50 protein-coding genes and 1 tRNA gene (2 of these 51 cut by a window edge) are annotated in these 56,091 nt (G+C 67.1%); 17 read left to right on the forward strand and 34 right to left on the reverse strand.

What is annotated here, in order from left to right; all coding sequences use genetic code 11:
* From AC1DIQ_RS00780 to AC1DIQ_RS00790, 3 genes are all read right to left on the reverse strand, one after another.
* Positions 1–437, reverse strand: partial view of a DUF6538 domain-containing protein gene (locus tag AC1DIQ_RS00780; protein WP_313160349.1) — the beginning only. It extends 1,042 nt beyond the left edge of the window; the window shows 437 of its 1,479 coding nt (coding positions 1–437); its start codon is at positions 435–437; the stop codon falls past the left edge of the window.
* A gap of 84 nt (positions 438–521) precedes the next feature.
* Positions 522–611, reverse strand: a tRNA-Ser gene (locus AC1DIQ_RS00785).
* Between the two features lie 155 nt (positions 612–766).
* Entirely contained in the window at positions 767–1,759 is a 993-nt protein-coding gene (locus AC1DIQ_RS00790; protein ID WP_019184298.1) for a LysR substrate-binding domain-containing protein, read from the reverse strand.
* 126 nt (positions 1,760–1,885) lie between these two features.
* Here AC1DIQ_RS00790 and AC1DIQ_RS00795 point away from each other — a divergent pair, with 126 nt between their 5' ends.
* Positions 1,886–2,467, forward strand: coding sequence for an FMN-dependent NADH-azoreductase (locus AC1DIQ_RS00795; RefSeq protein ID WP_152153302.1), 582 nt, complete (start codon positions 1,886–1,888; stop codon positions 2,465–2,467).
* 171 nt (positions 2,468–2,638) lie between these two features.
* Here AC1DIQ_RS00795 and AC1DIQ_RS00800 read toward each other — a convergent pair whose 3' ends face one another.
* Positions 2,639–3,226 (reverse strand): OB-fold protein, encoded by a 588-nt coding sequence (locus tag AC1DIQ_RS00800; protein WP_121037727.1) that lies wholly within the window; start codon positions 3,224–3,226, stop codon positions 2,639–2,641.
* A gap of 374 nt (positions 3,227–3,600) precedes the next feature.
* Here AC1DIQ_RS00800 and AC1DIQ_RS00805 point away from each other — a divergent pair, with 374 nt between their 5' ends.
* The gene (locus tag AC1DIQ_RS00805) at positions 3,601–3,960 is read left to right on the forward strand and encodes an SH3 domain-containing protein (RefSeq protein ID WP_478049276.1); all 360 of its coding nucleotides are present in this window, start codon (positions 3,601–3,603) and stop codon (positions 3,958–3,960) included.
* 56 nt (positions 3,961–4,016) lie between these two features.
* Here AC1DIQ_RS00805 and serS read toward each other — a convergent pair whose 3' ends face one another.
* Complete coding sequence (serS, locus tag AC1DIQ_RS00810) at positions 4,017–5,297, reverse strand: serine--tRNA ligase (RefSeq protein WP_478049277.1); 1,281 nt, start codon at positions 5,295–5,297, stop codon at positions 4,017–4,019.
* A gap of 112 nt (positions 5,298–5,409) precedes the next feature.
* Between serS and AC1DIQ_RS00815 the strand changes: the two genes are divergently transcribed.
* Together AC1DIQ_RS00815 and AC1DIQ_RS00820 are read left to right on the forward strand one after the other, a co-directional pair.
* A complete protein-coding gene (locus AC1DIQ_RS00815; protein WP_121037736.1) occupies positions 5,410–6,045 on the forward strand; it encodes an energy transducer TonB in 636 nt (211 codons plus the stop codon).
* A 148-nt stretch (positions 6,046–6,193) separates the two neighbouring features.
* Positions 6,194–6,772, forward strand: a complete 579-nt coding sequence (locus AC1DIQ_RS00820; protein WP_478049278.1) for an energy transducer TonB — start codon at positions 6,194–6,196, stop codon at positions 6,770–6,772.
* Positions 6,773–6,921: 149 nt separating this feature from the next.
* Here AC1DIQ_RS00820 and aroA read toward each other — a convergent pair whose 3' ends face one another.
* The 4 genes from aroA to AC1DIQ_RS00840 all read right to left on the reverse strand — a co-directional run bounded on the left by aroA (position 6,922) and on the right by AC1DIQ_RS00840 (position 11,622).
* Positions 6,922–8,235 carry a 3-phosphoshikimate 1-carboxyvinyltransferase gene (gene aroA, locus AC1DIQ_RS00825; protein WP_478049279.1) on the reverse strand — a complete coding sequence of 438 codons (1,314 nt, stop codon included), beginning with the start codon at positions 8,233–8,235 and terminating at the stop codon, positions 6,922–6,924.
* Between the two features lie 116 nt (positions 8,236–8,351).
* Positions 8,352–9,548 carry a prephenate dehydratase gene (gene pheA / locus AC1DIQ_RS00830; protein ID WP_102787963.1) on the reverse strand — a complete coding sequence of 399 codons (1,197 nt, stop codon included), beginning with the start codon at positions 9,546–9,548 and terminating at the stop codon, positions 8,352–8,354.
* Positions 9,549–9,599: 51 nt separating this feature from the next.
* The gene (gene serC, locus AC1DIQ_RS00835; RefSeq protein WP_121037748.1) at positions 9,600–10,685 is read right to left on the reverse strand and encodes a 3-phosphoserine/phosphohydroxythreonine transaminase; all 1,086 of its coding nucleotides are present in this window, start codon (positions 10,683–10,685) and stop codon (positions 9,600–9,602) included.
* 136 nt (positions 10,686–10,821) lie between these two features.
* On the reverse strand, positions 10,822–11,622 hold the full coding sequence (locus AC1DIQ_RS00840; RefSeq protein ID WP_121037751.1) for an FHA domain-containing protein: 801 nt from the start codon (positions 11,620–11,622) through the stop codon (positions 10,822–10,824).
* Between the two features lie 121 nt (positions 11,623–11,743).
* On the opposite strand from AC1DIQ_RS00840, the gene AC1DIQ_RS00845 reads away from it, so the two are divergent.
* From AC1DIQ_RS00845 to AC1DIQ_RS00855, 3 genes are all read left to right on the forward strand, one after another.
* Positions 11,744–12,019, forward strand: a complete 276-nt coding sequence (locus tag AC1DIQ_RS00845; protein WP_478049280.1) for a polyhydroxyalkanoic acid system family protein — start codon at positions 11,744–11,746, stop codon at positions 12,017–12,019.
* Between the two features lie 98 nt (positions 12,020–12,117).
* Complete coding sequence (locus AC1DIQ_RS00850) at positions 12,118–12,612, forward strand: phasin family protein (RefSeq protein WP_019184310.1); 495 nt, start codon at positions 12,118–12,120, stop codon at positions 12,610–12,612.
* A gap of 272 nt (positions 12,613–12,884) precedes the next feature.
* Positions 12,885–13,898, forward strand: coding sequence for a restriction endonuclease (locus AC1DIQ_RS00855; protein WP_478049281.1), 1,014 nt, complete (start codon positions 12,885–12,887; stop codon positions 13,896–13,898).
* Between the two features lie 3 nt (positions 13,899–13,901).
* Here AC1DIQ_RS00855 and hutC read toward each other — a convergent pair whose 3' ends face one another.
* Both hutC and AC1DIQ_RS00865 read right to left on the reverse strand, forming a co-directional pair.
* Positions 13,902–14,630, reverse strand: a complete 729-nt coding sequence (gene hutC / locus AC1DIQ_RS00860) for a histidine utilization repressor (protein ID WP_121037759.1) — start codon at positions 14,628–14,630, stop codon at positions 13,902–13,904.
* A 27-nt stretch (positions 14,631–14,657) separates the two neighbouring features.
* Entirely contained in the window at positions 14,658–16,034 is a 1,377-nt protein-coding gene (locus tag AC1DIQ_RS00865; RefSeq protein ID WP_478049282.1) for a formimidoylglutamate deiminase, read from the reverse strand.
* A 63-nt stretch (positions 16,035–16,097) separates the two neighbouring features.
* Between AC1DIQ_RS00865 and hutI the strand changes: the two genes are divergently transcribed.
* The 5 genes from hutI (at position 16,098) to AC1DIQ_RS00890 (ending at position 23,807) form a co-directional block, all read left to right on the forward strand.
* Positions 16,098–17,297: an imidazolonepropionase gene (gene hutI / locus AC1DIQ_RS00870; protein WP_478049283.1), complete on the forward strand. Its 1,200-nt coding sequence runs from the start codon at positions 16,098–16,100 to the stop codon at positions 17,295–17,297.
* A gap of 23 nt (positions 17,298–17,320) precedes the next feature.
* Positions 17,321–18,862, forward strand: a complete 1,542-nt coding sequence (hutH, locus tag AC1DIQ_RS00875) for a histidine ammonia-lyase (protein WP_478049284.1) — start codon at positions 17,321–17,323, stop codon at positions 18,860–18,862.
* Complete coding sequence (hutG, locus tag AC1DIQ_RS00880) at positions 18,859–19,692, forward strand: N-formylglutamate deformylase (protein ID WP_478049285.1); 834 nt, start codon at positions 18,859–18,861, stop codon at positions 19,690–19,692. Before hutH ends, hutG begins: the two co-directional genes overlap by 4 nt.
* The gene (gene hutU, locus AC1DIQ_RS00885; protein ID WP_461770034.1) at positions 19,689–21,356 is read left to right on the forward strand and encodes a urocanate hydratase; all 1,668 of its coding nucleotides are present in this window, start codon (positions 19,689–19,691) and stop codon (positions 21,354–21,356) included. The genes hutG and hutU overlap by 4 nt, the downstream gene beginning before the upstream one ends.
* 318 nt (positions 21,357–21,674) lie before the next feature.
* Positions 21,675–23,807 carry a TonB-dependent receptor family protein gene (locus AC1DIQ_RS00890; protein WP_478049286.1) on the forward strand — a complete coding sequence of 711 codons (2,133 nt, stop codon included), beginning with the start codon at positions 21,675–21,677 and terminating at the stop codon, positions 23,805–23,807.
* 28 nt (positions 23,808–23,835) lie between these two features.
* Here AC1DIQ_RS00890 and AC1DIQ_RS00895 read toward each other — a convergent pair whose 3' ends face one another.
* The 5 genes from AC1DIQ_RS00895 to AC1DIQ_RS00915 form a co-directional block, all read right to left on the reverse strand.
* Entirely contained in the window at positions 23,836–24,603 is a 768-nt protein-coding gene (locus AC1DIQ_RS00895) for a cyclic nucleotide-binding domain-containing protein (RefSeq protein WP_478049287.1), read from the reverse strand.
* A gap of 207 nt (positions 24,604–24,810) precedes the next feature.
* A complete protein-coding gene (locus AC1DIQ_RS00900; protein WP_461770037.1) occupies positions 24,811–25,179 on the reverse strand; it encodes a hypothetical protein in 369 nt (122 codons plus the stop codon).
* Between the two features lie 156 nt (positions 25,180–25,335).
* Complete coding sequence (locus AC1DIQ_RS00905) at positions 25,336–25,719, reverse strand: hypothetical protein (protein ID WP_282262115.1); 384 nt, start codon at positions 25,717–25,719, stop codon at positions 25,336–25,338.
* Positions 25,720–25,721: 2 nt separating this feature from the next.
* The gene (locus AC1DIQ_RS00910) at positions 25,722–26,507 is read right to left on the reverse strand and encodes an SGNH/GDSL hydrolase family protein (protein WP_461770038.1); all 786 of its coding nucleotides are present in this window, start codon (positions 26,505–26,507) and stop codon (positions 25,722–25,724) included.
* Between the two features lie 34 nt (positions 26,508–26,541).
* Entirely contained in the window at positions 26,542–27,117 is a 576-nt protein-coding gene (locus AC1DIQ_RS00915) for a TetR/AcrR family transcriptional regulator (RefSeq protein WP_461770039.1), read from the reverse strand.
* 82 nt (positions 27,118–27,199) lie between these two features.
* Here AC1DIQ_RS00915 and AC1DIQ_RS00920 point away from each other — a divergent pair, with 82 nt between their 5' ends.
* On the forward strand, positions 27,200–27,739 hold the full coding sequence (locus AC1DIQ_RS00920; protein WP_461770040.1) for an acyl-CoA thioesterase: 540 nt from the start codon (positions 27,200–27,202) through the stop codon (positions 27,737–27,739).
* A 32-nt stretch (positions 27,740–27,771) separates the two neighbouring features.
* Here the strand turns inward: AC1DIQ_RS00920 and AC1DIQ_RS00925 are convergent, their stop codons facing one another.
* The 5 genes from AC1DIQ_RS00925 to AC1DIQ_RS00945 all read right to left on the reverse strand — a co-directional run bounded on the left by AC1DIQ_RS00925 (position 27,772) and on the right by AC1DIQ_RS00945 (position 34,286).
* Positions 27,772–28,443, reverse strand: coding sequence for an HAD family hydrolase (locus AC1DIQ_RS00925; RefSeq protein ID WP_152153338.1), 672 nt, complete (start codon positions 28,441–28,443; stop codon positions 27,772–27,774).
* A gap of 14 nt (positions 28,444–28,457) precedes the next feature.
* Positions 28,458–28,790 (reverse strand): hypothetical protein, encoded by a 333-nt coding sequence (locus AC1DIQ_RS00930; RefSeq protein WP_478049288.1) that lies wholly within the window; start codon positions 28,788–28,790, stop codon positions 28,458–28,460.
* A gap of 48 nt (positions 28,791–28,838) precedes the next feature.
* Positions 28,839–31,136, reverse strand: a complete 2,298-nt coding sequence (locus AC1DIQ_RS00935; RefSeq protein ID WP_478049289.1) for a patatin-like phospholipase family protein — start codon at positions 31,134–31,136, stop codon at positions 28,839–28,841.
* A gap of 95 nt (positions 31,137–31,231) precedes the next feature.
* Positions 31,232–31,678, reverse strand: coding sequence for a hypothetical protein (locus AC1DIQ_RS00940; protein ID WP_478049290.1), 447 nt, complete (start codon positions 31,676–31,678; stop codon positions 31,232–31,234).
* Positions 31,679–31,814: 136 nt separating this feature from the next.
* Positions 31,815–34,286 (reverse strand): S9 family peptidase, encoded by a 2,472-nt coding sequence (locus tag AC1DIQ_RS00945; protein WP_478049291.1) that lies wholly within the window; start codon positions 34,284–34,286, stop codon positions 31,815–31,817.
* Between the two features lie 208 nt (positions 34,287–34,494).
* Between AC1DIQ_RS00945 and AC1DIQ_RS00950 the strand changes: the two genes are divergently transcribed.
* Together AC1DIQ_RS00950 and AC1DIQ_RS00955 are read left to right on the forward strand one after the other, a co-directional pair.
* Complete coding sequence (locus AC1DIQ_RS00950; RefSeq protein WP_121037814.1) at positions 34,495–35,271, forward strand: HipA family kinase; 777 nt, start codon at positions 34,495–34,497, stop codon at positions 35,269–35,271.
* Positions 35,249–35,641: a DUF3037 domain-containing protein gene (locus AC1DIQ_RS00955; protein WP_478049292.1), complete on the forward strand. Its 393-nt coding sequence runs from the start codon at positions 35,249–35,251 to the stop codon at positions 35,639–35,641. Before AC1DIQ_RS00950 ends, AC1DIQ_RS00955 begins: the two co-directional genes overlap by 23 nt.
* Before the next feature lie 15 nt (positions 35,642–35,656).
* Here AC1DIQ_RS00955 and AC1DIQ_RS00960 read toward each other — a convergent pair whose 3' ends face one another.
* From AC1DIQ_RS00960 to ligA, 7 genes are all read right to left on the reverse strand, one after another.
* Positions 35,657–38,149, reverse strand: a complete 2,493-nt coding sequence (locus AC1DIQ_RS00960) for a membrane-bound PQQ-dependent dehydrogenase, glucose/quinate/shikimate family (protein ID WP_152153348.1) — start codon at positions 38,147–38,149, stop codon at positions 35,657–35,659.
* Between the two features lie 202 nt (positions 38,150–38,351).
* The gene (gene gyrA, locus AC1DIQ_RS00965) at positions 38,352–41,051 is read right to left on the reverse strand and encodes a DNA gyrase subunit A (RefSeq protein WP_121037823.1); all 2,700 of its coding nucleotides are present in this window, start codon (positions 41,049–41,051) and stop codon (positions 38,352–38,354) included.
* A gap of 274 nt (positions 41,052–41,325) precedes the next feature.
* A complete protein-coding gene (gene mtnA, locus AC1DIQ_RS00970; RefSeq protein ID WP_282262134.1) occupies positions 41,326–42,387 on the reverse strand; it encodes an S-methyl-5-thioribose-1-phosphate isomerase in 1,062 nt (353 codons plus the stop codon).
* A gap of 43 nt (positions 42,388–42,430) precedes the next feature.
* Complete coding sequence (locus AC1DIQ_RS00975) at positions 42,431–43,153, reverse strand: DUF3011 domain-containing protein (RefSeq protein ID WP_121037829.1); 723 nt, start codon at positions 43,151–43,153, stop codon at positions 42,431–42,433.
* A gap of 109 nt (positions 43,154–43,262) precedes the next feature.
* The gene (gene epmA, locus AC1DIQ_RS00980; protein WP_478049293.1) at positions 43,263–44,207 is read right to left on the reverse strand and encodes an EF-P lysine aminoacylase EpmA; all 945 of its coding nucleotides are present in this window, start codon (positions 44,205–44,207) and stop codon (positions 43,263–43,265) included.
* Entirely contained in the window at positions 44,204–44,689 is a 486-nt protein-coding gene (locus AC1DIQ_RS00985) for a GNAT family N-acetyltransferase (RefSeq protein ID WP_121037835.1), read from the reverse strand. The genes epmA and AC1DIQ_RS00985 overlap by 4 nt, the downstream gene beginning before the upstream one ends.
* Before the next feature lie 14 nt (positions 44,690–44,703).
* Entirely contained in the window at positions 44,704–47,166 is a 2,463-nt protein-coding gene (gene ligA, locus AC1DIQ_RS00990; RefSeq protein WP_478049294.1) for an NAD-dependent DNA ligase LigA, read from the reverse strand.
* A 126-nt stretch (positions 47,167–47,292) separates the two neighbouring features.
* Here ligA and AC1DIQ_RS00995 point away from each other — a divergent pair, with 126 nt between their 5' ends.
* Positions 47,293–48,414 (forward strand): pyridoxal phosphate-dependent aminotransferase, encoded by a 1,122-nt coding sequence (locus tag AC1DIQ_RS00995; RefSeq protein ID WP_478049295.1) that lies wholly within the window; start codon positions 47,293–47,295, stop codon positions 48,412–48,414.
* A gap of 33 nt (positions 48,415–48,447) precedes the next feature.
* Here the strand turns inward: AC1DIQ_RS00995 and zipA are convergent, their stop codons facing one another.
* The 6 genes from zipA to AC1DIQ_RS01025 form a co-directional block, all read right to left on the reverse strand.
* On the reverse strand, positions 48,448–49,185 hold the full coding sequence (zipA, locus tag AC1DIQ_RS01000; protein WP_478049296.1) for a cell division protein ZipA: 738 nt from the start codon (positions 49,183–49,185) through the stop codon (positions 48,448–48,450).
* 47 nt (positions 49,186–49,232) lie between these two features.
* Entirely contained in the window at positions 49,233–52,736 is a 3,504-nt protein-coding gene (gene smc / locus AC1DIQ_RS01005; protein ID WP_478049297.1) for a chromosome segregation protein SMC, read from the reverse strand.
* 840 nt (positions 52,737–53,576) lie between these two features.
* Positions 53,577–54,029 (reverse strand): 50S ribosomal protein L9, encoded by a 453-nt coding sequence (gene rplI / locus AC1DIQ_RS01010; RefSeq protein WP_121037848.1) that lies wholly within the window; start codon positions 54,027–54,029, stop codon positions 53,577–53,579.
* A 154-nt stretch (positions 54,030–54,183) separates the two neighbouring features.
* Positions 54,184–54,414, reverse strand: coding sequence for a 30S ribosomal protein S18 (gene rpsR / locus AC1DIQ_RS01015; RefSeq protein ID WP_002804494.1), 231 nt, complete (start codon positions 54,412–54,414; stop codon positions 54,184–54,186).
* 11 nt (positions 54,415–54,425) lie between these two features.
* The gene (rpsF, locus tag AC1DIQ_RS01020; RefSeq protein WP_019184348.1) at positions 54,426–54,866 is read right to left on the reverse strand and encodes a 30S ribosomal protein S6; all 441 of its coding nucleotides are present in this window, start codon (positions 54,864–54,866) and stop codon (positions 54,426–54,428) included.
* A 167-nt stretch (positions 54,867–55,033) separates the two neighbouring features.
* Positions 55,034–55,372, reverse strand: a complete 339-nt coding sequence (locus AC1DIQ_RS01025; RefSeq protein WP_478049298.1) for a HesB/IscA family protein — start codon at positions 55,370–55,372, stop codon at positions 55,034–55,036.
* Between the two features lie 184 nt (positions 55,373–55,556).
* On the opposite strand from AC1DIQ_RS01025, the gene asnS reads away from it, so the two are divergent.
* A protein-coding gene (gene asnS / locus AC1DIQ_RS01030) for an asparagine--tRNA ligase (protein ID WP_019184350.1) crosses the window boundary here: on the forward strand, positions 55,557–56,091 show its start. The gene runs 860 nt beyond the window's last position; 535 of the gene's 1,395 nt are visible here — the first part of the coding sequence; the start codon lies at positions 55,557–55,559; the stop codon falls past the right edge of the window.

Genomic DNA, 56,091 nt, shown 5'->3' on the forward strand with positions numbered 1-56,091 from the left:
TCGCGGGTCGGCCCCCGGTGGGCTGCTTCAGGCTGCTGGAGCGTTGCCGCCATCGCCTCAAGCTCCATCAACTGCCGATAGAGTTTCAGATCCTTGGGACTGTCGATCTGCCATTGCTCCGTAACGGTCCCGTCCGTTGCGCGGGTGCGGTTCAACGTGAGCTCGCGCAGGTTCTCAGCGCTCGTCAAACGGTCAATGAGGAGGTCAGCATCCGTTTTGCTGAGCTTGGCCACGCGTTGATCCTTCAACTGTGCGAAGAGCCGAGCATAGCCTGCACCCAGCACGACCGCACGCACGTGGGCCTGAGCCAGGTCTTTCGTTCGAAGAGTTCGTTTGATCAGCCGGCAGTCGAGCACGGCTTGAAGGTCGACGGGAACGCGCTGGACGAACGACCAGCGACCGGTCTCGGACCGACTCAAATGGTGAGGGATGCGCATGCGATTGTCGCCTCTGCATGCTTTCCGCCTACCAATCAGGACACGTCAAAAATTAATATTCAGAATCAATGACTTATGTGTGATTGGCGGAGAGAGTGGGATTCGAACCCACGGAAGGAATGACCCTTCGCCGGTTTTCAAGACCGGTGCCTTAAACCGCTCGGCCATCTCTCCGTATCGGTAACGCTTTGCGCGCCCCGCGTGCCCCGGTCATTGCAACCCAGGCAACCGGTAGGGGCAGCGCCCCGTCCGGCATGGCTCCCCGGCATCGGCCGGGGGTCGCATTCTCGCATTTCAGGTGGGATTTGCCCACCCGCCAGTTGTCGGGCTCACCCCGCATCCACCGCCAAGGCGCCCAAGGCACTGGCCTTGATCTTTTCCTTGGCCCGCTCGCACGCGCCACCGCAATCCAGGCGCGAAGCCTCCAGCTGCGGCGGCAGGTGTTCGGCCAGGAAGTCGATGAACACCCGCACCGCCGGAAGGAGGCCGCGGCGGGAGGCGAACACGGCGTGGCAGATGCCCTGCGGCAGCGACCAGTCCGGCAGCACCACTTCCAGTTCGCCGTTGCGCACGGCGTCGGCACAGACAGTCTCCGGCAGCATGGTGATGCCGAAGCCGTCCTTGACCATGCTCTGCAGCAGCGGGAAGTCGAAGCCGGCCACGCGCGGCTGCAGGTCCACGCGGCGGACCGCGCCTTCCGGGCCGTGCAGTTCCCAGCGCTGACGGGCTTCGTCTTCGCTGATGCTCAGGGTGACGTGATTGGTCAGCTCGTCCGGGTCTTTCGGGCGGCCGGCGCGGTCGAGGTACTTGGGGCTGGCCACCAGCAGTTCCTGGACCTGGCCGAAGCTGCGCATCACCAGGCTGCCATCGTCATCCAGGCGCGAACGCACGCGCAGGGCGACGTCGTAGCCTTCGTTGATGATGTCCACGCGGCGGTTGCTGATGTTCAGCTGCAGCCGCACCTTGGGGTACTGCGCCAGGAAGATAGGCAGCAGCTTGGGCAGCTGCATCTGCGCGAGTGAGACCGGCACGCTGGCGCGCACCAGGCCGCGCGGCTCGGCGCTGAGGCGATCCACCACCTCGCGTGCGGCCTGGGCCTCGGCAAGCATGGTCTGCGCGTGGCGATGCACGCTGGTGCCGACGTCGGTCACCGCGAAGCGGCGCGTGGAGCGCTGCAGCAGGCGCACGCCCAGGTCGGTTTCCAGCTGGCTGATACGGCGGCTCAGGCGGGATTTGGGGATGCCGAGCGCGCGTTCTGCTGCGGCAAAGCCACCATGATCCACCACCATGGCGAAGTAGTAGAGGTCGTTGAGGTCTTGCATACCGAAGTTCCAGATATAGAACAATACGTGGTATTCAACCACCTTTATTCCAAACAGGCAACAACCTAACCTGATCTCCGTCGGCGGCGCCCTGCCCCGCCCCTCCCCAGATAACAGGTGATTGCTATGAAGCTTCTTCACATCGACGCCAGCGTGCTTGGCGACAACTCGGTCTCCCGCCAGCTCTCCGCCGCCGTGGTCCAGCAGTGGCGCGACCAGGTGCCGGGCCTGGAGGTGAGCTACCGCGACCTCGACGCCCAGCCGGTCCCGCACCTGCGCAGCTCGTCGCTGGCCCAGTCCGACCCGGCCGAAGTGGCCGATGCCGAGCAGGTCCTGGAACAGTTCCTCGCCGCCGACGTGGTGGTCATTGGCTCCCCAATGTACAACTTCAGCGTCGCCTCCACCCTCAAGGCGTGGATTGACCGCCTGGCCGTGGCCGGGCGCACCTTCAAGTACACCGAAAACGGCCCGGTGGGCCTGGCCGGCGGCAAGCGCGTGATCGTGGCCAGCAGCCGCGGTGGCCTGCATACCGGCGCCCCGACCGACTTCCAGGATCCGTACCTGCGCCAAGTGTTCGCCTTCTTCGGCATCGACAACGTCGAGTTCGTGCGTGCCGAGGGCATTGCCTATTCGCCGCAGCACCGCACCGATGCGATTGCGCAGGCGCTGGCCGCGCTGCCGCAGCCGGAAGCACTCGCCGCGGCGTGAGTCAGGCGACCCACACCGTTCCCTCCCCCTCGTCGTGACGGTGTGGTGGTGGGACGCCGGTTCTCTCTCCCCTGCCGGCGCTCCCCCTGATGGCCCCTTTCGGGGCCATCTTTTTGCCTGGCTGCCGGCTGCCGGCGTCCTGCCGCCGCGGCGCGCCTGGCCCCCTGTAACCTACCTCAGGTCACAATGGCGCATTGCCGGGGTCTCCCGTGCCATGCCATCGCCGGTGCAGGCCGCGGTGATGGCCTCGCCTTTACGCAGGCCGGCGGCATCCGTCGTTGTCAGCCCCATCAGCAGCACCCGCGCGTCAGGGCCGGCGGACAAGTGGACGACGGGCTGATCCAGAGAATCGCCCTGGATGGCCTCCACATCGCCGGAGATCACCAGGGGCTTGCCCTTGTAGAGCACGTCGGCGGCGATCTCATTGGCCTGGTAGTCCAGATACAGCTGCTGCGCGGCCAGCTCGATGGTGTCGGCCAGCACGCTGATCGCCTCGCTCTCGGTCTCGGCGGCGTGCGCATCTTCCCGCGGGGCGCTGACTGCGCTCAGCGTTCCGGCAAAGATGGCGATGCCAACGAAGTACACCATCGGCGAGACCATCAGCGAGAGCAGCAACGGTGCGAGACCCCTGGTCACCCCACCGCTGGACATCGCCACGATGGCCAGGATGAAGGCCACCAGATTCAGTGGCCAGCCGATGAAGAGCCCCAGCCCCGGAAAGGGAATCAGGAAGCACAGCCAGGCGATCACCAGAAGCATCCACGCAGCAGCCCCTGCCGGGTGGAAAGGCGGCGTTGTTGTGCCCACTGCGTTCACGGGGATGGTCCTGCGGGAGGTGAATGACGTTATCCATCGTCGTTGCCGCCCGGCTGCGCGAGTGGACGCAGGTCACATCCCACGGACTCCGCCGGAAACTCCAGAACCGCCCCCTTTGCCCTGCGCGCCTTGTGGGCAGAGGGTTCCGCGCTGGCCGGGAATTCATCTGGTGATCGATGGAGCTCTGCACCGACAGCACAACGGAGTTCCGCCTTACTCGATCAGGCTCTGGACCGGAAGCACCCGACGTGACGCATTCGACCCAAGGCGGTCGCGCAGATCGCTATGCTGATCCGTCCTTCTCTGGATCAGCCCGCATGGACTACCGCGTCACCGCCGCCCACCGCAGCGAATTCCCACATCCGATCACCCTGCAACCCGGCGACGCACTGCAGGTCGGCGAGCGCTATCAGGGGCCCGAAGGCTGGGGCAACTGGTATCTGTGCCAGACGCCGGGCCAGGCCGCTGGGTGGGTGCCGGCGCAGGTGATCGGCCGCAACGCACAGGGCGATGCGGTAGCGGCCGAGGCTTACTGTGCGCGCGAACTGGATGTCGACGTGGGCCAGCAGGTGCGCGGTGAGCGCGAGCTCAACAGCTGGGTGTGGTGCGAGGTGGTCGGCGGCACGTCCTCTGGCTGGGTGCCGATGGGCGTGTTGACGCCGATGACGCCCCGGTAGCCACCCACAAAAAACCCGCCTTCCGGCGGGTTTTTTTCATGCGTCACGGCGTTGGATCAACCGATGATCTCGACACCGCCCATGTAGGGCTTCAGCGCGTCCGGCACGGTGATGCTGCCGTCGGCGTTCTGGTAGTTCTCCATCACCGCGATCATCGCGCGGCCGACCGCCACGCCGGAGCCATTGAGCGTGTGCAGCAGCTCGGGCTTGGTGGTTTCCGGGTTGCGCCAGCGGGCCTGCATGCGGCGCGCCTGGAAATCACCGCAGTTGGAGCACGAGGAGATCTCACGGTAGGTGTCCTGCGAGGGCAGCCACACTTCCAGGTCATAGGTCTTGATGGCCGAAAAGCCCATGTCGCCGGTGCACAGCAGCACCTTGCGGTACGGCAGGCCGAGCTTTTCCAGCACGACTTCCGCACAGCGGGTCATGCGCTGGTGCTCTTCATCGCTCTGCGCCGGGGTGCACGCGGCGACCAGCTCCACCTTCTCGAACTGATGCTGGCGGATCATGCCGCGCACGTCGCGGCCGCCACTGCCGGCTTCGGCACGGAAGCACAGCGAATGGGCGGTCATGCGCAGCGGCAGCTGGTCGGCATCGATGATGTCATCGCGCACGATGTTGGTCAGCGGCACTTCCGAGGTCGGAATCAGGTAGCGCGTGGACTCGCCCACGGCCGTCTTGAACAGATCGTCCTCGAACTTCGGCAGCTGGCTGGTGCCGCGCAGCGACTCGGCATTGACCAGCGCCGGCACATTGGTCTCTTCGTAGCCATGCTCGCCGGTGTGCAGGTCGAGCATGAACTGCGCCAGCGCACGGTGCAGCCGCGCGATCGGGCCACGCAACACGGTGAAACGCGAGCCGGACAGCTTGGCCGCGGTCTCGCCATCCAGCCAGCGGTTGCGGGCGCCCAGCTCGACATGATCAAGCACCGGGAAATCGAACGCGCGCGGGGTGCCCCAGCGCTTCTGTTCGACATTCTCGGACTCATCCTTGCCGGCCGGCACATCCTCGGCGGGCAGGTTCGGAATGCCCAGCGCGATCGCTTCGATTTTCTCGCGCAACTCATCCAGGGCCACTTCCGAGGCCTTCAGCTCATCGGCGAACGCGGCCACTTCGGCCATGATCGCCGAGACATCTTCGCCCTTGGCCTTGGCCTGGCCGATCGCCTTGGAACGGCTGTTGCGCAGGCTCTGCAGCTCCTGCGTGCGCATCTGGATGCGCTTGCGATCGGCTTCCAGCGACTCCAGCCCGGAGACATCCAGCTCGAAACCGCGCGAGGAGCGCAGGCGTTCGGCAAGGTCGGCGGGCTGTTGGCGGAGCAGGGCTGGATCGAGCATGGCGGCAGAGGGGTCGACGGATTCGGAGGGGGATTATCGCCTGTTATGCGTTTTTCTGCCGCCGGTTCATCCCGGGCGTGGCAGAATCGCGGTGATCCATACGGTATGCCCCATGTCTGCTTCCCGCTCGACTTCTGGCAAGAACATCACTTTCCACCTGCCCCGCCGCAGCCTCGTGATCGCCGCGATCGCCTTCGGCGTGGGCCTGCTGCTGTTCCTGGTGGTATGGCTGAGCAGCCGCAACTCCGACTTCTACAAGGCCGACCCGGCCGCGCAGACCCCCGCCCAGGTGGCCGACGTGGTGCCGCTGCCCGAGCCGCTGGCCGCTGCCGCCGGCTCCAGCGACATGCCCGACGCCAAGGCCCCGCCGGTCAACGAGGAAAAGCCGCAGCTGGTGGAGACGGCCCCGCCGCCACCGCCGTCCGCCCCGGCTGCGGCCGCCGCACCCACCGCGCCCACGGCCATGGCGCCGAGCGACCGCCCGCAGCCGATCGCCGACCAGTCGCCGCCGCCGAGTTACCCGCCCGCCGCATTGCGCCGCGGTGACCGCGGCACGGTGGTGGTCCGCGTGGATGTGGATGCCACCGGCTATCCCTCGGCCGTGACGTTGATCCAGCGCAGCGGTTCACGCGACCTTGACCGCGCGGCGTCCGATGCGGTGCGTCGCTGGCGTTTCCAGCCGGCGCAGAACAACGGTGTGCCCGTGCCTGGCAGCCTGGAAGTGCCGTTCGACTTCACGCCGCAGTGAATCATCGCCGCCACGTGCGGCGATTGTGCAACGGCTCAGCAAACTGAACCTCGATGGGAATGCAGTCGTCGCGTTGACGTTGCGCTGACACATCCACAACCGTGTCCGGGCAAGACTGCGGGTGTCACATCGACACCAGGAGTCAGCCATGAGTGTTACCCATGCCCCGGACATGCCCCATTCGCCGCAGCATCAGCGCGACGTGATCGATGAGCCCCACCATCGCCGCACCTCCCCCTGGTTGTGGGTGGCGTTGATCGTGGCGATGTTCGCCGCCGCGCTGGTGTGGCTGCGGTATGCCACCCCGGGCGATACGAACGACGCGCCGGTGGGCCAGCGCATGTTGCCCGCCACCGAAACTGCACCCGTGGCCACCACGCCGGCACCTGCTGCGCGCCAGGCCGCACCGGCGGCCGAGCAGCGCAAGGCGACGCCGGCCGTGCGAAACCGCGAGGCCCGTCCGCTGGCAAGCAACGCCAAGCCGGCTTACCCGCGCACTGCCCTGCGCAGCGGCGTGCAGGGCAGTGTGGTGGCCAGCCTCAACGTGGATACCCGCGGCCAGGTGACCGAGGCGAATATCGTGCAGCGTAGTGGCACGCGTGATCGCGATCTGGATCGAGCGGTACTGACCACCGTGCGCGACTGGAAGTTCGAGCCGGCGATGCACAACGGCCGTCCCGTGGCCAGCGTGGTGCGCGTGCCGGTGGATTTCCGCACCGAGCGCTAAACGGAGGCGCTGAGGCGGAAACGAAAAGGGAGGCCATTGGCCTCCCTTTTTTCGTCCCGCGTATCGACGCAAGGCGACAGGTAGTGCCGGGCGCTGCCCGGCAACCACCCAGGTCTCGACGCAGCCGCCGGACAGAGCCGGGCGCTACCTCAAGCGGCGCGAAGCCCGAAGCCGGCGCCCGTCGCCAGGCCATCGAAGTCCGGGAAGGACGTCGCCACGTTGGCGATGTCATTGACGCGCACCTCGCCACTGCTGAGCTGGCCGGCAATCGCGAAGGCCATTGCGATGCGGTGATCGCCGTGGCTCTCGATGGTGCCGCTGCCAAGCACGGCGCCGCCATGGATCGTCGCGCCGTCATCGGTTTCATCGACCCGCACGCCCAGGGTACGCAGGCCGGTTGCCATCGCGGCCAGGCGGTCCGATTCCTTGACCCGCAGTTCGGCCGCACCGCGCACCACCGTGTTGCCCTGCGCCGCTGCCGCCGCGACGAACAACGCCGGGAACTCATCGATCATGTCCGGCACCAGCGCTTCGGGAATCTCGGCACCGTGCAGCGGTGCGTAGCGCACCACCAGATCGGCCACCGCTTCCCCACCCTGCTCGGCATGGTTTTCTTCGGTGATGTCCGCGCCCATCAGGCGCAGCGCCGCCAGCAGCCCGGTACGGCGCGGGTTGAGGCCCACCGCACGCAGGCGCAGTTCGGAACCCGGGATGACGCTCGCCGCCACCAGGAAGAACGCCGCCGAGGAGAAATCGGCCGGCACCACGATATCGGTCGGGCGCAGCCGCTGGCCGCCACGCAGGCGTGCCTTGCCCGGGGAGAACTCGATATCCACGCCGAACGCGCGCAGCATGCGTTCGCTGTAATCGCGGGTCGGGTGCGGCTCGGTGACGGAGGTTTCGCCATCGGCGTACAGACCGGCCAGCAGCACGGCGGATTTGACCTGCGCGCTGGCGACCGGCGAGGCGAACGCGATGCCGTGCAGCGCCTGCCCGCCGTGCACACGCAGTGGCGGGGTGCCATCGGCCTCGGTATCGATCTTCGCGCCCATCTCGGCCAGCGGGCCGGTCACGCGGCGCATCGGGCGGCGCGACAGCGATTCATCCCCGACCGTCACCGAGTCAAACGGCTGTGCAGCCAGCAGCCCGGCCAGCAGACGCATGCCGGTGCCGGCATTGCCGCAATCCAGCGGTGCGCTCGGTGCCTTCAGTCCATCCACGCCGACGCCGTGCACGATGCGCTGCGAGGGCGACGGGGTGTCGATGCGCACGCCCATCTGCGAAAAGATCGCCGCGGTGGCGCGGGTGTCTTCGCCTTCCAGGAAGCCATCGATACGCGACACGCCATCGGCCAGCGCGGCAAACATCACCGAGCGGTGCGAGACGGACTTGTCGCCGGGAATGGTCAGGCTGCCCTGCAGGGGCTGGCCCTTGTGGGCGATCCAGTACGGAGATGCGGTCATCGGAAATCCTAGGGGCGGGCCGCCGCGGCGGCGATGCAACGGTGTGCGGGAGGGGCCGCAGCGCCCCTACGGGCGCCGGGCCGGGCGCAGCGCGCGAGGCGGCTACGCCGGTCGGATCAGGGCACGGCGACCGGATAGGAGCCGAGGATCTTGATCTGCGCCGAGTGGGCTTTCAGTTCGGCCAGGGCCGCCTGCATCGCCTCGTCGTCGACATGGCCGGCCAGATCGATGAAGAAGCCGTACTCCCACTTGGCGTTGTGCGAGGGGCGCGACTCGATCCGGTTCATGCTGATGCCATGCCGCGCGAACGGGCTGAGCACATCGAACAGCGCACCGGGCTTGTCGTGGATGAACACCAGCACCGAGGTGCGGTCGTGGCCGGAGGTCGGGAAGATGTTGCGGCCGATGACCAGGAAGCGCGTGGTGTTGTCCGCGTCGTTCTGGATCGGCTTGGTCACCACCTTCTTCAGGCCGTACACATGCCCGGCGCTCTCGCCACCAATCGCGGCGGCATCATCGGCATTGCGGGCGCGGCGCGCGCCTTCGGCATTGCTGGAGACCGGAATCTTCTCGGCCTTGGGCAGGTTGGCGCGCAGCCACGAGGATGTCTGCATGAACGACTGCGGATGGCCGTAGACGCGCTCGACATCCTCCAGCCGGCCACTGCGCGACATCAGGTACTGCTGCACGCGCAGTTCCACTTCGCCGCAGATCTTCAGGTTGGAGGTCAGGAACATGTCCAGGGTGATCTGGATGGTGCCCTGCCCCGAGTTCTCCACCGGCACCACGCCGAAATCGGCGTTACCCGCTTCCACTTCCTGGAACACTTCTTCGATGCTGGCCAGTGGTAGGCCCAGCGCCGAGCGGCCGAAGTGCTTGAGCACGGCCTGCTGGCTGAAGGTACCTTCCGGGCCGAGGTAGCCGATCTTCAGCGGCTCCTGCTGGGCCAGGCAGGCCGACATGATTTCGCGGTAGACGTGGACCAGCACTTCATCGCTGAGCGGGCCCTCGTTGCGGTCCACCACCATGCGCAGCACCTGCGCTTCGCGCTCGGGGCGGTAGTAATCCACCGCGGCAGCAAGCTTGCCCTTGGCCTTGCCGACCTGGTGGGCGAAGTTGGCGCGCTCGGCGATGAGCGCCTGGATGCTGCGGTCGATATGGTCGATCTTGGCGCGCACGTCCGACAGCACGGGCGCGGCAACGGCCGGCGCGGCGTCGCGCTTGGCGGCCTTGGCCTTCTTCGCGGGAGCAGCCGCCTTGGGCGGGGTCGGCGCTGGCTTGGCAGCCTTGGGCTTGGCGGGTTTGGTGGCCATCTGGGTTCCAATTGCAGTGGGGCGGCGGGCGTCCCGGGAAAAACGAATGCGTCAGCCGTTGCGCTGCTGGAAATCGCGCATGAAGGCGGCCAGCGCCTGCGCGCCCTCCACCGGCATGGCGTTGTACAGCGAGGCGCGGATGCCGCCGACCGCCTTGTGGCCCTTCAGCGCCAGCAGGCCGGCGGCTTTGGATTCACTGACGAAACGCGCGTTGAGCGCCTCGTCGGGCAGGAAGAACGGGATGTTCATGCGCGAGCGTGCGGCCGCAACGACCTCATTGCGGTAGAAGCCGCCGGACTGGTCGATCGCCTCATAGATCAGGCCCGACTTGACCGCGTTGCGGCGGGCGAATGCTTCCACGCCGCCTTCGGCCAGCATCCACTGGAACACCAGCCCGGCCAGGTACCAGTTCCAGGTGGGCGGGGTGTTGAGCATGGAATCGCGCGCAACGTGCGAGCGGTAATCGAAGATGTCCGCACGCGGCTGGCCGCTGCGCTCAAGCAGGTCGCGGCGCACGATCACCACCGACACGCCGACCGGGCCGAGGTTCTTCTGCGCGCCGGCATAGATCAGCCCGTACCGGCTGACATCCAGCGGCTCGCTGGCGATCGACGAGCTGAAATCGGCGAACAGCGGCACCTCACCCACGTCCGGGGTGTCACGGAACTCCACCCCGTGGATGGTTTCGTTGGCGGTGATGTGCACGTAGGCCGCGTCATCGGAAAGCTGCCAGCTGGCGCGCGCCGGGATGTCGTGGAAGCCGTTGGCTTCGCTGCTCGCGGCGACGTTGACCGTGACGTAAGGGCTGACCTGCTTGATCGCGGTCTTGCCCCAGTGCCCGGTGAGCACGTAATCCACGGTCTGGCCGGGCTGGGCGAAGTTGAGCGCGAGCAGGGCCTGCTGGGTGGTCGCGCCACCGGCCAGAAACAGCACCGCGTAGTCGTCCGGGATGCCGATCAGGCGACGCAGATCGGCCTCGGCCTGGGCGGCGACGGCCATGAACTCCGGGCCGCGGTGGCTCATTTCGACAATGGAGGCGCCCGCGCCGTTCCACTCCAACATCTCTTCCTGCGCCTGGCGCAGGACCGATTCCGGCAACGTTGCAGGGCCGGCACTGAAATTGAACGCGCGCGTCATGTCACACCTATGGGGCAAGACCCCTAGTATGCCGCAGCGCACCAGCCTTTAGGCCTTGCAGCACAAGGCGAATTTGGTTGCAAACGAATCTAATGGCCCACGCGAGACGTGCCTGGTTGCCGGCCAGCGGCCGGCACTACCTCGCCCCGAACCAGAGCAGCCCGCTCAGCGCTGCGGCCAGCAGCAACGCACTGGCCAACAGCCACGGCCAGCGGCTGACCCGTTTGGGCGCAGCCACCGGTTCCGGGCGCTGGCGTGCGTCGAAGCCGTCGTCCTCTTCTTCGATCACGATGCGCTTGCGGCCGTCGTGCGGGACTTCGAGCACGAAACGGTGCTGGGCATCGAAGACCAGCTGGTCACCCGGCTGCAGCCAGCAATGGCGAACGGTGACGCCATTGACCCGCGTGGACTCACCCGCGCCCAGGTCGCGCAGCAGCAGACGCTCGCCGTGCTGCTCCAGGCGGGCGTGCTGCTCGGCGAAGGCGGGGTCATCGATCACGATGTCCGCCTCGGGTCCGCGGCCGATCACGCGCGGCCGGTCCAGCGTGAAGCTGCGCCCGTGGTGCTGGCCGCCGACCCCACGCAACAGGCGCTGGTCGTCGCCGCCCTCATCGCTGCGTGGCGGCGCGTGCGCGACCGCTTCGCAATCGCCCTGCACCACCATCTCCACGCCGTCGGCGTAGACGGCGTCGCCGGCGCGCAGCAGCGCCATCCGGCGCACCGGGCGGCCGTTGACGTGAATGCCGCGGATGCCGTTGGCGACCTGCAGCCACAGGCCGCGGTCATCCAGGCAGAACTGGGCCAGCAGCAAGGTGCCGGGGGTGTCATCGCCAAGCCGGACGGTGCCCGATGCATGACGCACGATGCGCTGCACCCCGGGCCGCAGGGGCTGGTCAGGATGTTGGCGGTGAGTAAAGTGAACTAGCAGGTTCTGCACGCGGCGCAGCCTAGCAGGTTGAATGTCAGGGAAGAAGAAGTGTGACGCAGACCTTGGAGTTGTGCCTGAGGATGCGCACAATGCACGCCCAAATCCGCGCCGTTGTCCGCCAGGAGGCTGTATGTCCACCATCGATATCCGTCACGCCCACGCCCTGCCCGCCGAAAATGCGCGCAAAGCCATCGAAGAAGTCGCCGCCAAACTGTCCGAGCGTTTCGGCCTGCAATCGAACTGGGTCGGCGACGTGCTGAACTTCAACGGCTCCGGTGTGGATGGCGCGATCGCGCTGCAGCCCGGCCAGGTGCAGGTCACCGCCAAACTCGGCTTCCTGCTCTCGGCCATGAAGGGCATGGTGGAAAGCGAGATCCAGCGCGTGCTGCAGGAAAAGCTCGGCTGAACCGACGCCCGGCCCGGCGCTGCACTGGCGCCGGCCATCACATCGCTTGAAGCCGGCGATGCATACGATCCAAGGGTGTCCACCCAAGGGATCGCCCCATGAATTCACCCAACGACTTCGACGATCGCATCCCCGGCGAGAAGCCCTCGCTGCAGGATCAGGCCGAGCGCTTCTCGCGCAAGCTGACCGATTCGGCCCAGCAGATCTGGCTGGCCGGTCTGGGCGCCTTCGGGCGTGCGCAGGCCGAAGGCAGCCGTGTCTTCGACAACCTGGTCAAGGAAGGCGAGAACATCGAGGCCCGCAACCGCGAGCAGACGGGCGATACGCCGCGCTGGCGGGACAATGTCGAGGAACACCTCGGCGAGGCCCGCGAAAAGGCCAGCGGCACTTGGGACAAGGTCGAGAAGGCCTTCGATGACCGGGTCCAAGGCGTGCTCAAGCGTCTGCACATCCCCACCGCCGAGGATGTCGCCGCGCTCAATGCCCGGATCGACGCGCTCAACACCCGGGTCAACCGTGCCGAGGCCCGCAACGCCTCGCCGTCGGCCGATCCATCGCCGGGCACGCACCAATCGCCGACCTCCGACGCCTGAACTGACCCGCTGCGTCGATTGTTGCAAAGCAGCACGACTTTGTTGACAATCGAAATCGACCCGCCAATCGCTTCCACCGCCGTTTGTTCCCTCCCCTCACGGCTCTGGATTGGCGGGTTTTTTGTGGGCGCTGCTAGCGCAAGGCCCCGCAAAGTGAGACGGCCGTCACCGACGTGACCGCCGGATGCGAACCGCGCCGACAACGACGCGCCGCAGACGTGCAAAGGCGCATATAAACTGTCTATCGCACTTCCCTGTTCATATCCCCCTGCATGCTCTCCTGGATTCTGGCCCTGCTGTTGGCCCTCATCGTCTGGTTCCTGGCCACGGCCTACTTCTGGCTGATCAAACGGAAGCGCAAGGAGACTCAGCTCGGCCTGAATGCCTTGGCCGGCATGCACTGGCGCGAGTTTTCCCTGATCGTCCGGCGCGCGATGCACGAGCAGCGCGGGCTGCAGGATGTACCGGACGAGACCGCAGACAGCCGGGAGCCGCGCAGCGATTTCCTGATGCACGCCGGTCCGCAGCGCTGGCTGCTCTCCTGCAAGCATGGCCGCGCCTACCGGATCGGCACGGCGGCCGTGAACGAACTGGGTGCCGCCGCGCGCCTGGCCGGTGCCCGTGGCGGCATCCTGATCACCGAGGGCAAGGTGGAGCGCGATGGACGCATCGCCGCGGAGAAACAGAGCGTCGAGGTCCTCGATGGCCCGCTGCTGTGGCCGTTGCTGAAGCCCTACCTGCCGGGCGACATGGAGGCCCGGGTCGAGGCCGGTGCCCGTGGCGAAGCCCTCCGCCGTATCTCGATCGCGGCACTGGGCGCGGCGACGTTGGGCCTGATGGTCGGGCTGGGCTCGCTGACCGCCGGGCTGGAAAAGGAGTGGGCCGACGATGAAACCGCGGCGGCCGCGCCGGCTGCAGCGAAAGCACCCGCGCCGGCCGGCACCCAGCCCACTGCTGCGACGCCTGCCCCGGCAGCCCCTCAGGCCGCTGGCGGCGCGGCCGACGCCGCTCCGCCTGCAATGGAAGCGAACCCGGACGACGCCACGCTGGACCGCTACCAGCAGGAGCTGTCACGCAACGTGGCCAGCCGCTCCGGCGTGGCCAGTGGCATCTGGCTGACCCGGCAGACGCTGGCGATCAACCGCACCGGCGAGATCGACACGATCTGGCCGCTGATCTGCGAGGAAGTGACCCGCTACCCGGCGCTGCGCACGGTGCGCATCCAGCTCAACCCGCGCCCCGGCGTGGATGAGCCGGTCCGCTGGCGGCAGTGCACCACGCTGTAGGGCTCAGCGCGCGCCCGGCGAGAACCGGGCGACCAGATCGTAGGCATCGCCCAGGAACATCTGCCGCACGCAGGTGATCGGTTGCTCGCCGCGCCAGGTGAGGCGGTCGATCACCAGGCACGCCGTGCCGGGTTTGACCTGCAGCAGCGTCGCGGCCGCCTCATCCGCGCCCCAGGCACTGATCCGGTGCTGCGCGCGCGTCCAGGAGACGTTCTGCAGCAGCCAGCTGCCTGGCGCGGTCGTCTCGAAATCCACCTCCAGCACCTCCGGCACGCCGACCGGGCTGATCAGGCGGTGCTCCAGCGCCAGCGGCCGGCCATCGGCCAGATGCAGGCAGCGGATCGCCAGCAGCTTCTCGCCGCCGGCCAAGGTGGTTTCTTCGGCCACCTGCTCGCGCGGGCGCCGGTAGGCACGCTCCAGCAGCTGGTAGGCATAGACGTGCCCGCGCGCTTCCACCGCCATCGCGATATCAGGAATCTCCAGCGCCACCTGTTCCAGGTGCGGCGGCTGGCGCGCGACGAACGAGCCCGCACGGCGGCGGCGCTCGATCATGCCGCTCTCGGCCAGCGCGGTCAGCACCTTGTTCACGGTCATCCGCGAGCAGCCGTACTGCTCCATCAGTTCGTGTTCGTAGGGGATGCGGAAGCCAGGCGCCCACTGTCCACTGAGGATGCGGCTTTCCAGATCAGCACGGATGCGCTGATTGAGGGTTGCTGCTTTCTTGCCCGTCACTCTGGATTCCTGCATGGGAGGGCCGGATCAGACCCTCAACAACGGTCGAAGTGCCGCGGCGAACCGTGCGGCCACCGCCTCGCGTTGCGGGTGGCGACCCTCACGGACCCACTGGCGCCCTTGGCGCCACACCGATCGCACGGCGCCATTACGTGCGGCGAACACCCAGCTGTCAAGCAAGGCATCACCGTCGCGGGCGATCAGCGCCGGGTGGTCCGGATCGAGTTCGACGATGTCGGCCGGTGCGCCTGCCTGCAGTCCGGTGGTCACGCCCAGGGCCTGCGCAGCACCGTTCAACGACTGTTCGTACAGCCAGCGGCCGGTGGACTGCCCATCGCCCGGGGCCAGCACATTGCGCCCGCGCAGCTGCAGGCGCTGGCCGTACTCGAGCAGGCGCAGCTCTTCGGCGGCGTCGATCAGCACGTTGGAGTCCGAGCCCACGCCGAACCGGCCGCCGGCACGCGCGAAGGCCTGCATCGGGAACAGACCATCGCCCAGGTTCGCCTCGGTGATCGGGCACAGCCCGGCCACCGCACGACTCGCGACGACCTGCTGCATCTCCGCCTCGGTGATGTGGGTGGCATGCACCAGGCACCAGCGCGCATCCACCGGCGCGTGTTCGTACAGCCACTGCACCGGCCGCATGCCGCTCCAGGCGACGCAGGCATCAACCTCGCGGGTCTGCTCGGCGATGTGGATGTGGACGGGCCCGGTGTTGAGCGGCAGCAACGCCGCCAGTTCCTCGCCGGTCACCGCGCGCAGGCTGTGCGGGGCAAAGCCGAGCACCGCATCGTCCTGGTCCTGCAGCGCGCGCGTGCAGCCCTGCAGCAGCGCGGCAAAGCCGTCCACGTCGTGGATCAAACGGCGCTGGGCCGGATTCGGCGCGGCGCCACCGAAATCGGCATGCGCGTAGAACACCGGCAGCAGGGTCAGGCCGATCCCGCTGGAGCGGGCGGCGGCGGCGATGCGCTCGGCCATTTCGGCACGGTTGGCATACGGCGCGCCGTCCGGGCCATGGTGCAGATAATGGAACTCGCCGACCCGGGTGAAGCCCGATTCCAGCATCTCCACATAGGCCTGCTCCGCGATCGCCTGCATCGCCTCGGGCTGCAGATGCGCCAGGAAGCGGTACATCAGCTCGCGCCAGCTCCAGAAGCTGTCGCCGCTGTTGCCGCCGATCTCGGTCAGCCCGGCCATCCCGCGCTGGAAGGCGTGGCTGTGCAGGTTGCCCAGGCCCGGCACCGCGATCGCCAGCGCGGTATCGCCCGGCTCGGCCGACACACCTTCGGTCACCTCGAGGAGCGTGCCACCCTGGCTGAGGATGCGCACATCGCGCGCCCAGCCGTGCGGCAGCAGCGCGCGGGCAGCGTGGAAACGAAGGATCGGTGCGGGGGTGGCTGGCATCACTGGACATCCCGGAAGAGGCGTCTATATTGTATAGACATATACACCGATGTGGTTGCTGCCATGCACTGTGACACCCTCTGGTACCACGCCAACCTGATCACCGTCGACGGCCCGGGCCTGGGCGTGATCGAGGACGGCGTCATCGCCGCGACCGATGGGCGCATCGTGCATGTCGGTGCTGCCGGTTCTGCCGATCACCTGCAGCCGTTGCAGCGTATCGACTGCGCCGGGCGCTGGATCAGCCCCGGCCTGATCGACTGCCACACCCACCTGGTCTATGCCGGCAACCGCGCTGGCGAGTTCGAACAGCGCCTGCAGGGCGTGAGCTATGCCGACATCGCCCGCGCCGGCGGCGGCATCGTCTCCACCGTGCGCGCCACCCGCGCGGCCAGCGAGGCCGACCTGCTGGCCGCCAGCCTGCCGCGGCTGGACGCCATGCTGGCCGAAGGCATCACCACGCTCGAGATCAAATCCGGTTACGGGCTGACCCTGGCCGATGAGACCAAGCAGCTGACCGTCGCGCGCGAACTGGGCCGCCAGCGCGCGGTCGAGATCGTGCCGACCTTCCTCGGCGCGCATGCGATCCCGCCCGGCCGACAGGCGCAGGAGTACATCGACGAGGTCTGCAACGTCATGATTCCGGCCGTTGCGGCGGCCGGGCTGGCCGAGGCGGTCGACGTGTTCTGCGAGAACATCGCCTTCAGCGCCGCGCAGGCCGAGCAGGTCTTCCTCGCCGCGCAGCAACACGGGCTGGCGATCAAGATCCACGCCGAGCAGCTCAGCAACCAGCACGGTGCTGCCCTGGCGGCACGTCACGGCGCACTGTCGGCCGACCATATCGAACACCTCGACGCCGACGGCATCGACGCCATGCGCAGCGCCGGTACCGTGGCCGTGCTGCTGCCGGGCGCGTTCTATTTCACCCGCGATACCACCCTGCCCCCGATCGCCGCACTGCGCGCCGCCGGCGTACCGCTGGCGCTGGCCACCGATTCCAACCCCGGTACCTCGCCGCTGACCAGCCCGCTGCTGGCGATGAACATGGCCGCCACCCTGTTCCGCATGACCGTGGCGGAGTGCATCGCCGGCTTCACCCGTGAAGCGGCACGCGCACTGGGTCGGCAGGACCGGATCGGCCGGCTCGCCGTCGGCCTGGACTGCAACCTCGCCCTGTGGGACATCGAGGCGCCTGCCGACCTCGTCTACCGCATGGGTTTCAACCCCCTGCACGGCCGCGTGATGCGCGGCCAGCCCGTCTGAATCTAGTGATGTCTGGAGATTTCATGAGCACTACCCTGACCCTGCACCCCGGCGCCGTCACGTTGGCGCAATGGCGCGCGATCCATGACGGCGCGCGGGTGCGGCTGGACCCGGCCTCGGCCGCGGCCGTGCTGCGCAGTGCGCAGACCGTGGCCGACATCGTCGCCAAGGGCGCGCCGGTGTATGGCATCAATACCGGCTTCGGCAAGTTGGCCAGCGTGCGCATCGAGCGCGACGATCTGGAAACCCTGCAGCGCAATATCGTGCTCTCGCATGCCGCCGGCGTCGGCGAGCCCATGCCGGCCCCCGTGGTGCGCCTGATGATGGCGTTGAAGCTGGCCAGCCTGGCGCAGGGCGCCTCCGGTATCCGCCCGCAGACGCTGGCCCTGCTGGAAGCCTTCCTGCAGCACGACTTCATTCCGGTGATTCCGTGCCAAGGCTCGGTCGGCGCCTCCGGCGATCTGGCCCCGCTCTCGCACTTGGCGAGCGTGATGATCGGCGTCGGCGAAGCCTTCGTGGCGGGCGAGCGCCTGCCGGCGGCCGAGGCGCTGGCCAAGGTCGGCCTGGCCCCGCTGGTGCTGGGCGCGAAGGAAGGCCTGGCCCTGCTCAACGGCACCCAGTACTCCACCGCCTATGCACTGGCCGGTCTGTTCGCGATCGACACCGTGTTCCGCGCGGCGTTGGTCACCGGCGCGCTCTCGGTGGAAGCGGCCAAGGGTTCGGACACCCCGTTCGACCCGCGCATCCACAGCATCCGCGGCCAGCGCGGACAGATCGCCACCGCCGCCGCGCTGCGTGCCCTGATGCAGGGCTCGGCGATCCGCGAATCGCACCGCGACAACGACGTGCGCGTGCAGGACCCGTACTGCCTGCGCTGCCAGCCGCAGGTGATGGGCGCCGCGTTCGATGTGATGCGCCAGGCCGCCACCACGCTGGCGATCGAAGCCAACGGTGTGTCCGACAATCCGCTGGTATTCACCGATACCAACGAGGCGCTGAGCGGTGGCAACTTCCACGCCGAGCCGGTCGCTTTCGCGGCGGACATGCTGGCGATGGCCGTGTGCGAGATCGGCTCGATCAGCGAGCGCCGCACCGCGATGCTGGTCGACCCGGCCCTGTCCGGCCTGCCCGCCTTCCTCACCCCGAAGCCCGGCTTGAATTCCGGCTTCATGATTCCGCAGGTCACCGCCGCGGCGCTGGTCTCGGAGAACAAGCAGCGCGCCTACCCGGCCAGCGTCGACTCGATTCCGACCTCGGCCAACCAGGAAGACCACGTCTCGATGGCCGCACACGGTGCGCGCCGCCTGATGGCGATGGCCGAGAACGCCGCCAATGTGATCGGCATCGAGCTGCTGGCCGCTGCACAGGGCTGCGATTTCCATGCCCCGCTGCGCTCCAGCGATGCACTGGAAGCCGTGCGCCAGCGCCTGCGCGCGCAGGTGCCGACGCTGGAAGACGACCGTTACTTCCACCCGGACATGGTGGCCGCCACCGACCTGGTGCGCAGTGGTGTACTGGCCGAGGGGCTGGACGACATCCTGCCGCCGCTGGAGCCGCTGGCATGACTTCCCAACCGGATTGGCTGCAGATCCACCGCGGCGATGTGCCGTTGATCGTCAGCTTCCCGCACACCGGCACCGAGCTGCCCGATGCACTGGCCGCGCAGTTCGTCTCGCCGTGGCTGGCCCGCCGCGACGCAGACTGGTGGGTGCATGAGCTGTACGCCTTCGCGCAGCAGATGGGCGCCACCACGGTGCGCACCGCGGTGTCGCGCTCGGTCATCGACGTCAACCGCGACCCCAGCGGCACCTCGCTGTACCCGGGCCAGAACACCACCGGCCTGTGCCCGCTGACCACCTTCGACAACCAGCCGCTGTACCGCGATGGCCACGGCCCGGACGAGGCGGAGATCGCGCGCCGCCGCGATACCTGGTTCGCGCCTTACCACGCCGCCCTCGCGGCGGAGATCGCGCGACTGCGTGCCCTGCACGGCACCGTGGTGGTGTACGACGCGCACTCGATCCGCTCGCACATCCCGCACCTGTTCGATGGCCAGCTGCCACAGTTCAACCTCGGCACCAACGGCGATACCACCTGCGACAACGCGTTGACCGACGTGGTCGACAATCTGTGCGCGATGAGCGGCATGAGCCATGTGCGCAACGGCCGCTTCAAGGGCGGCTACATCACCCGCCATTACAGCGACATCCCCGGCGGCGTGCACACGCTGCAGATGGAGCTGGCCTGCCGCGGCTACATGCACGAGCCCGAGGCCGTGGATGAGCACAGCTGGCCCACGCCATTGGATCCCGATCACGCCGCCCCGCTGCGCGCCACGCTGCAGCAGGTGCTCGATGCCTGTCTCGACTTCGCTACGTCCCGGAGTGCTGCATGACCCGTCTCGATTCCACCCGCACCATCCTCGCCCCGACCGGCACCACGCTGACCTGCAAGAGCTGGCTGACCGAAGCCCCGCTGCGCATGCTGATGAACAACCTGCACCCGGACGTGGCCGAGCGCCCGCAGGAGCTGGTGGTCTACGGCGGCATCGGCCGCGCCGCGCGCGACTGGGAGAGCTACGACAAGATCATCGAGACCCTGCAGCGGCTCGAAGATGACCAGACCCTGCTGGTGCAGTCGGGCAAGCCGGTCGGCGTGTTCCGCACCCATGTGGATGCCCCGCGCGTGCTGATCGCCAACTCCAACCTGGTGCCGCGCTGGGCCAACTGGGACCACTTCAACGAGCTCGATAAGAAGGGCCTGGCCATGTACGGCCAGATGACAGCCGGCAGCTGGATCTACATCGGCGCCCAGGGCATCGTGCAGGGCACTTACGAGACCTTCGTGGAGATGGGCCGCCAGCACTACAACGGCAGCCTGGCCGGCAAGTGGCTGTTCACCGGTGGGCTGGGCGGCATGGGTGGCGCGCAGCCGCTGGCTGCGGTGATGGCCGGCGCCTCGTGCCTGGCGGTGGAATGCCGCAAGAGCAGCATCGAGATGCGCCTGCGCACCGGCTATCTGGACACCTGGACTGACGACCTCGACGAAGCGCTGCGCCTCATCGAAGAGTCGTGCACTGCCAAGAAGCCGCTCTCGGTCGGCCTGCTCGGCAACGTCGCCGACGTGCTGGACGAGCTGCTGATCCGCGGCGTGAAGCCGGACCTGCTGACCGACCAGACCTCCGCGCACGACCCGGTCAACGGTTACCTGCCGCAAGGCTGGACGGTGGAAGAATGGGACGCCAAGCGAGTCTCCGCGCCGAAGGAAGTGGAAGCCGCCGCGCGCGAATCGATGGCCAACCACATCCGCGCCATGCTCGGCTTCCACTCGCTCGGCGTACCGACCGTGGATTACGGCAACAACCTGCGCCAGATGGCGCTGGAAGAAGGCGTGGAAGATGCGTTCGACTTCCCCGGCTTCGTGCCCGCCTACATCCGCCCGCTGTTCTGCCGCGGCATCGGCCCGTTCCGCTGGGCCGCGCTGAGCGGCGATCCGGAAGACATCGCCAAGACCGATGCGAAGGTCAAGGAGCTGATCCCGGACAACCCGCACCTGCACCGCTGGCTCGACATGGCCGCCGAGAAGATCAAGTTCCAGGGCCTGCCCGCGCGCATCTGCTGGGTCGGCCTGGGCGATCGTGATCGACTGGGCCTTGCCTTCAACGAGATGGTCGCCAATGGCGAGCTGAAGGCACCGGTGGTGATCGGCCGCGATCACCTGGATTCGGGCAGTGTCGCCTCACCCAACCGCGAAACCGAGGCCATGCAGGACGGCTCGGATGCCGTCTCCGACTGGCCGCTGCTCAACGCCCTGCTCAACACCGCCAGTGGCGCCACCTGGGTCTCGCTGCACCATGGCGGCGGCGTCGGCATGGGCTTCTCGCAGCATTCGGGCATGGTCATCGTCTGCGATGGCACCGAGGCGGCGGCCAAGCGCATCGCCCGCGTGTTGTGGAACGACCCGGCCACGGGCGTGATGCGGCATGCCGACGCGGGCTATGAGATCGCGGTGGACTGCGCGAAGGAAAAGGGGCTGGATCTGCCTGGGATTCTGGGCTGATGCGGGTAGGCCCCGGCTCACGGCCGCGGCCCACACCTCAAGGTAGTGCCGGCCGCTGGCCGGCAGCCACCGAAATAACACGTAGTGCCGGCCGCTGGCCGGCAACAACGCAATGATGGTTCTCACGCGACGGGATCGCGTAGATCCTGGCGAGCCGGCCAGCGGCCGGCACTACGGACATCCCGCCGTCGGCGTTCGTCACCCATACGCCCCACAAGGGTGACGAACCCGCAACATCCTGTTAACTTGCGCGCCCCACATGAAGTTGACAGGGTGCCGCGGCGACGTGGGCCGTGTCCGCACTGATACCGCGCACGAATGACTGCCCTCCCGAATCGCTCCACCGCCCCTTCCCTGTCCCTGCTCGCGGGTGCCTTGCTGGCCAGCCTTGCCGCCACCGACATCGCCCATGCCGCGCCCGCCGGTCAGGCGGTCACCCTGGATGCGGTGAACGTCACCGCCGCCGACGCCACCGAGGCGGCGCGCCGCGCGCTGGACCGGGTCGCCGGTGCGGGCAACGTGGTGGATCTGGCGGAGGTCGGCCAGGGCCGCGTCGCCAGCACGGCCGATGTGCTGGCCTATCAGCCCGGTATCAGCGCGCAGAGTGCCGGCAATGAAGGCGTCAAGGTCTCCATCCGCGGCTCGGGCCTCAACCGGGCGCCGGGTGCGCATGCCTCCGGCCTGTCGGTCTCGCTGGATGGCCTGCCGCTGACCGGCCCGGGTGGCACGCCTTACGAGCTGCTGGAGCCGCTGTGGCTGAGCCGCGTCGAGGTCCTGCGCGGCGCCAACGGGTTCGAGCGCGGCGCGCTGGCATTGGGCGGTGCGATCAACTACATCACCCGCAGTGGCCGCGATACGCCCGGGCTGGAGCTGCACTACGAAGCTGGCGCACGCGGCTACCAGAAGCGCGGGATCAGCCTGGGTGGCGTGCGGGACGCTGTCGATTACTTCATCGCCTACACCGACACCGAGTACGACGGCTATCAGCAGCACGCCGCCGGCAAGGGCAAGGGTGCGGTGGCCAACCTCGGCTGGCAGCTCACCCCGGATCTGGAAACGCGCTTCTTCCTGCGCTACCGCGAGACCGATCACGAAACCCCGGGACGCCTGACCCGCGCGCAGATCCGCAACGATCCCCGCGCCGCCAACCCGGCCAACGTGGCCATCGACGCACGCCGCCCGCAGCCGGGCAGCACGTGGGTCGGCAACACCACCACCTACACCATCGATGCAGATTCGTCGCTGCAGGCCGGCCTCGTGTACCACAAGTACCCGATGGACTTGAACGAGAGCCTGTACCGCCAGCAGCTGGACTACGCCAACCTCAACGGCACGCTGGACTACCGCCGCCGGCACGCGCTGTTCGGGCATGACAGCGTGACCACGATCGGCCTGCGCGTCACCCACGATCTGGATGCCAACGTGCGCGAGACCCTGCGCTTTTCCAGCAACGGGTATGCGGCCGGCACGCACACCCGCGACGTTGAGCATTACGGCACCGACAGCGTGCTGCACATCGGCAATGATCTGGCGCTGACCGACACGCTGCACCTGCAGACCGGCATGGCGTTGATCCACACCCGCCGCGATGTGCAGGTCACCTGGCCGGCCACGCCGGAACGGCTGTCCGAGCGCCAATGGGACTATGCGCCGCGGCTGGGCTTCACCTGGCAGCAGACGCCGCAGACGCAGTGGTTCGGCAACCTGAGCCGCTCGGTGGAACCTGCGCATCCTTGGTCGATGATCTGGGGCTCGAACCAGTACTTCACCGCCGGCAACGGTGCCTCCACCGGCCGCCAGCGCGCGCCGGTGGAACTGGACAACCAGACCGCGACCACGCTGGAACTCGGCGCGCGCGGCGACAGCGCACTCGGCCGCTGGGAACTGACCGGCTACTACGCGCGCCTCAACCACGAACTGCTCACCGTGGAAGTGCAACCGGTGCCGAACCTGTTCATCGCCGAATCCAACGCCAGCCCGACCGTGCACCGCGGCATCGAAGCCGGCTTGGACAGTGCGCTGTGGCAGGGCGTCAACGGTCGGCTGTCGTTGCGCCAGGCTTACACCTTCAGCGACTTCCGCTACCGCGATGATGCGCGCTTCGGCAGCAATCGCCTGCCCGGCCTGCCGCGCCACTACTACCAGGCCGAACTGCGCTACGACCACCCGTCCGGCTTCTACGCCGGGCTGAACACCGAGTACGCGTCGAAAATGTTCGTCGACTATGCCAACAGCATGGCCGCCGACAGCCACGTGATATTCGGCACCCGCATCGGTTACGACGCCCCCGGCGGCCGCTGGCAGGCTTGGGCGGAGCTGCGCAATCTCACCGACCGCCACTACGCCGCCACGGTCACCCCGGGCTACGACGATGCGGGCAAGGATGTCGCGCGCTCAACGCCCGGTGATGGACGCGGTGTGTATGCCGGGGTGCGTTGGCGCTTTGACTAAGCGCTGGCAGTCCCCACAGCACGCCCCGCTAGGCCGCCTCGTGGCGGACGTGGTGGGGGACCGCAATGGCGCGCCGCGCGGGGGCGATGGCCGCGATGGCCTGCAGACGGTCGCGGCCGCGCACTTCCACATCGCGCCCCTCCACCGCTACCAGTCCTTCCTCCTGGAAGCGACGCAGCAAGCGGCTGAGCGTCTCCGGTGCCAAGCGCAGGTAGCTGGCGATATCCATCCGCGACATGGTGAACTGCCAGCGGTTCGAGGCGTACCCGCGTGCCGCCATGCGGTCGGCCATATCGATCAGGAACGCCGCCAGCCGCTCGTCGGCCATGCAGTTGCAGGCCAGCTGCGTGGCTCGCGCGATATCCCGGCTCATCAACCGGAACAGTTTGGCCTGCAGCGCTGGCATGCGTGTGGCCAGTTCGGCGACCTCATGAAACGGCAACCGGCACAAGGTCACGGTGTCGAGGGCGATCGCATTGCAGGGATAACGTTGCTCGTCGATAGCGCTGAGGCCGATGAAATCCCCCGGCATATGGAAGCCGAGGGTCTGCTCGCGCCCGTCGCGATCAACGGCGTAGGTCTTGACCATGCCGAGGCGGATGACCGTGATGTACTGGAACGGATCGCCCTGCCGGAACAGCAGACCGCCGGCATGCACCGGCGCGGTGTGTTCGACGAGCCGCTCCAGCTCCTGCAGGTGTGCCGAGGCGAGCACACCCGGGAAGCACTCCGGGGCCACTGGACAGGAACAACACGCCCAGCAACGCGCCGACGGCGTGCCAGCGGTGATGCGCATGATCGTGGGTCTCCTGCGATGCTGCGATGGCCGATTCATACTGTTTTGAGTGGCCCGGTTGTGCAATATCCAGGGGCCAGTATTTCTACTGGTTTGTTCTGTTTGCCCCTGACCGCACCGCACATCCGGACTGAAGCATTCAGTCTGCGCCCGATAGGACTCTGTCACGCGCCGCACGCCCCATATCGCCGCTGCAGCCGCAGCAGCCTACGTGCCGGTAATGGCCCAGGTGATGAAACCGGTGGCGACCGCGCTGACCGCCAGGCCTATCAGGAACAGCCAATCCGCCAGGCCTTCCAGGAACTGGTTGCGCTTGCGCCGGCGCGTGCGCAGCGCCCAATACGCGCTCAGGCAGGCGCCGAGGTAGATCAGCGAATTGATGCTGAGCAGATCATCGCCGAGGGTGTCGACCTGGCGCAGCACGGTAACCACATGCAGCACGCCGACCACGGTCATGCACACCCCCAGCATCGCCGCCGAGGTAGTGAAGATATGTACGCAGATGTCCTCGTCCAGCGTGGCCGCATGCGTCGGCGGCTCGAATGCCACAGGGACGGGAGAAGCGGGCTCGTGCATGGTGTCTCATCGGGCAGTCGGACCTGCACTGGTTACAGGCGACTCCAACGGTAGCGAGCGTCGCAGCCCGGCCACATGACCTGGATCAAGCCGACGCGTATTGCCGGACGAGCCGACCGTATTCAGCGGTCTTGACCAGCCGGCCGCAGGAGGCTGTCACACCACCGCGCCGATCTGGAACATCGGCAGATACAGCCCGAACACCGTCACCAGCGCACCGCCCAGCATCGCCAGCACGCCCAGCACGGCCGCCAGATGGGGGCGATACAGGCCGCCCGGGCCGCGAAACCACTGCAGCAGCACCAGCACCGGCGCGATCCAGGCCCAGCCATACCCGTGGATCAGCGCGCGCGTGAGCCACGGCAGCGCCACGCCGAAGCTGGTGAACACCTCCTGGAACTGCGGCACCACAAAGAACCCGATGGCGGTCATCACGATCGCGGTCAAGCCACTGCTCAGCACGCCCACCGCCAGCAGGCCGTAGCCGCGCGAGGCAGGCGGGAGCGAGGCTCGTACCGCCACCGAGTAGGGATTGTTCATCGTCAACGCGCCTGCGCCCGCGCGATCGCCGCTTCGGCCAACGGTACCATCCGCGCATAACCTGCCGGCGTGGGATGCACGCCATCGGCGGCCAGTTGCGGGTCGAGGCCGCCGTCTTTGTTGGTCATGGCGGTGTGGTAATCCAGATAGACCAGCCCCTGCTGCTCCGCATACGCACGCAATGCCCGGTTGAGCGCCGTCACCTTGCCCGCAGGCTGCACGCCGGGTTGCCACGGGTAGTCGCTGACCGGCAGGACAGACGCCAGCACGATGCGGATGTTGTGCGCCTGCGCCAGTTCCACCATCGCGTGCAGATTGTCTTCGATCATCGCCTGCGTGGTCGGCCCGGTGTTGCCCGCGATGTCGTTGGTGCCGGCGAGGATGACCACCACCGCCGGCTTCAGGGCGATGACATCCTGCTGGAAGCGCAGCAGCATCTGCGCCGTGGTCTGCCCGGAGATGCCGCGGTTGACGTAGGGCTTGCCCGGGAAGAAACGCTCACTGCCGGTTGGCCCCCAGCCTTCGGTGATCGAGTCACCGTAGAACACCACGCGCTTGGTCCCCGGCGCGACCGGCGCCAACGCCGCATTCTCGGCCCGGTAGCGCTGCAGTTGCGGCCAGTCCAGCAGGCGCTGCTGCATCTCCGTGACCTGCGCGGGCGTCGCCTGGTCGGCAGGCACCCGATACAACGGGTTGGTCGCAGGCGATTCCTGCGCGTGCGCACTCGGATGCAGGGCGCATGCGGCAAGCGTCGCGGCAAACACGGTGGAACGGATCAAGGCGGTCAAAGCGCGGCACTCCGGTTGCGGCAGGCCGACAGTCTCAGCGATCGGCGACCAGGGAAACAAGCTGCGCTGCGACGCGATCGAACGGGCCGATGTCGCGCGTGGCCCGGCTCATCGCCACCGCGCCCTCGATGCTGGCGATGATCATGGTGGCAATGCCATTGGCCTGCTCGGGCGAGCGGCCACCGCGGGCCAGCGCTTCGGTCAGCCGGGCTTCCCAGCGCGCGAATACCTCGGCCGCGGCCCGCCGTGCATCGTCGGGGGCATCGTCGATCGGCTCTTCGACCGCCGCCGCGAGCACCGGGCAGCCCATGTGGAAATCCGAACGGATCAAGCGCTCGCGCCACGCGGCCAGGAACAGGTGCAGCCCCTCGGGGGCCGCTCCCTGCAGGCAGGTATCGAGCAGCGCATCCACCTTGGCACCCGCCAATGTCGTGGCTTCGGCCAGCACCTGCTGCTTGCCGCCCGGAAAGTGGTGATACGTAGAACCGAACGGCGCCTGCGCGCGCTTGGCAACCTCGCGGACGCTGGAGGCATTGAGTCCGTAGGTGGCCAGCATTTCCGCGGCCGCAGCCACAACGCGCTGCGGTGCATCGGAATGACGTGCACTCATGGGCCGGACTCCTTGCTAAGACGAGTGTCATAGATTAGCGTATTTGAATTATGACAACTGTTATAGATGAGCGCCCACGCCCATGAATCTCTGGTTCCGCCTGCTGTTCCTGCTGCTGTCCTCGCCATTCCGACCCAAACTCACCGCCCCGCTGGCCGTGTCGCGACTGAGCTTCCGGGTGCTGCCCAACGACATCGACAGCAACCTGCACATGACCAACGGCCGCTATTGGACGATCTTTGACCTGGGCCGGCTCGATCTGGTATTCCGCATGGGCCTGGGCCGGGTGGCATGGCGCTCGAAGTGGGCCCCGATCGTCAGTGGCGGCAGCATCCAGTTCCGGCGCGAGCTCAAGCCGTTCCAGCGCTTCGTGCTGGAGACGCGGCTGGCCGGCTGGGTCGGCACGCGCATCATCATGGAGCAGCGGGTGCTGATCGGCGACGAGGAAAAGGTCGCCACGCGTGCCCTGCTGATCACCGGCATCTACGACCGCCGGCATCGCCGGTTCGTCTCCACCGATCAGATGATGGAGGCCATCGGCGCGCCCATCGTGCCTTCGCCGGAACTGAGCAGGGCCGCGCAAGCGTTGCTTGCGGCGGAAGTGGCGATGAAAGAGGACTGAGGCTCGCGCTGGTCGCGCAGTGTCAGGAGCGCTCAGGCGTCGCGCCAGGGAAGGATCTGCGCCTTGGTCATCATCGTCTGTTCGATCAGGCGCAGGCACTTCTCCCCCGGGCTGACCAGATACCACTGCGCGCTGTTGCGCAGCAGCGGCAGATCGGCGCGGTGATCGGTGTAGGCGACGCGCCACGGCGGCGGATACCCGCGCTCGGCCAGCATCGGAATCTTGTTCTCACCCAGGCAATGACGCTCGCTGACCCACCCTCCCAGGCAGGAGCGCAGGGTGGAGGCGACCAATGGGACGTCCTGCAGACCCTCGCGTTCGAGCAGCGCCTGCGCCAGCGGCTCCCAACACCCCGTGGCGATGACCACCTGGTCGCCCTGCGCGAGATGGTCGCGCAGCCGTTCCACGCCCTGCGTCAGGAACACCGGCTCCGGTCCGCCAAACACCTCGTCGGCATGCGCGACCGCAAGCGCAGCCAGTGCCTCACCGCTACGTCCGAACGTGGCCATCCAGACCGCGAAGCGTACCGGCAGCCGCCGCGTGTGCGGCAGCGCCCAAAGCGGAACCAGCACCGGCAGCGCCAGCACCACACCGGCGATCCGCCACGGCTGGCGTCGCAGCAGCGTTTTGAAGAACCGGCTTGCGGTCTCCCATCCGGTCAGCGTCAAGTCGAAATCGAATACCACCACGTCAGGTTTGGACATCCGTGTCACTCCTTTCAGAAGACGCCTTGCACCAGCAGTTTGTCATCATTGGTCGGTGTGAGCACCAACCCGTAAGCCTCGTCTCCGCGATGGAAGCCTGCCGAACAGATCGCGTCCCAGCCCTGCCCGCAATCCACTTCGGGATGCGCGGCAAAGACGGGCGTGCCCTCGTTGTCGGGCGCGGATACAAGCCATCCGGCCTTGATGAGCAGCGCCTTGGCCTGCGCGTATGGCATGCCGACGGTGATGCCGATCTGCGTCCACGCTGCGGGCAGCGACGGTGCATCAGCGGCATGCACGTGGCCGGCAGACAGCAGGAGCACCACGGCCAGGAACATCGATTTCATCGGCATCACACCAACAACATGGCTGCACAGGATAAAGCGCAGAACCCATCAGAACCCATCCAGCGTCCGCAGCAGTGAGCCAAAGGTCAGATAGAACGAAGTGTGCCCACCCTGCGCGCGGCCGTAGCCGAGGAACACCGGTCCCAGGAACGTATCGGCACCGACGAACAGGCTGCCTGCGGTCTGCATGCCATCCAGGCTGACATCCTCGCGGCGCTGCCAGAATCCGCCCCACTCCACGCTGCCACCGACGTACAGCGGGATGGTCAGCAGCGAATCGGCGTGCGCGACGCGACGGTAATACACCACTCTCGCCAGCGCGGTCTGTGGCGCGAAGATGGATTCTTCCGGATAGCCAGACAGATTTCCCAACCCACCCAGGAAACCGTAGGTGGCCAGCAGATCATCGCCACCGTGTGCGGAGGAGGCGCGCAGGCCACCGAGCCAGCGGTTGTGACCGTGCGCCCATGCCCCATCCCACTGCACCCGCGTGACCGCCGCCGAATTGTCGGTGCCCAGTGCATCGAGATAGTGCTGCCGCGTGAGCGACAGGCGCTGGCCGCGACTCGGGAAAGCCGAACTGTCGATCGAATCGTGCCGAAGCTGCCAACCGAGGCTGCCCATGTCCGCGCGGTAATTGCCCAGCTCGGTCGGGTTGCCGACGTCCAGGCGCAGGCGCTCACGGCCACGCTCGCCGAACAGCGCGATTTCCCAATCCGGATGTGGCGAATATGCCCAGCGTAGCCCGCCCAGCCACTGGCTGTAGCGGAACTCGGCGAGTGCGCCGCCGCGCATCAGGGCCAGGTCCAGATCGGTGGCGCGGTACTTGGCATAGGTGGACAGCGCATGCCGGCCACTGCTGCCGAACGGCCGGTAGTACTCGGCGAAGGCCTCTTCGACTTCGCCCAGCCCCACGCGCAGTTTCAGCTCCGCGCCCTGCTCGCTGAGGCCGGTACGGGTCAGCTCGGTGATGAGCTGGTAGTTGCTGCTGCCGTCGAAATCATCGGACAGGCGCAGCGCGAAATGCAGAAAGTCCGGTCCCCACCGCTTGTCCTGTGGCACGAGCACAAGACCCTGCTGCCCGTCGCGCTCTTCCAGCCGCCACTGCACCTGCTGGTAGCGGCCTTCGCCGTAGGCCGTGGCCACGTTCTGCTCCACGCGGTCCGGCGCCAGCGGCTGGCCGACCTCCGGCGTCAGCCGCTGCTCGATATAGCGCGCGGTGCGTGTCTTATCGCGCAGCACATCGATGAAGGCCACGATCGGCGCTTCATACGCCGGCGGCCGATGCTGGCGCTGGAAGGCGGCGTAGCGAATATCGTCCACCTGGAAGCGACGAACCGCCGCGACCTCGGCCTGCGTGGCCTGCTCACCGACGCCGACCGCCTGTGGTGAGCGGTTGAAATCCTGGCTGCCCATATCGCCCAGCGGCGGTGTGATCAGCAGATCCTGTGGCCCGAGCGTGGCCAACTGCGCCAGTACTTCGCGCTGCATCAGCACGCTGGCCATCTGGTGGCTGATCGCCAAGGGTGAATCCAGCTGCGCTTCGGTCATCAGCGGCGAGCCGACCCGCGACACGATCAGCCGCTGCGCGCCCAGCCGCCGCGCCTCATCGATCGGGACGTTGTCTACCACACCGCCATCGACCAGCAGATGGTCCTCATAGCGCACCGGCGCGAACACGCCCGGCACCGACATGCTCGCGCGGATGGCCAAGGCCAGATCGCCCTGTGCGAACACCACCTTCTCGCCGCTGACGATATCGGTGGCGATGGCCCGGAACGGAATCGGCAGATGATCGAAGTCGCGCACCTGCCAGGTCGGCAGCAGCAGGCGGCGCAGCAGCATCTCCAGCTTCTGGCCCTGGATCAGCCCCTGCGGGAACGCGATCTTGCCGTTGCTCAGGCCTACTTCGACGCCGCCGAGCAGGCGCAGGTCATCTTCCTTGCGGCGCATGCTGCGCTCATCGCGTGGCGGTTTGTCGCGCAGCACCTCGGCCCAGTCGATCCGGTCCAGCACCGCCTCGATCTCGTCGGCCGTGTAGCCGGAGGCATACAAGCCGCCGACCACCGCGCCCATCGAGGTGCCGACGATGCAGTCGATCGGTACGCGCTCGCGCTCGAGCACCTTGAGCACGCCGATGTGGGCCGCGCCGCGGGCACCGCCACCGCCGAGGACCAGGCAGGTGCGGGGGCGGTCGGGATCCCGCGTTGCGGAATCAACGGGCGCGGTAGCGGTCTGCGCCACCGCCATGAGCGGGGCGCACGCCAGCGCTGCCAGGACGAACAGCCAGCGGCTGCCAACACGCCGCGTGGCTCTGCCGGTGGCGTGTGCTTGTGCCTGTTGCATTCGATCCCTCATTCCCCGGCACCCGTCATCCCCTTGAAGCGCACTTTGCCTGCCGGGCCGGGCGAGGTCCACCCGTCGCGCGTCGGTCCGCCATCTCAACGGCCGATGGGAAGAAAGCCCACCAGTGCCACGACCAGGCAGACCAGGCCGCCAGCCAGCGGCAGATAGGTGGCCCATACCGGCGCCCCTTGGCCGATCGCGAAGGCAACGAACGCTTCCCGTATGCTTCGGCCGGTCAGGAACGGAATGACGACCAGTGCCAGCAGGGGCAACAGCGAGGCAAGCCCGAAGCCGAGGAACGCCGGCCGGTGATCGTTGTGGGCAAATCCGCCCAGCGGGTACAGGGCCAAGCCACTGAACAACCCCACGAAAAACAGGATGTTGGCGACCCGGATCGTGGTGCGGTGACGGCGCCGCAGCGAGGCCCTGGACCAGCCACGGTAGTGCGTCTTCAGTCCCCTCGCCCAGTACGCAACGAGCCATGTGGCGATGATGCCGCCAACGATCCCGCTGCCCGCCGGTCCCCAAGACTGGATATCCATGCCTGCGTCCTTGTGGTCTGACCCGAGTGTAATTCCATCCCCCGCCCAGGAATGCAGAACGGCCGCCCATTGAGGGCGGCCGTGGTTCTGATGCGTATCGCGGCTCACTGATGAGCGGCGCTACCAATGTCTCGCCTCAGCGCTTGGCCGGCGGCGCATTCTTCACATAGGTGTCGAACCAGGTCAGCATTTCCGACACCAGCTGCTCATTGGATTCCAGCGCGGTGTACCAATGCGGTTCGTGCGGCAGCATCACCAGGCGGGTGGTGCCGCCATTGCCGCGGATCGCCTGGAACAGCTTGCGCGACTGGAATGGCTCAGTGCCCGGGTTGGCGTCATCCTCGCCGTGGACCAGCAGCAGCGGCAGCTTGATCTTGTCGGCGTAGAAGAACGGCGAGGCCTTCAGGTACACGTCCTGCGCCTGCCAGACCGAGCGACGTTCGTTCTGGAACCCGAACGGGGTGAAGGTCTTGTTGTACGAGCCGCTGGTGGCGACCCCGGCCTTGAACAGGTCGGTATGCGCGATCAGGTTGGCGGTCATCAGGCCCCCATGGCTGTGCCCAGTGACACCGATCCGGTTGCGGTCGACCACGCCCAGCTCCACGGCCTTGTCCACTGCGGCCTTCGCATCGGCTTCAAGCTGTTCCAGATACGTGTTGTAGGCGGTTTTCGGGTCGCCGACGATCGGGAACGAGGCATTGTCGATGATCGCGTAGCCGGCCAGCAGCATCAGCCGGTACGGCGCCAGGCGGGTGAAGGTCTGCTGCGAACCGGACACCTGCCCCGCCTGCGCCGCGTTGGCGAAGTCGGCCGGGTACGCGTAGAGAATCGCTGGGACGCGCTGGCCTTCCTTGTACCCCGGCGGCGTGTACAGGGTGAACGACAGGTCCACGCCATCGGCGCGCTTGTAGGTCACCAGGCGCTTCTTGATCTGACGCACTTCGGGGGTCGGGTCCACCAGGTGGGTCAGTGCGTCCGGCTTCGACGCGAACTGCGCTTCGCCCGGCGTGGCGGCGGCGACCCGCTCGCCCAACAGGCGCACGAACGCATTCGGTGCATCGGTCACCGACTGGTGCCACGTAAGGAGGTGGCCAGGCATCGCGCTGAAGCCGATGAACTGCTCATAGGCATCGGCATCGCTGCGGAACAGGCGCTCGGTTTTCAGGCTGCCGAGGTTGAGTGCATCCAGGAAGGGACGATCCCCCTGCGGCGAAGCACCCTGCCCGCGCAGGAACACGCTGTTGCCTTCCTGGCGCACCACGTAGGCACCGGTGGGCAGGCGCTGGTACACGAAATTGCCCGGGTCCTCGTACAGCTCATCACTGGAGAGATCCCACAGCAGGCGACCTTCCTGCTTTGGGTTGTCCACGTTGACGATGCGGGTCTGGCGCCAGTGGCGGTTCTCGTCGTTCTCATCCAGGAAAGCAACGTCAGGCTGCGCGGTCCAGGCCAGGCCTTCGAAACGCTGCGCGGTACGGGCGATCTCGGTAGGCTTGGCGGTGAACGGGGCCTTGAGCATCAGCACGCGGTCGCGATGCGGGACGGTGACTTTCCAATCGCCTTTGTCCAAGGCTTCGGCATACACCAGCGTGGCCGGATCGGTCGCGCGCCAATCGAAATCACGCGGGCCTTCCGGCACGCCGTGAACCGGTACGCGGTCGGCCAGCGGCAGGCTGGCAATCGACGTGCTGCGGCCGCTGGCAATATCCAGCACCGTCACGTCATTGGCGAAACGCTGGTAGGTCACTGCGTGCGAGAACGGTGCCTTGAGCGTCCTGGTGAGCACATGCACACCATCCGGCGCCGCCCCGACGCTGTCCAGCAGCGCCGGGGCGCCGACCGTGCGCACCGTGTTGGAGGCGGTATCCACCACCGCCAGCTGCGACTGGCCGTAATAGGCGAACAGCGCCTCGTCGTACGCACTGGTCAGCGTATCGCGGGCTTCGTAGGTACTGCTTTCGCCCGCCGTCCCCAGCGATTCCTGGATGTCCGGGCCGATCGCCCCTTCGGCGCTTGGCGCCGGACCTTGCTTTGCGGGTACCAGCTTGACCAGCAGCTGCTGGCTGCCACCGAGCCATTGCACGGTGCTGCCGAAGATCGGGTTGAGCGCCACGTTGGGCACCTGGCGGACCTGGCCGGTGACCGCATCGCCGACCCACAGCTGCACGCTGTCATCGACCACATTCTGGAACGCGAAGCGCTGGCCGTCGGCCGACCACTGCGCCATGCCGGCACACCCGTTGGGCAGCGCCACCTTGGTAGAGCGGCCGCTGAGGGTCTCCACCACGGTGAAGTCACCGACGCACGGTGGAATGCCGTAACCACCCGGGGTGTCGTGGCGGCTGCGGTTCTTCGGCTCCAGGCGCACACCGGCCAGCTTCAGGTACGGCTGGGCGACGCGGGTGATCGAGGGATAGGTCTGCGTGGTGGTCAGCAGCAGGCGCTGGCCGGTCGGGTCGACGCTGGGTATCGGCGGCGGCGGTGCCTTGAGCACCTTGAGCAGGCGCTCCGGTGGTGTGGCGTAGCCACTGGCATGGGCGGGCATCGTGCCCAGCGTGGCGAAGGCTGTCACGGTGAACGCCGTGGACCAGAACGTACGAGCAAGCATGCGTGTCCCCTTGGATATGGTGGGAGCCGGCGCGGCAGGGTCGTCGGTCGGCACGTCTCGAATCTAGCACTGCCGTCCTTCCCGAGGATGGGCCAGAAGAAATGGCCGGCGGCTTTTCACCTGATCCGGCAAAGCCTGCCGCAGGCGGCCATCGAGACCGGTATCGCGGTGCGGTACCCTTGTCGTTCCATTGCTTCCGGGTGCCGCTGTGCGAACCGTGCACGCCCTTCGTTATGTCACCCCGCTGCGCGAAGGCGGCTCCCTGCCCGCCGTGGTCGAGACCGACGACGACGGCATGGTGGTGCTCAAATTCCGCGGCGCTGGCCAAGGGCCGAAGGCCCTGATCGCCGAGCTGATCGCCGGCGAGATCGCGCGGACGCTGGGCCTGCCGATCCCCGAGATCGTGTTCGTCGAGCTCGACCGCGAGTTCGCGCGGACCGAGCCGGACCCGGAGATCCAGGACCTGATCCGCGCCAGCGAAGGCCTGAACCTGGGCAGTGATTACCTGCCCGGCGCGATCAACTACGACCCGGCCGCGATGCAGCCCGATGCGGAACTCGCCTCGAAGATCGTGTGGTTCGATGCGTTCACCAGCAACGTGGACCGCACCGCGCGCAATCCCAACCTGATGGTGTGGCATCGCAAGCTGTACCTGATCGACCATGGTGCAGCAATGTACTTCCATCACGATTGGGCCAGTGCGGGCGAGGCCTGCAAGAAGCCCTTCGTGCTGATCCGCGATCATGTACTGCTGCCCTTCGCCACGCAGATTGCCGAGGTCGATGCCGGTCTTGCGGTGATGCTGCCCGATGCGGAGATCGAACGCATCGTCGGCCTGGTGCCGGACAGCTGGCTGGTGGATGAACCCGTGTTCGACAGCCCGGCCGCCTACCGCCAGGCCTATGTCGATTACCTGCAACACCGCCTTCGCGTTCGCGCGGCCTTTGTACAGGAGGCCGTCCGTGCCCACACTGCACACGTATGACTATGCGGTGATCCGCGTGGTGCCCCGCGTGGAACGCGAAGAGTTCATCAACGTCGGGGTCATCGTGTCCTGCCCGGGCGCCAAGCACCTGGAAGCGGCGATCGAACTGGATCTGGAACGGCTGCGCGCCTTCGCGCCCGCCCTGGATATTGAAGGGCTGCAGCCGTGGCTGGATGCCATCGTGGCAATCTGCCGCGGCGATGCGAACGCAGGCCCCATCGCGCAGTTGCCGGCGCGTGCACGTTTCCATTTCTTGACCGCCAAACGCAGCTCGGTGGTGCAGATGTCGAGCACGCATGTGGGCCGCACGGCGAATCCAGCCGGTGTAGTGGAGCATCTGATGCGTAAGATGGTGCGGGTACCGGCGTAGCGCCGGGTGCTGCCCTCACCCTTTGGGCAGCGCGTAAGCGATCACGTAATCGCCAGCCGGGGTTTCCATGAAGTGGTGGCCGCCGGCCATGATGACCACGTACTGGCGCCCACCAAATTCATAGATCATCGGGTTGGCCTGCCCACCGGCCGGCAGTTTGGCGTGCCAGAGTTCCTTGCCGGTCTTCAGGTCGATCGCGCGCAGCAGATCGTCGGTCGCGGCCGCAATGAAGATCAGTCCGCTGGCGGTGACCACCGAGCCACCGTTGTTCGGCGTGCCGATCTCGATCGGCAGGCCGGAGCGGATGCCGAACGGGCCATTGCCACGGGCGCTGCCGAACGGGCGGTCCCACAGGGTCTTGCCGGTACGCAGGTCGACCGCGCGGATGCCACCGTACGGCGGCTCCTTGCACAGCAGCTTGGTGAACGGCAGGCGCCAGCCAGCGTTGACGTCGATGGCGTACGGCGTGCCCACCTGCGGATCGCCTGCGCCTTCGGCACCGCCCTTGTCGGCGGTGATCTCCTCGCGCGGCACCCAACCCAGCTTGTCCGCCTTTTCGCGCGGCACCAGCCGGTTGTAGTTGGGCATGTCGTTGTAGTTGGCCACGATCACGCCGCGGCGCGGATCCACGGCCACGCTGCCCCAGTCCGAGCCACCGTTGTAGCCGGGATATTCGATGGAGTGACGGTCCGCGGTCGGCGGGGTGTAGAAACCTTCGTAGCTGGCCTCGCGGAACTGGATGCGGCACACCAGCTGATCGATCGGGGTCATGCCCCACATGTCGCGCTCGGTGAGGTCCGGCTTGCGCAGCGTGTGATACAGCGAGAACAGCTGGGTCGGGGAACGCTGCTCCGGCTCGACGCCGCCGGTGGGCACTTTGCGCTCTTCGGCCGGGGTCAGCAGCTTGCCGGTGCGGCGGTCGAGGATGTACATGTCGCCCTGCTTGGTCGGCAGCAGCAGCGCCGGGACTTTGCCGGCGGCGGTCGGGTAGTCGATCAGGGTCGCCTGCGAACCCATGTCGTAATCCCAGACGTCCTTGCGCACGGCCTGGAAGTGCCAGGCCGGCTTGCCGGTGTTGACGTCGATGGCGACCAGCGACGTGGCGTATCTGTTTTCGTTCTCGGTGCGCGAGCCACTCCAGTAATCGCCGGCCGAGTTGCCCATCGGCAGGTAGACCAGGCCGAGTTCGTCGTCACCGGTCGCGGTGGTCCACATGTTCGGGGTGCCGCGGGTATAGGTCTCGCCGGCCGGCGGTGCGCCGTTGCGTTCCGGGCGGACCATATCCCACGCCCAGCGCAGCTTGCCGGTCACGGCATCGTAGGCCTGGATCACGCCCGAGGGGGCGTCGCGGCGCTGGCCATCCAGCACCTGGTGGCCGGTCACGATCACGCCCTGCACGATCGCCGGCGGCGAGGTGATGGAGACATAGCCGGCGGGGCTGTCGCCCATGCCAACGGTGATGTCCACCTGACCGTTGTTGCCGAAGCCTGTGCACAGCTTGCCGGTGGCGGCATCGACCGCGATCAGGCGGCCATCCAGGGTGCCTTCAATGATGCGGGCGGCACAGGCGCCGCGCGGCACCTGGGTCAGCACCGGCACGCCACTGGGGACGGCAAGATCGGCGGCGACATCGTTCAGCGCGGTGTCCTGCGCGGTGGCCGGCACTTCGTAATAGGAGACGCCACGGCAGGCCGCGGTGTACGGAATGGACGTGTCCTTGATCTTCGGGTCGTAGCGCCAGCGCTCGGTGCCATCGGCCGCGTTGAGCGCGACCAGCTGATTGCGCGCGGTGCACAGGTAGAGGCTGTCGCCGACCTTCAGCGGCGTGGTTTCCGCGCCCCAGCGCTTCTCCGGCAGATCACCGGTGCGGAACAACCAGGCCTGCTCCAGCTTGGCCACGTTATCCGGGGTGATCTGCTGCAGCGGCGAGAAGCGCGTGGCGGCATTGTTGCGGCCATAGGCGGCCCAGTCGCCATCCACCGGGCGGTCGGCCGGCTGCAGGGGCGCATCGGCGGTCGGTGCCAGGCCGGTGCTGGTCATCGGTTCGGGGAACGCGCCCTCGGCGGCGGTAACGCCGTGCGGCACGAAGGCCAGGGTGAAGGCCGCGACGAACACGAGCGCGAGCACGCCGGCGATGCCACGCGAGACCTTGCGTGAGACCGGGCGATCCAGCGTGGGCAACAGCAGCGACAGCACGAAGCCGATGGCCACGATCAGGCCCAGGCGCGGTACCCAGCGCCAGTAGTTGCTGCCCGACTCCCACCATGTCCACAGCAGCGTGCCGACGAACACCAGCGCAAACCACAGCGCGCCGCTGTAACGGCCCCGCCACAGCTGTACGCCAGAGATCAACAGGCCGACACCGGCCAGCACGTAGTACCAGGAACCACCGAGGCTGGCGAGCCAAGCGCCCCCTGCGGTGAATACAACCCCCAGCAACAGAATGACAATGGCCAGCACAGCCACCAGCCAATGGCGGGGGCGGCGGGTCTGCGTCGTGGTGGACATCGGTCTCTCCTGGAGCGCGAAGATCGCCGACATTGCTGCCGGCCCCGCGGCTCTTATCCCACCGGGGTCGTGAACGTTGCGCGTTCTTTGCAGCGGTCGCCAACGTCGGCACAGCCGACGATGAAACCCGGCAAGCCCCTGCCCCACAACGAAAAACGCCGGCGTGTGCCGGCGTTCTCCGTGTGACTCCCACTGGCAGGGCTTACGCCTCCGGGGGTGTCACTGCCGGGCTGGCCTCGATGGCTGCCGGTGTCTCTTCTTCCACACCCTCGTCCAGCGAGGCGTCCATGCGTTCCACCGCCTGGAGTTTCTCTTCCTTGGACAGACGGATCAGGGTCACGCCCTGCGTGTTGCGGCCGACGCGCGAGATTTCCGAACCACGGGTGCGCACCAGGGTGCCACCATCGGAAATCAGCAGCACTTCGTCGCGCGGCCCCATCAGCACCGCACGCACCAGCTTGCCGTTGCGCTCGGTGGTCTGGATGCCGATCACGCCCTGCGTGCCACGGCCCTTGCGTGGGTAATCCGGCAGCGGGGTGCGCTTGCCGTAGCCGTTCTCGGTCGCGGTCAGGATGTACAGCGCGTTGTCATCGTCAGCCCCGTTCTCGATCACGGCATCACCGCTGTCGATCACGGTCTCGTCGACCTGGCTCTCATCCTCGTTCTCGTCTTCACTGCCGCCCGCACTCTCGGCCACGATCAGACTGACCACTTCCTCGCCCTTGGGCATCTTGATGCCGCGCACGCCGGTAGCGGTACGGCCCATCGAGCGGACCTTGTCCTCACCAAAGCGCACGGTCTTGCCGTTGGAGGCGAACAGCAGGATGTCGCGCTCACCGTCGGTCAGGCCGACGCCGACCAGCGCGTCCCCCTCATCGAGGTTGATCGCGATTTTGCCGCGTGCCAGACGGAAGGCGAACTCGCTGAGCGGGGTCTTCTTGACGGTGCCGTTGCGGGTGGCGAAGAACACGAACTGGCCTTCGGCATATTCGCGGACCGGCAGCACGGCCTGCACCCGCTCACCGGCTTCCAGCGGAATCCAGTTGATGATCGGGCGGCCACGGGCGTTGGAACCGGCTTCCGGCAGCTGATGCACCGGCAGCCAGAACACCTTGCCTGCGCTGGTGAAGGTCAGCAACGTATCGTGCGTGTTGACCAGCCACAGCTGTTCGATGAAATCCTCTTCCTTGGTCGACGCGGCGCTGCGGCCACGGCCACCGCGGCGCTGGGCCCGGTAGGCGCTGACCGGCTGGCGCTTGGCATAGCCGGCGTGCGACAGGGTGACCACCACGTCTTCCGGGGCGATCAGGTCGAGGATGTCCAGGTCTTCTTCGCTGTGGCGGATCTCGGTGCGGCGTTCGTCACCGAACTCGGTACGCACGTTGATCAGCTCTTCGCGGATGACCTGCAGCAGACGGTCGGGATCTTCCAGGATTTCGATCAGCCCGGCGATCACTTCCAGCAGCTGCTTGTACTCGTCGGTCAGGCGGTCCTGCTCCAGCCCGGTCAGGCGATGCAGGCGCATTTCCAGGATCTGCGTCGCCTGGATCTCGGTCAGCTGGTAGCCGCCCTCGAGCAGGCCCACACCCTTGGGCAGATCATCCGGACGCGACGCTTCGGCACCGGCGGCGCCCAGCATCGAGCCGACCAGGCCCGGCTCCCACAGGCGGGCGAGCATGCGTTCGCGCGCTTCGGTGGGGTTCGGCGAGGTCTTGATCAGTTCGATCATCTCGTCGATGTTGGCCAGCGCGACAGTCAGGCCTTCCAGCACGTGCGCACGGGCACGCGCCTTGCGCAGCTCGAACACGGTGCGGCGGGTGACCACTTCGCGGCGGTGACGCACGAAGGCCTCGAGCATCTGCTTGAGGTTCATCAACTGCGGGCGGCCATCCACCAGCGCCACCATGTTGATGCCGAACACCGACTCCATCTGGGTCTGCTGGTAGAGGTTGTTCAACACCACTTCCGCCGACTCGCCACGCTTGATCTCGATGAAGATGCGCATGCCGTCCTTGTCGGACTCATCGCGCAGTTCACTGATGCCTTCGAGCTTCTTTTCCTTGACCAGCTCGGCGATCTTCTCGATCAACCGGGCCTTGTTCACCTGGTACGGGATCTCGGTCACGATGATCGATTCGCGGCCGTTGTCAGCCACTTCGACCTCGGCCTTGGCGCGGATGCGCACACGGCCACGACCGGTCCGGTACCCGGCAACGATGCCGGCGGTGCCGTTGATGATGCCTGCGGTCGGGAAGTCCGGGCCCGGGATGAACTCCATCAGGCCGTCGACGTCGATCTCGGGATTGTCGATCAGCGCGATGCAGGCGTTGATCGATTCGGTCAGGTTGTGCGGCGGGATGTTGGTCGCCATGCCCACCGCGATACCGGCCGAACCATTGACCAGCAGGTTCGGGAACCGGGTCGGCATGACCGTCGGCTCCAGTTCCTTCTCGTCGTAGTTGGGCTGGAAATCGACCGTTTCCTTCTCGATGTCCGCCATCAGCTCATGGGTGAGCTTGGACATGCGGGCTTCGGTGTAGCGCATCGCAGCGGCGGAGTCGCCGTCGACCGAGCCGAAGTTACCCTGGCCATCGACCAGCATGTAACGCAGCGAGAACGGCTGCGCCAGACGCACCAGCGTGTCGTACACCGACTGATCGCCATGCGGGTGGTACTTACCGATGACGTCACCGACGATACGCGCCGACTTGAAGTAAGGCTTGTTGGCGTGCGCGTTGAGTTCACTCATCGCGAACAGCACGCGGCGATGCACCGGCTTGAGGCCATCGCGCGCATCCGGGAGTGCGCGCCCCACGATCACGCTCATCGCGTAATCGAGGTAACTCTTGCGCATCTCGTCTTCCAGGTTGACCTGGATGATTTCCTTGGCGGTTTCTGCCATTCGGGTTCCGTTGTCTGGTAGCGGTCCAGTCCGTCACGACCGCCCTTTCGGGGCGGTTGCGCCGGAATCTCGATTAACCGTTGGATTCTACCACAGCAGGCCGTTCTCCGCCTGCTTTTACGGGGGTTTTACCGGCAAGAATCAGGAACTTACGAGGGCGTTGCCGGACGCTGGGGTGGGTACCGACCCATGCTCGTCGGCGGTACCGACCAACGGTTGGCCGCTACCCCGTGCAGGCCACGACCCTTGGTCGTGGCGCGGGCCGCAGCAGGCCTCAGCCGAAGGCGGCCTGCATGTTGGCCACTGTCGGGCTCAGGATCACCCCGCGTTCGGTCACGATGGCATCGATCAGGCTGCCCGGGGTGACATCGAACACCGGGTTCCAGGCGGCGATGCCCTCGGCCACGGTGCGGGTGCCCCCCACGCCGTACAGCTCGCCCGGGTCGCGCTGCTCGATCTCGATCTGCTCGCCGTCGGCGGTGTCCATGTCCACCGTGGAGGACGGCGCCACCACCATGAACTTCACGCCGTGGTGGCGGGCGGCGATGGCCAACTGGTAGGTGCCGATCTTGTTGGCGGTATCCCCGTTGGCGCAGATGCGGTCGGCGCCGACGATCACCCACTGCACCGCGCCGGTCTTCATCAGGTGCGAGGCGGCGGAATCGGCGATCAGGGTGGCATCGATGCCATCCTGCTGCAGCTCCCACACCGTCAGGCGCGCGCCCTGCAGCCACGGCCGGGTCTCCCCGGCAAACACGCGGGCGATACGGTGCTGGGCCATGCCGGCACGGATCACGCCCAGCGCGGTACCGAAGCCGGCGGTGGCCAGCGAGCCGGTGTTGCAATGGGTCAGCACGCCGCTGCCCGCCTCGATCAAGCCAGCGCCCAGCGCGCCCATGTGACGGTTGGCAGCCAGGTCCTCCTCGGCGATCGCCTGGGCCTCGGCGGCCAGCACCTGCTGCCAGTCGGCACCGGCCGGGGCCAGCGCGCGGCGCATCCGGGCCAGCGCCCAGGCCAGATTCACGGCGGTCGGGCGGGAGGCATTGAGGCGCTGCAGCGCCGGTTCCAGCTTCAGCAGCGCCTGGGCACCATCATCGGCCTGCACCTCGTTGGCCGCCAGCACCACACCCCAGGCGGCCGCAATGCCGATGGCCGGCGCGCCGCGCACGGTCAGCGCGTGGATGGCCTCGGCGACTGCATCGCTGTCGCGGCACTCCACGTGCTCGACAATGAACGGCAGTTTGCGCTGGTCGAGCAGCTGCAGGCTCTCGCCGGTCCACAGGATCGGGCGGATATGGTCGTAACGGGCGTAATCGATATCGGTGGATGCGTTCATCGGCCCATTGTAGCGGCGCGCCGATGCGGGCGGAATCGCGTGCTCAGTTGACCGCGAACTCGGCGCGGCAGCCCTTGTCCACCCACACCCCGCGGCTGTCCCAGCCCCAACTGCTGCCCTGCTCGCAGGGCGTGCCGGAGAGCTGCTTGTTGAGCGTGGCACCGTGGGTGATCCCGGCGCCACAGAAGCGGCGCTGACGGGATTTGGATTCGCAGACGAGAATGCGTGGCACGTTGAGGAAGCCGCTGCCATCGGCGGCACCGACCTCGAACTCGCCCTGGCAACCGCGGGTCACCCAGATCTCGTTGCGGCGGTAGCCCCAGCTGTGACCTTCGCGACACGGCAGCGAGGTGAGCTGGCGAAGCAGGCGCACCGGCGCACCCTGCAACACCACCGGACAGCTCTGCGGGCGGCCATTGGATTCACAGCGCACGACGCGGCGCGTGCGACGCTCTCCATCGGCGCGGGTGGCGGCAACGGCCGTGCGCGCGCGGAACTCGGCGCGACAGCCCAGGGTGACCCAGACGCCGGAGCGATCGGTGCCCCACTCCGAACCACGCACACAACTGTTGTCGGACAGCTGGCGGATCAGATCCACGCCGCGCTCAGTGGGAATATCGCAGTGCACCCATCCCATATCGCGCGATTCGCAGCGCACCACTTCGCCGGCATAGCCGCCCGCCTGCGCGAGGGCCGTCTCCGGCATCAGCGCAGTCCACAGCAACACCGGCCACAAGGGCATGCCCGCGCCTACCAACAGCTTCATCAACTCGATCCCTGCCACGCCTGAACGATCACCTGACCACCTTCGGACATCCGGTGTGATCAGAGCATCATCATGCAGGCCGCGCAAGACGCGAATGCGTCAAAACGCCTCAGGCGTGGGCGAAATCCAGAGCCAGCACATCGGCGATCCGGCCGGTGCCGTTCATCGCCATCAACAAGCGGTCCACACCGACCGCGACACCCGCGCAATCGGGCAGGTCCGGCAGCGCTGCGAGCAGGTGTTCATCCAGCGGCGGCAGCACGTCGCCACGTGCGGTGCGTATCGCATGGTCGCGCTCGAAACGCGCGCGTTGCTCAACCGCGTCGTTCAGCTCGTGATAACCATTGGCCAGTTCGACACTGCCCAGGTACAGCTCGAAACGCTCGGCCAGGGGCGGTGTACCGGGACGGATCCGGGCCAGTGCCGCCTGGGTCGCGGGCCAGTCATGCACGACCGTCATGGTGTCGTCACGGAAGTGCGGCTGGATGCAGTGGGTCATCAGCAGATCGAGCCAGTCGTCGCGGGTGAGCCCATCGGCATCGATGCGGACCTCGGCCAGCGGCGCCTGCAGCTGTTCCAGGCTGGCCTCGAACGGGTCCAGCCCGATGTGCCGCTGGTAGAGGCCGCGGTAATCGATCACCTCCAACGTGGCCTCGCGCTGGACCAGCTGCAGCGCGGCGCGCACCAGCTCGGCGGTCTCGCCCATCAAGCGGCGGTGATCCCAGCCGACCCGATACCACTCCAGCATGGTGAACTCGGGGTTGTGGCGGCCACCGGCCTCGCCATTACGGAACACGCGGCCGAGTTCGTAACAGTCCCCCACCCCGGCGGCGAGCAGCCGCTTGAGCGGAAACTCCGGCGAGGTGCGTAGCCAGCGTTGCGGCGTGCCTGCATCCACGTGCCCGCTGAAGCGGGTGTGGAAGCTGTCGATGTTCGGCTCGGTATTGCCGGCGGCGGAGAGGATCGGCGTTTCCACCTCCAGCACATCGCGCGCGGCGAAGAAGCTGCGGATCAGCGCGTTGAGCGCGGCACGCTGGCGCAGCGCGGCGATCATGCGCGCGCGTCCTTCAGGCGCTGGGCCAACGGCAGGGTGAGCAGATCGCGGGTGTCATCCACATAGCCGGTGGCCAGGTACAACCGGCGCGCCAGTTCGTTGTGGTGGTTTACTTCCAGGCGCATGCGTTCCACGCCCCGCGCATTGGCACGCTGCTCCAGAATCGCCAGCGCCTGCTTGCCGCGCCCTCGGCCGCGCGCGGCATGGGCCAGGTAGAGCTCGTCCAGCAGCGCGAAATGACCGCCCTGCTCCAGGCTGAAGCCCATCGCCAGCGCCCCATAACCCACCACAGCGCCCGCCTCGTCCAGCCACAACAACACTTCGCCATTGCGCGGATCTTCCAGCAGTGCGGCCAAGGCATTGCGCACCCGGGTGTCGTCGAAATCGAGTTTATCTTCGGCGTAGAAATCACGCATCAGCCCGATCAACAGCGCGGTGTCAGCCACGGTGGCCAGGCGGAAATCAAGGGGAATGGTCTGCATGCGATCTCTCTTGTTCAATGCTGCGCGAGGAAAGCGACCAGCTGGTCTTCGTCCCAGACCGGCACGCCCAGCTCCTGCGCCTTGGTCAGCTTGGAGCCGGCCTCGGCGCCCGCCACCACGAACGAGGTCTTCTTGGACACACTGCCGGCCACCTTGGCGCCCAACGCTTCCAGGCGCGCCTTGGCCTCATCGCGATTCATCTGCGACAACGTCCCGGTCAGCACGGCGGTCTGGCCCTCCAGCGGACCTGCTGCCTGCTCGGCCTGTTCCGGCGCCAGCGCCAGCAGCCTCTGGCGGTACTCCTCGGCCTTGAGCAGCATCGGGCCGTGGCCCTCGCTGTCCAGCCAGTGGGCCAGGCCCATGGCCACCTCGTTGGGCAGGCCGGCGGCCACGAAGCGCACCGGCTCGGCATCCAGCAGCGAGGCAGCGTCCGGCAGCACGGCGACCAGCTTCTCGGCGCGCAGGCGGGTGATGCCCGGAATCTCCGCCTCGACCAACAACTGCGCGAAATCCAGACCCTCGCGCAGCTTGGCGATCGGCGGGTGCACATCGCTGATGCGCACCTGACCGACCTGCAGCAGGGCATCGATCGCCTCCTGGTTGCCGGCCTGCTCGAAGAAGTGGCCGAGCGAGCGCGCGACTTCACCGCCGATATCGGGCACGCGCTTGAACAGCGGCCACGGCAGGTGGCGGATCAGCTGCAGATCGCCGAACCAGGTCGCCAGGGCCTTGGCGGTGCTTTCACCGACATGCTCGATGCCCAGCGCGAACAACAGGCGCTCCAGCGTGGTGGTACGGCTGGCGTCGATGGCGGCGATCAGATTGTCGGCCCACTTAGTGGCGATCTTCTTCGTGTTCCAGGTGAACGTGGCCGGCATCGCCAGCGCCTGCGCGCGCCATCCCGCATCGCTGCCATCCAGCTTGAGCAGCCCGCGCAGATAGTCGCCGCTGCCTTCCGGCGGCAGATGCAGGCCGATCTGGCTGGCCAGTGCCTCGGGCGATTCGGCATCCAGCACCAGTTTGAGCTGCAGCAGTTGATCGCGCTGCAGACGGTACAGATCCGACACGCCGCGCACGATGCCGGCATCGACCAGCGTCTCGATGTACTTGCCGCCCAATCCGTCGATATCCATCGCACGGCGCGAGGCGAAGTGCGCGATGGCTTCCTTGCGCTGCGCCGGGCAGCTCAACTCACCCGAGCAGCGCCAGGCGGCCTCGCCCTCTTCGCGGACGATCTCCGAACCGCACACCGGGCACTGCGAGGGCATCTGCCACGGCGTGGTACCGGCGGGGCGGCGATCAGCGATCACACTGACCACTTCCGGGATCACATCGCCGGCGCGGCGCACGATCACCGTATCGCCCACGCGGACATCCAGACGCGCGATCTGGTCGGCGTTGTGCAGCGTCGCGTTGGACACGATCACGCCGGCCACGGCCACCGGTGCCAGGCGCGCCACCGGGGTCGCCGCGCCGGTGCGTCCGATCTGGATCTCGATCGCCTCCACCGTGGTGGTCTGCTCCTGTGCCGGGAACTTGTGCGCGATCGCCCAGCGCGGGGCACGCGCGACGAACCCCATCTGTTCCTGGCCGGCGCGGTCATCGAGCTTGTAGACCACCCCGTCGATATCGAAGGCCAGGCCATCGCGGCGCTCGCCAATGTCACGGTAATAGGCCAGCAGCCCGTCCGCACCTTCCACCACCTGGCACAGGTCGCTGACCGGGAAGCCCCATGCACGCAGCTGGGCCAGCGTGGCCGAGTGGGTGGGCGGCAGTTCACCGCCGTCGACCTGGCCGATGCCATAGGCGTAGAAACTGAGCTTGCGCTTGGCGCTCATCTTCGGATCCAGCTGGCGCAGCGAGCCGGCCGCGGCGTTGCGCGGATTGGCCAGCACCTTGCCGTCATGCAGGCGGGCATCGGCGTTGTAGGCCTCGAAATCGGCGCGGGCCATGTAGACCTCGCCGCGTACTTCCAACACCCCAGGCCAGCCCTCGCCTTTGAGCGTCTGCGGGATCACACTGATCTGGCGCAGATTGGCACTGACATCCTCACCGGTGGCGCCATCACCCCGGGTTGCGCCCTGGACGAAGCGGCCATTCTCGTAGCGCAGGCTGATCGCCAGGCCGTCGAGTTTGGGTTCGGCTGAAAAATGCAGCGTACTGCGGCGCAGGCGCTCGCCGATGCGGCGCACGAAATCCTGGACTTCCTCATCGCTGAAGGCATTGCCCAGCGACAGCATCGGCACCGCATGGCGGACCTCGGCAAAGCGCGAAGAGGCCTTGCCACCGACCTGCCGGGTGGGCGAGTCGGCCGCGGCCAGTTCCGGGTGCGCCTGCTCGATCGCTTCCAGCTCGCGCACCAGCCGGTCGTATTCGACGTCGGGAATCAGCTGCTCGTCGCGCTCGTGGTAGGCCTTGCCGGCCTCCTCGATCTGGCGGCGCAGGACGTCGGCACGTGCGGCGGGGCTGGGGGTCATGCGGAAGGCGATCCTGGTGGGGCATTCAATTTTACCCCTCCCCCCGCTCCTGCGCGCAGTGAAGAACGCTTGCCGCCGATCCGCCGTGGCGCTAGCGTGCGCCAAACCCCTTGTTTCCGGTGCCCCGTGACCCCTGCCCTCGTCGCTTCCCGTCGCTCGTTCCTGCAGTTGGCCGGCACCGGCCTTGCGTTGTCCGGCCTGGGCGTACTGCCTGCATCGGCCGCGCCGTCGCGCGCGCTCCCCGCCAGTGCGGGACCGGTGCTGCTGAACTTCAACGAATGCTCGTATGGGCCATCGCCCGCCGCGCAGGCCGCGGCACGCGACATCGTCGCCGGTAGCGGACGGTATCTGTTTGCGCTGGCCGGCGAGCTGCGCGACCTGTTCGCCCAGCAGGAAGGCATCGGCAAGGATCACGTGCGGCTGTATCCGGGCTCCAGCGAGCCACTGAACCGGGCGGCAGTGCTCTGGACCTCGCCTGGCGCGGGGCTGGTGGTCGCTGATCCCACCTTCGAGGCGCTGGGCGATCTTGCGGCTGCGCGTGGGGCCACCGTGGCCAAGGTGCCGCTGCGCGCCGACGGGGCACACGACGTGCATGCGATGGCGGCGGCTGCCGCGACGGTCAATGCCGGCTTGCTGTACCTGTGCAACCCCAACAATCCCACCGGCTCGATCACCCCGGCGGCCGACATCGCCTGGCTGCTGGCCAACAAGCCTGCGCAGACCCGGGTGCTGGTCGATGAGGCCTACCTGCAATACAGCGAACAACGCTCGGTGATTGCCCAGGTGATGCAGCGCGATGACGTGATCGTGCTGCGCACCTTCTCCAAGCTCTACGGCATGGCCGGCCTGCGCCTGGGTGTGGCAGCTGCGCATCCGGATCGGCTGAAGGAACTGGCCAGCCTGGGCGACAACCCGCTGCCGGTCACGGCGGTGGCCGCCGGCCTGGCGAGCCTGCGCGATCCGGGGTTGATTGCGCAGCGCAACGCAGAGAATGCCGTGGTGCGGCAGGAGACCATCAGCTGGCTGGGCAAGCGCGGTTTTACCTGCGTGCCTTCCGAAGCGAACTGTTTCGTGGTCGATGTGCAGCGCGACGGCGCAGCATTTTCCGCGGCGATGGCCGAGCGCGGCGTGGTCATCGGCCGCAGCTGGCCGATCTGGCCGCAGCGGGTGCGGGTAACGGTCGGCACCGAGGCTGAGATGGCCCGGTTCCGTGAGGCGTTCGAGGCGGTGGTCAGCCGCAACGGGTAAATGTAGCGCCGACCGTTGGTCGGCTCTACATCATCACCAACGCGGTGCTTTGGTCAGCGGCGGGGCCTGGTGCTGGCGGTCGTAGGCACGCAGTTCGTCGCGGATGTGCGCGATGCGCTGGCGGCCCAGGGCGTTGCGGCTGTCATCGAGCACCACGCCATCGAGCAGTTCGCCCATGCGCTGTACGGTCGGCAGCATCTTTTCCCAGGCGTCCAGCGCGGTCAGCGGGGCCGGCAGGGTCAGGAAGAAGGCGATCGCCGGCGTTTCCATCTCGCGGATGTTGGCCATGTCGAAACTGCCCGGCTTCATGATGCTGGCCATCGAGAAGATCGGGCCGCGCTCGGGGTGGCCTTCGACCAGACGGTGGAAGACATTCATGTGGCCGAACACCAGGCCGGTCTTTTCCGCAGCGACGACGATGTCTTCGCCACGCAGCTGCTCACCGGCACGGGCGGCCACGAACAGCGAGACGATCTTGTCGAAATCCTGGGTGGTGCGCTTGCCAAGGTCACTGGCCGGACCGGCATCCACCTCGGGCAGGCCGAGTTCGGGCTGGGTCACGCCGTCTTCGCCCACCACGGGCGCAGCGCCGTCGGCCGGGGTCTCGCCCTCGCCCAGTACGGGCTCGCGGCGCTGGCCGTTGGTGCCTTCGGCACCCTCGACGCGGCGGCCCTGCATTTTCTTTTTCGGACGGCCAAACAGGAAGATCGCAGCGATCAACAGCAGGCCGGCGGCCAGGATGCCGATGCGGAGCAGTGCCATGTCGGACATTCGGGAGGTTCTCCGGCTAAATCATTCAGGTACTTAAGGATGGCACGTCACGCCGCGCCCGCCAATCGTGCGGCTTCCTCCAGGTCGACACTGACCAGTCGGCTGACGCCCGGTTCGCGCATGGTCACGCCGGAAAGCTGGTGCGCTGCCTCCATCGTGGCCTTGTTGTGGCTCACAAACAGGAACTGAACCTTCTCGCTCATTTCCTTGACCATGTTGGCCAGGCGGCCGACGTTGGCTTCGTCCAGTGGCGCGTCCACCTCGTCCAGCAGGCAGAACGGCGCCGGGTTGAGCTGGAAAATCGCAAACACCAGCGCCACCGCGGTCATCGCCTTCTCGCCACCGGACAGCAGCGAGATGCTCGATACCCGCTTGCCCGGCGGCCGCGCCATGATCGCAACACCGGTGTCGAGCAGGTCTTCACCTGTCAATTCCAGATACGCGTGGCCACCACCGAACAGGCGCGGATACAGCTGCTGCACGCCGGCGTTGACCCGGTCGAAGGTGTCCTTGAAGCGGCCGCGGGTCTCGCGGTCGATCTTGCGGATCGCGTCTTCCAGGGTTTCCAGCGCGGTGGTGAGGTCGGTGTTCTGGGCGTCCAGATATTCCGAACGCTGCGAGGCCTCGCCGTATTCCTGGATGGCGGCCAGGTTCACCGGCTCCAGGCGGCGCATGCGGCCGTCGATCTGATGGACCGTCTGCTCCCAGTCGGTGATGCGCGCATCCTCGGGCAGGCCGTTGATCACGTCCTGCAGCACGAACCCGGCCTTCTCCACCGAGGCCGACAGCTGGTCGGCGCTGAGCACCAGCGCCTGCTGATCCAGCTTGCGCTGGGAAATCCGCTCGCGCTGCGCCAGCGCCTGTTCGTCGCGCTGATGGCGGGTCTGTTCGAAGGTGCGCAGCTCGGCATCGATGCCATCCAGCAGCGTACGGGCCTCACCGAGCACGCGGTCTGCACGCACGCGCTCGCCGAGCGCGTTCTGGTGTTCGGCTTCGAGCGTCTTGACCGGCGAATCGCCTTCGTCGAGCTGCGAGTGCAGTTCGCCCAAGCGTGTATCCAGCTGCCCGCGCTGCGTGCTCATGCGCTCCAGTGCCTGGCTCAGCGAGGCGATCTGCGCCCGTTGTGATTCCAGGGTCAGTGCCAGCGAGTGCGCCGCCTCGCGTACGTTGCGCGCCTGGTCGCGCGCCTGATCGCGCGCATCGGTGAGCTGGCGGCGCTCGCCCTCCAGCGCGGCGCGGACCGATTCCAGATCGCCCATGCTGGTGACCGCATCGTCCAGCCGCGCGCGCGCTTCGCGCACCTGCTCGCGGCCGGCATCCAGCGTTTCCAGCAGTTGCACCAGCTCGCCTTCGATGCGATCGATGCGGGTGCGTGCGGCCTCCACTTTGCCCTGCTGGCTCTGCAGCTGACCGCCGAGTTCGGACACGCTGCGATGCGCCAGGTACAGCTGGCGCTGCGCGTCTTCGCGCTGCTGCTCACCCGCCAGCAACTGGTCACGGAAACCGGACAACTGCTGTTCCAGGGCCGCTTCGCGGTCCTGCAGGGTTTCAATCTGCTCGCGCAGGGTGACGATCTCGCGCTCACGCAGCAGCGCGCCCTGCTTGGCCGCGCCGGAGCGCGACACGCGCACCCAACCTTCGCCCAAGCGCTCGCCACCGCGGGTAATGACCGAATCGCCCTCACCCAGCGTCGCCTGCAGTGCACGCGCGGCCTCGAGATCCTCGGCGGCATGCAGGCGTGCCAGCAGGCGACGGATCGCCGTCGGGCCCTGTACTTTCGCGGCCAAGGAGGTCGGCGCGACGTCCAGCGCGGCCTGCTCGGCAGAGACCAGCGCGATGCGGCCTTCGCCGAGTTCGCCCAGTGCGTCCACCAGCGATTCCGGTGCATCGACCAACACACCTTCGATCAGCTGGCCGAGCGCGCTTTCCACGGCGTTTTCCCAGCCACTCTCCACGGTCAGGCGCTCACCGACGCGCGCGCCGGAATCCAGCCCACGCGCCTTCAGCCATGCCACCGCGGCGCCCTGCTCCTGGCCTAGCGCGGCCTGCTGCAGGGTTTCCAGCGAGGACAAGCGGCCGCGTGCGGCCTGGGCCTGCTTGCGGATCTCGGCCAGCTCGGTCTGGCCGGTACGCTGGCGATCCTGCAGCCCGGCCACGACAAGTTTGCGTTCTTCCACCTGCTCGTTGAGCGTGTCCAGCGAGGCCTTCTGGGTCTCGTGCTGGATGTGCAGCTCCTCGAACACCTCGGCCAATGCGTCCAGATCCAGCCCGGCGCGCTCGGCCTGCAGCGACTCGCGGCGGCGGTCGGCTTCCAGCACCTGGCGGTCCAGATAGTCCACGCGGGTACGTTCAACTTCACCGGCGCGCGAGGCTTCCGAGGTATTGCGGGTATGGGCTTCCCAGCGCTGCTGCCAATCGGCCAGACGGGCCTCGGCGTCGCGCAGGGCTTCCTGCTTGATTTCGTTCTCTTCCTGCAGCTGCTCCAGGCGCGGCTCGGCGTCATCGACCGCCTCGCGCAGCACCATCAGCTTGGCCTCATCGCCACTGATGTGCTGGCCCAGATCGGCCAGTGCCTGCTGGGCTTCATCGCGCGCCTTGTTGAGTCGCTGCGACATCTCGCGCTGATGCTGGATCTGCTGCTCAAGGCGCGCCAGCGTACTGCCGACCTGGTACACCTCGGCCTGCGCGGTGTTGAGCGCATCGGAGGCTTCTTCGCGGCGCAGGCGGCTGGTTTCAATGCGGGCTTCGGCGTCACGCTGTTCGGCGATCAACTGCTGCAGGCGCGTTTCCTCGCGCGACAGCGCTTCGCGCAGGCCGCCCAAGCGCCCATCCAGGCCGCGGTACTCCAGCGCCTTCCACTCGGCATCCTTGACCTTGCGCTCTTCCTGCAGCGCCTGGTACTGCTCGGCCTGGCGGGCCTGGCGCTTGAGGTGTTCGAGCTGCTTACCGATTTCCTCGCGCAGGTCGCCCAGGCGATCCAGGTTTTCGCGGGTATGCCGGATGCGGGTTTCAGTTTCCTTGCGGCGCTCCTTGTACTTGGAGATGCCGGCGGCTTCTTCCAGATACACACGCAGGTCTTCGGGCCGGGCCTCGATGATCTTGCTGATCATGCCCTGCTCGATGATCGAGTAGCTGCGCGGCCCCAGGCCGGTGCCGAGGAACAGATCGGTGATGTCGCGGCGGCGGCACTTGGTGCCGTTGAGGTAGTAGTTGCTGCTGCCATCGCGGCTGACGGTACGCTTCACCGAGATCTCGTTGAACGAGGCGTACTCGCCGGTGATGGTGTGGTCGGTGTTGTCGAAGATCAGTTCGACGGTGGCCTGCGAGACGGGCTTGCGGGCGGAGGAGCCGGAGAAGATGACGTCGGTGAGCGAGTCGCCGCGCAGGCGGCTGGCGGAGCTTTCGCCCATGACCCAGCGCACGGCGTCGATGATGTTCGATTTGCCACAGCCATTGGGCCCCACCACGCCGGTCATGTTGGTCGGCAGGTGCAGCGTGGTCGGATCGACGAAGGATTTGAATCCGGACAGCTTGATCGTGGACAGACGCATGGCGTGATGGTTTTCCGGGCGAAGGCCTGAAGCGACCCCCACCATGGTGGATTACGGAGCGGATTTACCCTTCAAGCCATTGATGTTGCAGGGTTTCAATGGCCCCGGGGGCGACGCGATAGCCTGAGTATAACGGGGCAGGTGTTCGGCGGGCTGCGGGGGCTGGTGTTGGCCGTGGCCGTGGCCGTGGCCGTGCAGCCGTAGCCAGAGCCAGAGCAGAAGCGGCATTTCAGGTTGGTGCGTGGCGGGACGGCGTGGGTGGGGTCGCGGGACCCGCCGTGAACCCGTCCATGGCGCCTTATGGTCCCGCCACCCCACCCACGCCATCCCGTAGACACATGGCTGGTGTGCAGGCTGAGAGCCAAGGCATGGCAGCCTTGGATTGACCTGGCCTGGCCTGACCCGAGCGGAATGACTCAAATCGAGCTGAGCCGCCATCGTCTGTGCGTCGGAACGGCGCGGGAGAGCCACGCCATGCGTGGCTGGGGGACGGGGAAGCAAGAACATCCACGCATGGCGCGGACCTACCTGAGAGCTGGACCACCAACATGCCGGCTTGGGTACCGCCCGCCACAGCCGGCGGACGCCAGCTCTTCCAACCGCCCGGACCGGACATTTGGCTGGAGGGTGCCGGGTAGCCTGGGCCGGGACCGTAATGCGCCATGGATAGCGCATTTCGAGCCCCCAGGGACGGGTTTACGGCGGGTCCCGGCCCAGGCTACCCGGCGCACTCCCACCGATGTCATCAAGGCGCCCAGCCGTTGCCGTTGCCGTTGCCACAAACAAAAACGGGCACCCTCGCGGGCGCCCGTTTCAGTGACTCCCGCCTTTCGGCAGGGATCAGGCCTTTTCGGCTTCCACAACCACCTTGACGGTGGTTTCCACGTCGGCGTGCAGGTGAACAGTCACCTCGTACTCGCCCACGTTGCGGAACGCGCCTTCGCCCAGGATCACTTCGCTCTTTTCCAGCGGCAGGCCGACAGCGGTGAAGGCTTCGGCGATATCGCGCGGGCCAACCGAACCGTACAACTTGCCTTCGGTCGACGCGTTCGCAGCGATCGTGACGCTCTTGCCTTCCAGCTTCGCCTTGCGGGCTTCGGCGTCAGCGTGGATCGACTGGGCCTTGGCTTCGTAATCAGCGCGCTTGGCTTCGAACTCAGCCACGTTGGTCGCGGTGGCCGGAACGGCCTTGCCGGTCGGGACGAGGAAGTTGCGGCCGTAGCCCGGCTTCACGTCGACCAGATCGCCCAGACCGCCGAGGTTGGTGACCTTCTGAAGAAGAATCAGCTTCATGGTGTAGCTCCAAATATGTATTCGTTAGCGAGGCTCAGGCCCCGCAGCGGATGGCTGTCCGAATATCCGAACGGCGAATCCTTAAACCGCCCGACGCTTTACAGCGCGGGCGGCCGGATCCGCGAAAGCGGCGACTCGAAGTCGCCAGCCTTCATCAGACGTCGTGGTTGTCGGTGTACGGGATCAGGGCCAGGAAACGGGCGCGCTTGACGGCCGTTGCCAGCTGGCGCTGGTACTTCGACTTGGTACCGGTCACGCGGCTCGGCACGATCTTGCCGTTCTCGGTGAGGTACTGGCGCAGGGTGTTGAGATCCTTGTAATCGATCTCCTTGACACCTTCGGCCGTGAACTTGCAGAACTTGCGACGACGGAAGAACTTGGACATGTCAGTGCTCCTTAAGCGGCCGAAGCGGCGTCTTCGCCGGCATCGGTGTCAGCGGCGGCGGGGGTGGTTTCACCTTCTTCGTCATCACGACGACGACGCTCGCCACGCTCGGGCTTGTCACCCTTCTCGTCCTTGCTCTTCATGATCAGCGACTGCTCGGTGTCAGCTTCGTCACGCTTGATGACGAGGTTGCGCAGCACGGCGTCGTTGAAGCGGAAGCTTTCCACCAGCTCGCTCAGCACGGCCTGGTCGCACTCGATGTTGAGCATGACGTAGTGGGCCTTCACCAGGTTCTGGATCGGGTAAGCCAGCTGACGACGGCCCCAATCTTCCAGACGATGGATGGTGCCGTTGCCGTTCTCGACCAGCGCCTTGTAGCGCTCGATCATGGCCGGGACCTGTTCGCTCTGGTCCGGATGGACCAGGAACACGACTTCGTAATGACGACTCATGTGTTTTTACCTTTCGGATGTGGCCCTTTGAGGGCCGGACAGCCCCCCGCAGGTGAACGCGGTGGGGCAAGGGTCCTGCCCGGAATCAGGCAGGAAGCCGCGCATTGTGGCAGCAGAAGGGGTTGCAGGCAAGCCGGGCGGGCGGAACAGGCCCGGCGCGCGGGCAATCAGGCCTTGTCGGCCTCGATCGTAAAACTCTCGCCGCAGCCGCATTCAGCGGTCGCGTTCGGGTTCCTGAACGTGAAGGTCTCGCTCAGCCCGTGCTTGCCGAAGTCGATCTCGGTGCCGTCCACCAGCTCCAGGCTGGTGGCATCCACATAGATGCGGACCCCGTCCTGCTCGAAAACGGTGTCGCCTTCGCGCTCATCGCGGGCCAGATCGGTGATGTGCCCCCAGCCGGAACAGCCGGTGCGGGTCACGCCGAAACGCAGGCCCAGCGCACCGGGGGTCTGCTCGACAAACTTCTGCACACGGGCAAAGGCAACAGGGGTAAGGCTTACGGCCATGACAGGCAACTCCAGCGGATCGTGATCATTATAGAGGGTATGGCGCGGCCCGGCCTCGGCGGCCGCAGCTGCGGTTCACACGGCACACAGCCCCGTGGGACGCGAGAAATGCCTCGCAAGCCGAACACCGCACCCGTTAAACTCCGTGTTCAGAGATCGAGTCGATCAACAGAGGATTCAAGTCATGACGGTGGTCAGCGTTGAACATGCGCTTGCCGGGAAGATCCCGGAAGGCGGCGAGGCAACAGTACGCGGATGGGTCCGCACGGTGCGCGGCTCTGCGGCGCTTGCCTTCGTCAATGTCACCGATGGCTCCTGCTTCGCCCCCATCCAGGTGGTGGCCAATGACACCCTGGCCAACTTCGACGACATCAAGAGCCTGACCCCGGGCTGCTCGGTGATCGCCCGCGGCACCCTGGTCAAATCCCAGGGCAAGGGCCAGTCCTTCGAGATCCAGGCCAGCGACATCGAGATCGTGGGCCTGGTCGAAGACCCGCTGACCTACCCGATCCAGCCCAAGCCGATGAGCCCGGAGTTCCTGCGGGAAGTGGCGCACCTGCGCCCGCGCACGAACCTGTTCGGTGCGGTCACCCGCATCCGCAACTGCCTGGCCCAGGCCGTGCACCGTTTCTTCCACCAGAACGGCTTCAACTGGATCAGCACCCCGATCGTGACCACGTCCGATGCCGAAGGTGCCGGCCAGATGTTCCGGGTCTCGA

Source organism: Stenotrophomonas sp. 05L413, assembly GCF_056397945.1.

What these genes read in the sequence shown, in the direction of transcription:
- AC1DIQ_RS00930 (WP_478049288.1), bottom strand. Translation starts at nt 28,790, where the DNA reads ATGAAATCGATGTTCCTGGCCGTGGTGCTCCTGCTGTCTGCCGGCCAC.
- rplI (WP_121037848.1), bottom strand. Translation starts at nt 54,029, where the DNA reads ATGAAGCTGATTCTTCTTCAGAAGGTCACCAACCTCGGCGGTCTGGGC.
- AC1DIQ_RS00895 (WP_478049287.1), bottom strand. Translation starts at nt 24,603, where the DNA reads ATGCGCATCACCGCTGGCACGCCGTCGGCGCGTTGCTGGGCGTGTTGT.
- AC1DIQ_RS00815 (WP_121037736.1), top strand. Translation starts at nt 5,410, where the DNA reads ATGTCTGCTTCCCGCTCGACTTCTGGCAAGAACATCACTTTCCACCTG.
- AC1DIQ_RS01025 (WP_478049298.1), bottom strand. Translation starts at nt 55,372, where the DNA reads ATGGCCGTAAGCCTTACCCCTGTTGCCTTTGCCCGTGTGCAGAAGTTT.
- aroA (WP_478049279.1), bottom strand. Translation starts at nt 8,235, where the DNA reads ATGACCGCATCTCCGTACTGGATCGCCCACAAGGGCCAGCCCCTGCAG.
- AC1DIQ_RS00935 (WP_478049289.1), bottom strand. Translation starts at nt 31,136, where the DNA reads ATGCAACAGGCACAAGCACACGCCACCGGCAGAGCCACGCGGCGTGTT.
- AC1DIQ_RS00915 (WP_461770039.1), bottom strand. Translation starts at nt 27,117, where the DNA reads ATGAGTGCACGTCATTCCGATGCACCGCAGCGCGTTGTGGCTGCGGCC.
- AC1DIQ_RS00800 (WP_121037727.1), bottom strand. Translation starts at nt 3,226, where the DNA reads ATGCTTCTGGTGATCGCCTGGCTGTGCTTCCTGATTCCCTTTCCGGGG.
- serS (WP_478049277.1), bottom strand. Translation starts at nt 5,297, where the DNA reads ATGCTCGATCCAGCCCTGCTCCGCCAACAGCCCGCCGACCTTGCCGAA.
- AC1DIQ_RS00805 (WP_478049276.1), top strand. Translation starts at nt 3,601, where the DNA reads ATGGACTACCGCGTCACCGCCGCCCACCGCAGCGAATTCCCACATCCG.
- AC1DIQ_RS00925 (WP_152153338.1), bottom strand. Translation starts at nt 28,443, where the DNA reads ATGTCCAAACCTGACGTGGTGGTATTCGATTTCGACTTGACGCTGACC.
- AC1DIQ_RS00985 (WP_121037835.1), bottom strand. Translation starts at nt 44,689, where the DNA reads ATGCAGACCATTCCCCTTGATTTCCGCCTGGCCACCGTGGCTGACACC.
- AC1DIQ_RS00795 (WP_152153302.1), top strand. Translation starts at nt 1,886, where the DNA reads ATGAAGCTTCTTCACATCGACGCCAGCGTGCTTGGCGACAACTCGGTC.
- rpsF (WP_019184348.1), bottom strand. Translation starts at nt 54,866, where the DNA reads ATGAGTCGTCATTACGAAGTCGTGTTCCTGGTCCATCCGGACCAGAGC.
- AC1DIQ_RS00820 (WP_478049278.1), top strand. Translation starts at nt 6,194, where the DNA reads ATGAGTGTTACCCATGCCCCGGACATGCCCCATTCGCCGCAGCATCAG.
- zipA (WP_478049296.1), bottom strand. Translation starts at nt 49,185, where the DNA reads ATGTCCGACATGGCACTGCTCCGCATCGGCATCCTGGCCGCCGGCCTG.
- hutI (WP_478049283.1), top strand. Translation starts at nt 16,098, where the DNA reads ATGCACTGTGACACCCTCTGGTACCACGCCAACCTGATCACCGTCGAC.
- AC1DIQ_RS00900 (WP_461770037.1), bottom strand. Translation starts at nt 25,179, where the DNA reads ATGCACGAGCCCGCTTCTCCCGTCCCTGTGGCATTCGAGCCGCCGACG.
- AC1DIQ_RS00850 (WP_019184310.1), top strand. Translation starts at nt 12,118, where the DNA reads ATGAATTCACCCAACGACTTCGACGATCGCATCCCCGGCGAGAAGCCC.
- hutH (WP_478049284.1), top strand. Translation starts at nt 17,321, where the DNA reads ATGAGCACTACCCTGACCCTGCACCCCGGCGCCGTCACGTTGGCGCAA.
- AC1DIQ_RS00975 (WP_121037829.1), bottom strand. Translation starts at nt 43,153, where the DNA reads ATGAAGCTGTTGGTAGGCGCGGGCATGCCCTTGTGGCCGGTGTTGCTG.
- AC1DIQ_RS00905 (WP_282262115.1), bottom strand. Translation starts at nt 25,719, where the DNA reads ATGAACAATCCCTACTCGGTGGCGGTACGAGCCTCGCTCCCGCCTGCC.
- smc (WP_478049297.1), bottom strand. Translation starts at nt 52,736, where the DNA reads ATGCGTCTGTCCACGATCAAGCTGTCCGGATTCAAATCCTTCGTCGAT.
- hutU (WP_461770034.1), top strand. Translation starts at nt 19,689, where the DNA reads ATGACCCGTCTCGATTCCACCCGCACCATCCTCGCCCCGACCGGCACC.
- AC1DIQ_RS00845 (WP_478049280.1), top strand. Translation starts at nt 11,744, where the DNA reads ATGTCCACCATCGATATCCGTCACGCCCACGCCCTGCCCGCCGAAAAT.
- mtnA (WP_282262134.1), bottom strand. Translation starts at nt 42,387, where the DNA reads ATGAACGCATCCACCGATATCGATTACGCCCGTTACGACCATATCCGC.
- serC (WP_121037748.1), bottom strand. Translation starts at nt 10,685, where the DNA reads ATGACGCGCGCGTTCAATTTCAGTGCCGGCCCTGCAACGTTGCCGGAA.
- hutG (WP_478049285.1), top strand. Translation starts at nt 18,859, where the DNA reads ATGACTTCCCAACCGGATTGGCTGCAGATCCACCGCGGCGATGTGCCG.
- epmA (WP_478049293.1), bottom strand. Translation starts at nt 44,207, where the DNA reads ATGATCGCCGCGCTGCGCCAGCGTGCCGCGCTCAACGCGCTGATCCGC.
- AC1DIQ_RS00790 (WP_019184298.1), bottom strand. Translation starts at nt 1,759, where the DNA reads ATGCAAGACCTCAACGACCTCTACTACTTCGCCATGGTGGTGGATCAT.
- AC1DIQ_RS00890 (WP_478049286.1), top strand. Translation starts at nt 21,675, where the DNA reads ATGACTGCCCTCCCGAATCGCTCCACCGCCCCTTCCCTGTCCCTGCTC.
- AC1DIQ_RS00960 (WP_152153348.1), bottom strand. Translation starts at nt 38,149, where the DNA reads ATGTCCACCACGACGCAGACCCGCCGCCCCCGCCATTGGCTGGTGGCT.
- AC1DIQ_RS00865 (WP_478049282.1), bottom strand. Translation starts at nt 16,034, where the DNA reads ATGCCAGCCACCCCCGCACCGATCCTTCGTTTCCACGCTGCCCGCGCG.
- AC1DIQ_RS00920 (WP_461770040.1), top strand. Translation starts at nt 27,200, where the DNA reads ATGAATCTCTGGTTCCGCCTGCTGTTCCTGCTGCTGTCCTCGCCATTC.
- AC1DIQ_RS00945 (WP_478049291.1), bottom strand. Translation starts at nt 34,286, where the DNA reads ATGCTTGCTCGTACGTTCTGGTCCACGGCGTTCACCGTGACAGCCTTC.
- ligA (WP_478049294.1), bottom strand. Translation starts at nt 47,166, where the DNA reads ATGACCCCCAGCCCCGCCGCACGTGCCGACGTCCTGCGCCGCCAGATC.
- rpsR (WP_002804494.1), bottom strand. Translation starts at nt 54,414, where the DNA reads ATGTCCAAGTTCTTCCGTCGTCGCAAGTTCTGCAAGTTCACGGCCGAA.
- AC1DIQ_RS00940 (WP_478049290.1), bottom strand. Translation starts at nt 31,678, where the DNA reads ATGGATATCCAGTCTTGGGGACCGGCGGGCAGCGGGATCGTTGGCGGC.
- gyrA (WP_121037823.1), bottom strand. Translation starts at nt 41,051, where the DNA reads ATGGCAGAAACCGCCAAGGAAATCATCCAGGTCAACCTGGAAGACGAG.
- pheA (WP_102787963.1), bottom strand. Translation starts at nt 9,548, where the DNA reads ATGGCCACCAAACCCGCCAAGCCCAAGGCTGCCAAGCCAGCGCCGACC.
- AC1DIQ_RS00855 (WP_478049281.1), top strand. Translation starts at nt 12,885, where the DNA reads ATGCTCTCCTGGATTCTGGCCCTGCTGTTGGCCCTCATCGTCTGGTTC.